43 protein-coding genes, 5 tRNA genes and 1 pseudogene (1 of these 49 running past the window's edge) are annotated in these 48,572 nt (G+C 55.7%); 27 read left to right on the top strand and 22 right to left on the bottom strand.

The window, feature by feature from the left end:
• The 3 genes in view from INF77_RS08265 to yiaK are tightly spaced (at most 26 nt apart) and all read right to left on the bottom strand, a layout consistent with a single transcriptional unit that may run on beyond the window.
• Window positions 1-17: the 5' portion of a DUF4862 family protein gene (locus INF77_RS08265; RefSeq protein ID WP_045260032.1), read on the bottom strand. Its footprint begins 910 nt before the window's first position; only the first 17 of its 927 coding nucleotides appear in the window; its start codon is at window positions 15-17; its stop codon lies beyond the left edge, outside the window.
• A gap of 26 nt (window positions 18-43) precedes the next feature.
• On the bottom strand, window positions 44-511 hold the full coding sequence (locus INF77_RS08270; RefSeq protein ID WP_049137186.1) for a YhcH/YjgK/YiaL family protein: 468 nt from the start codon (window positions 509-511) through the stop codon (window positions 44-46).
• 10 nt (window positions 512-521) lie between these two features.
• Window positions 522-1,520: a 3-dehydro-L-gulonate 2-dehydrogenase gene (gene yiaK / locus INF77_RS08275; RefSeq protein ID WP_041911626.1), complete on the bottom strand. Its 999-nt coding sequence runs from the start codon at window positions 1,518-1,520 to the stop codon at window positions 522-524.
• 224 nt (window positions 1,521-1,744) lie between these two features.
• Here yiaK and yiaJ point away from each other — a divergent pair, with 224 nt between their 5' ends.
• Window positions 1,745-2,563, top strand: coding sequence for an IclR family transcriptional regulator YiaJ (gene yiaJ, locus INF77_RS08280; RefSeq protein ID WP_041911625.1), 819 nt, complete (start codon window positions 1,745-1,747; stop codon window positions 2,561-2,563).
• A gap of 4 nt (window positions 2,564-2,567) precedes the next feature.
• On the opposite strand, the gene avtA is transcribed toward yiaJ, so the two are convergent.
• Both avtA and INF77_RS08290 read right to left on the bottom strand, forming a co-directional pair.
• Window positions 2,568-3,824, bottom strand: a complete 1,257-nt coding sequence (gene avtA, locus INF77_RS08285) for a valine--pyruvate transaminase (RefSeq protein ID WP_045260029.1) — start codon at window positions 3,822-3,824, stop codon at window positions 2,568-2,570.
• A gap of 199 nt (window positions 3,825-4,023) precedes the next feature.
• A complete protein-coding gene (locus INF77_RS08290) occupies window positions 4,024-6,054 on the bottom strand; it encodes an alpha-amylase (protein ID WP_136484585.1) in 2,031 nt (676 codons plus the stop codon).
• A gap of 314 nt (window positions 6,055-6,368) precedes the next feature.
• On the opposite strand from INF77_RS08290, the gene INF77_RS08295 reads away from it, so the two are divergent.
• The gene (locus INF77_RS08295) at window positions 6,369-7,193 is read left to right on the top strand and encodes a protein bax (RefSeq protein ID WP_045630274.1); all 825 of its coding nucleotides are present in this window, start codon (window positions 6,369-6,371) and stop codon (window positions 7,191-7,193) included.
• 38 nt (window positions 7,194-7,231) lie between these two features.
• Here INF77_RS08295 and xylR read toward each other — a convergent pair whose 3' ends face one another.
• From xylR to xylF, 4 genes are all read right to left on the bottom strand, one after another.
• A complete protein-coding gene (gene xylR / locus INF77_RS08300; protein WP_041911622.1) occupies window positions 7,232-8,410 on the bottom strand; it encodes a D-xylose utilization transcriptional activator XylR in 1,179 nt (392 codons plus the stop codon).
• A gap of 33 nt (window positions 8,411-8,443) precedes the next feature.
• The gene (gene xylH, locus INF77_RS08305; RefSeq protein WP_041911621.1) at window positions 8,444-9,625 is read right to left on the bottom strand and encodes a xylose ABC transporter permease XylH; all 1,182 of its coding nucleotides are present in this window, start codon (window positions 9,623-9,625) and stop codon (window positions 8,444-8,446) included.
• Window positions 9,603-11,144, bottom strand: coding sequence for a xylose ABC transporter ATP-binding protein (locus INF77_RS08310; RefSeq protein WP_193531973.1), 1,542 nt, complete (start codon window positions 11,142-11,144; stop codon window positions 9,603-9,605). The genes xylH and INF77_RS08310 overlap by 23 nt, the downstream gene beginning before the upstream one ends.
• A gap of 72 nt (window positions 11,145-11,216) precedes the next feature.
• Window positions 11,217-12,209, bottom strand: a complete 993-nt coding sequence (gene xylF / locus INF77_RS08315) for a D-xylose ABC transporter substrate-binding protein (protein ID WP_041911619.1) — start codon at window positions 12,207-12,209, stop codon at window positions 11,217-11,219.
• A 371-nt stretch (window positions 12,210-12,580) separates the two neighbouring features.
• On the opposite strand from xylF, the gene xylA reads away from it, so the two are divergent.
• The 4 genes from xylA to INF77_RS08335 all read left to right on the top strand — a co-directional run bounded on the left by xylA (window position 12,581) and on the right by INF77_RS08335 (window position 16,982).
• On the top strand, window positions 12,581-13,903 hold the full coding sequence (gene xylA / locus INF77_RS08320; protein WP_193531974.1) for a xylose isomerase: 1,323 nt from the start codon (window positions 12,581-12,583) through the stop codon (window positions 13,901-13,903).
• A 61-nt stretch (window positions 13,904-13,964) separates the two neighbouring features.
• Window positions 13,965-15,419: a xylulokinase gene (xylB, locus tag INF77_RS08325; protein ID WP_193531975.1), complete on the top strand. Its 1,455-nt coding sequence runs from the start codon at window positions 13,965-13,967 to the stop codon at window positions 15,417-15,419.
• Window positions 15,420-15,522: 103 nt separating this feature from the next.
• A complete protein-coding gene (locus INF77_RS08330; RefSeq protein ID WP_193531976.1) occupies window positions 15,523-16,062 on the top strand; it encodes an isochorismatase family protein in 540 nt (179 codons plus the stop codon).
• A complete protein-coding gene (locus INF77_RS08335; protein ID WP_193531977.1) occupies window positions 16,062-16,982 on the top strand; it encodes a GlxA family transcriptional regulator in 921 nt (306 codons plus the stop codon). The genes INF77_RS08330 and INF77_RS08335 overlap by 1 nt, the downstream gene beginning before the upstream one ends.
• Here INF77_RS08335 and INF77_RS08340 read toward each other — a convergent pair.
• Window positions 16,975-17,970: an acyltransferase gene (locus INF77_RS08340; RefSeq protein WP_045630280.1), complete on the bottom strand. Its 996-nt coding sequence runs from the start codon at window positions 17,968-17,970 to the stop codon at window positions 16,975-16,977. The genes INF77_RS08335 and INF77_RS08340 overlap by 8 nt on opposite strands.
• A 182-nt stretch (window positions 17,971-18,152) precedes the next feature.
• Between INF77_RS08340 and INF77_RS08345 the strand changes: the two genes are divergently transcribed.
• From INF77_RS08345 to glyS, 3 genes are all read left to right on the top strand, one after another.
• Window positions 18,153-18,458, top strand: a complete 306-nt coding sequence (locus tag INF77_RS08345) for a YsaB family lipoprotein (protein ID WP_047363363.1) — start codon at window positions 18,153-18,155, stop codon at window positions 18,456-18,458.
• A gap of 160 nt (window positions 18,459-18,618) precedes the next feature.
• On the top strand, window positions 18,619-19,530 hold the full coding sequence (glyQ, locus tag INF77_RS08350; protein WP_003860141.1) for a glycine--tRNA ligase subunit alpha: 912 nt from the start codon (window positions 18,619-18,621) through the stop codon (window positions 19,528-19,530).
• A 9-nt stretch (window positions 19,531-19,539) separates the two neighbouring features.
• On the top strand, window positions 19,540-21,609 hold the full coding sequence (glyS, locus tag INF77_RS08355; protein WP_028015075.1) for a glycine--tRNA ligase subunit beta: 2,070 nt from the start codon (window positions 19,540-19,542) through the stop codon (window positions 21,607-21,609).
• Between the two features lie 93 nt (window positions 21,610-21,702).
• Here glyS and INF77_RS08360 read toward each other — a convergent pair whose 3' ends face one another.
• Window positions 21,703-22,113: a hypothetical protein gene (locus tag INF77_RS08360; protein WP_284733115.1), complete on the bottom strand. Its 411-nt coding sequence runs from the start codon at window positions 22,111-22,113 to the stop codon at window positions 21,703-21,705.
• Window positions 22,041-22,223: pseudogene (locus INF77_RS23420) on the bottom strand (hypothetical protein); the annotation flags it as partial. The pseudogene INF77_RS23420 and the gene INF77_RS08360, both read right to left, overlap by 73 nt.
• An 837-nt stretch (window positions 22,224-23,060) precedes the next feature.
• Between INF77_RS23420 and INF77_RS08370 the strand changes: the two are divergent.
• The gene (locus INF77_RS08370; protein ID WP_193531979.1) at window positions 23,061-24,680 is read left to right on the top strand and encodes an ABC-F family ATP-binding cassette domain-containing protein; all 1,620 of its coding nucleotides are present in this window, start codon (window positions 23,061-23,063) and stop codon (window positions 24,678-24,680) included.
• Window positions 24,681-24,718: 38 nt separating this feature from the next.
• On the opposite strand, the gene INF77_RS08375 is transcribed toward INF77_RS08370, so the two are convergent.
• Window positions 24,719-25,006 (bottom strand): HTH-type transcriptional regulator, encoded by a 288-nt coding sequence (locus INF77_RS08375; protein WP_028015078.1) that lies wholly within the window; start codon window positions 25,004-25,006, stop codon window positions 24,719-24,721.
• Between the two features lie 331 nt (window positions 25,007-25,337).
• Here INF77_RS08375 and INF77_RS08380 point away from each other — a divergent pair, with 331 nt between their 5' ends.
• A complete protein-coding gene (locus INF77_RS08380; protein WP_045260020.1) occupies window positions 25,338-26,048 on the top strand; it encodes a DUF3053 domain-containing protein in 711 nt (236 codons plus the stop codon).
• A 247-nt stretch (window positions 26,049-26,295) separates the two neighbouring features.
• A complete protein-coding gene (cspA, locus tag INF77_RS08385) occupies window positions 26,296-26,508 on the top strand; it encodes an RNA chaperone/antiterminator CspA (RefSeq protein WP_003860775.1) in 213 nt (70 codons plus the stop codon).
• 58 nt (window positions 26,509-26,566) lie between these two features.
• Here the strand turns inward: cspA and ghrB are convergent, their stop codons facing one another.
• The 6 genes from ghrB to INF77_RS08415 all read right to left on the bottom strand — a co-directional run bounded on the left by ghrB (window position 26,567) and on the right by INF77_RS08415 (window position 32,554).
• Complete coding sequence (ghrB, locus tag INF77_RS08390) at window positions 26,567-27,541, bottom strand: glyoxylate/hydroxypyruvate reductase GhrB (protein ID WP_047366950.1); 975 nt, start codon at window positions 27,539-27,541, stop codon at window positions 26,567-26,569.
• Window positions 27,542-27,567: 26 nt separating this feature from the next.
• Window positions 27,568-28,848 (bottom strand): MFS transporter, encoded by a 1,281-nt coding sequence (locus tag INF77_RS08395; protein ID WP_028015081.1) that lies wholly within the window; start codon window positions 28,846-28,848, stop codon window positions 27,568-27,570.
• A 117-nt stretch (window positions 28,849-28,965) separates the two neighbouring features.
• The gene (locus INF77_RS08400; RefSeq protein ID WP_028015082.1) at window positions 28,966-29,904 is read right to left on the bottom strand and encodes a sugar kinase; all 939 of its coding nucleotides are present in this window, start codon (window positions 29,902-29,904) and stop codon (window positions 28,966-28,968) included.
• A gap of 3 nt (window positions 29,905-29,907) precedes the next feature.
• A complete protein-coding gene (locus INF77_RS08405) occupies window positions 29,908-30,657 on the bottom strand; it encodes a sugar phosphate isomerase/epimerase (protein WP_048958448.1) in 750 nt (249 codons plus the stop codon).
• A 103-nt stretch (window positions 30,658-30,760) separates the two neighbouring features.
• A complete protein-coding gene (locus tag INF77_RS08410) occupies window positions 30,761-31,777 on the bottom strand; it encodes a LacI family DNA-binding transcriptional regulator (protein ID WP_028015084.1) in 1,017 nt (338 codons plus the stop codon).
• A 114-nt stretch (window positions 31,778-31,891) separates the two neighbouring features.
• Window positions 31,892-32,554, bottom strand: coding sequence for an OmpA family lipoprotein (locus INF77_RS08415; RefSeq protein WP_008502762.1), 663 nt, complete (start codon window positions 32,552-32,554; stop codon window positions 31,892-31,894).
• 211 nt (window positions 32,555-32,765) lie between these two features.
• On the opposite strand from INF77_RS08415, the gene INF77_RS08420 reads away from it, so the two are divergent.
• Window positions 32,766-35,045, top strand: a complete 2,280-nt coding sequence (locus INF77_RS08420) for a molybdopterin guanine dinucleotide-containing S/N-oxide reductase (protein ID WP_248176658.1) — start codon at window positions 32,766-32,768, stop codon at window positions 35,043-35,045.
• Here INF77_RS08420 and INF77_RS08425 read toward each other — a convergent pair.
• On the bottom strand, window positions 35,008-35,454 hold the full coding sequence (locus INF77_RS08425) for an N-acetyltransferase (protein ID WP_028015086.1): 447 nt from the start codon (window positions 35,452-35,454) through the stop codon (window positions 35,008-35,010). The two genes, INF77_RS08420 and INF77_RS08425, sit on opposite strands and share 38 nt — an antisense overlap.
• Window positions 35,432-36,013, bottom strand: a complete 582-nt coding sequence (gene tag, locus INF77_RS08430) for a DNA-3-methyladenine glycosylase I (RefSeq protein WP_028015087.1) — start codon at window positions 36,011-36,013, stop codon at window positions 35,432-35,434. The genes INF77_RS08425 and tag overlap by 23 nt, the downstream gene beginning before the upstream one ends.
• 160 nt (window positions 36,014-36,173) lie before the next feature.
• Between tag and INF77_RS08435 the strand changes: the two genes are divergently transcribed.
• The 9 genes from INF77_RS08435 to dppF all read left to right on the top strand — a co-directional run bounded on the left by INF77_RS08435 (window position 36,174) and on the right by dppF (window position 46,596).
• Window positions 36,174-36,716 carry a lipase gene (locus INF77_RS08435; protein ID WP_045260015.1) on the top strand — a complete coding sequence of 181 codons (543 nt, stop codon included), beginning with the start codon at window positions 36,174-36,176 and terminating at the stop codon, window positions 36,714-36,716.
• Between the two features lie 236 nt (window positions 36,717-36,952).
• A complete protein-coding gene (locus INF77_RS08440; protein WP_041911599.1) occupies window positions 36,953-38,155 on the top strand; it encodes an MFS transporter in 1,203 nt (400 codons plus the stop codon).
• Between the two features lie 237 nt (window positions 38,156-38,392).
• On the top strand, window positions 38,393-40,087 hold the full coding sequence (gene eptB, locus INF77_RS08445; protein ID WP_028015090.1) for a kdo(2)-lipid A phosphoethanolamine 7''-transferase: 1,695 nt from the start codon (window positions 38,393-38,395) through the stop codon (window positions 40,085-40,087).
• Window positions 40,088-40,178: 91 nt separating this feature from the next.
• Window positions 40,179-40,255, top strand: a tRNA-Pro gene (locus tag INF77_RS08450).
• A 620-nt stretch (window positions 40,256-40,875) separates the two neighbouring features.
• Entirely contained in the window at window positions 40,876-42,483 is a 1,608-nt protein-coding gene (gene dppA, locus INF77_RS08455) for a dipeptide ABC transporter periplasmic-binding protein DppA (protein WP_028015091.1), read from the top strand.
• A 177-nt stretch (window positions 42,484-42,660) separates the two neighbouring features.
• Window positions 42,661-43,680, top strand: a complete 1,020-nt coding sequence (gene dppB / locus INF77_RS08460) for a dipeptide ABC transporter permease DppB (RefSeq protein WP_028015092.1) — start codon at window positions 42,661-42,663, stop codon at window positions 43,678-43,680.
• A 9-nt stretch (window positions 43,681-43,689) separates the two neighbouring features.
• Window positions 43,690-44,592, top strand: coding sequence for a dipeptide ABC transporter permease DppC (gene dppC / locus INF77_RS08465; protein ID WP_028015093.1), 903 nt, complete (start codon window positions 43,690-43,692; stop codon window positions 44,590-44,592).
• 10 nt (window positions 44,593-44,602) lie between these two features.
• Window positions 44,603-45,586 (top strand): dipeptide ABC transporter ATP-binding protein, encoded by a 984-nt coding sequence (gene dppD, locus INF77_RS08470; protein ID WP_041911597.1) that lies wholly within the window; start codon window positions 44,603-44,605, stop codon window positions 45,584-45,586.
• Entirely contained in the window at window positions 45,583-46,596 is a 1,014-nt protein-coding gene (dppF, locus tag INF77_RS08475; RefSeq protein WP_045260007.1) for a dipeptide ABC transporter ATP-binding subunit DppF, read from the top strand. The genes dppD and dppF overlap by 4 nt, the downstream gene beginning before the upstream one ends.
• Window positions 46,597-46,641: 45 nt before the next feature.
• Here the strand turns inward: dppF and coaA are convergent, their stop codons facing one another.
• Entirely contained in the window at window positions 46,642-47,592 is a 951-nt protein-coding gene (coaA, locus tag INF77_RS08480; RefSeq protein WP_032644951.1) for a type I pantothenate kinase, read from the bottom strand.
• A gap of 317 nt (window positions 47,593-47,909) precedes the next feature.
• Here coaA and INF77_RS08485 point away from each other — a divergent pair.
• The 5 genes from INF77_RS08485 to INF77_RS08505 all read left to right on the top strand — a co-directional run.
• Window positions 47,910-47,985, top strand: a tRNA-Thr gene (locus INF77_RS08485).
• A gap of 8 nt (window positions 47,986-47,993) precedes the next feature.
• A tRNA-Tyr gene (locus INF77_RS08490) sits at window positions 47,994-48,078 on the top strand.
• Window positions 48,079-48,195: 117 nt separating this feature from the next.
• A tRNA-Gly gene (locus tag INF77_RS08495) sits at window positions 48,196-48,270 on the top strand.
• Between the two features lie 6 nt (window positions 48,271-48,276).
• Window positions 48,277-48,352, top strand: a tRNA-Thr gene (locus INF77_RS08500).
• Between the two features lie 118 nt (window positions 48,353-48,470).
• On the top strand, window positions 48,471-48,572 hold a 102-nt coding region (locus INF77_RS08505; protein ID WP_029364778.1), incomplete at its 3' end, for a GTP-binding protein.

The following is a 48,572-nucleotide window of genomic DNA, read 5'->3' on the forward strand; positions in this document are numbered from 1 at the left end:
AAACCGGTGTTGGTCATTTCGCGTTCCTGTATTCGTCAGAAAATTACAATAATTCGCTGATTGCCACTTTCACCACAATTTTACGAATTACCGTTTCCTTGTTTTTAATACAGGCAGGACGATGAACATCCTGCGGGAAAAATATGGCATAACTGCCAGGTACCATTTCTATAAACGACTCATTTTCGCTGTCGTGATAAAAGATAATATCTCGCTGTTCCAGTAATGATTCACTTATTTTGTTATTGCCAGTATCAATAGCGATACCGATTTTCTCTTCACCCCAGGCCAGAAACTGAATATCCAGATAGCGGCGGTGCACTTCAGGACGGTTTTCGTGTTGTTCTTTTGTGGTGATGTCGAGTACCTGGGCAAAAATAGTGCGGCCTTCAATTTCCACCACGCCTGGCTCCAGGGTGGTGAAATCCGTGGTGCGCAGAAAATGAAGCGCTTTTTCAATCGCCAGCGGCAGGCGACACGGATTGGGCTGCGAAATATGTCCGAATATCATCATCCCCTCCTTACAGAGACTGGATTTTCGCCCATACGCTGTCGTCAATGGTTATGCCGTTGCGACGGTTCTCTTCCTGCAGACGCGTGAATTCATGTCCCGGCAAACGAACGGCAACATTCTCATCAGCGCGTTCGGCGGTAGTGATGAAGTCCATGATGCGTTGCAGTTTGGCATCGCGGGTTGGCCCGTCGATCAGGCGATCCACTTCAATAGCGATAAAGATCTGCGATACGCCATATTCGTCGCTGTTGTCCTGGGTCACTTCTGCGACGGAAGAGCCGTTCGAGAGCAGGGTAGCGATCATGTCGAGCACGATGGATAAGCCTGAACCTTTCCAGTAGCCCATCGGCAGAATACGGCGGTTTTTCTCAATCACGCCAGGCTCTCGGGTGAGATTGCCCTCGTCGTCAAAGCCGCCATCTACAGGCAACTCGCGCCCGGCCAGGCGGTTCACTTCCAGCATGCCGTAGGAGAACATCGACATCGACATGTCGACCATGGTGATAGGATTCGACGGGATAGCGACGATCAGCGGGTTTGTGCCGATGCAGCATTCTTTTGATCCCCACGCAGGCATTACTGCAATGGAGTTGGTCCAGCAAATTCCAATGTAACCTTTCTCAGCCGCCTGCCAGCCGTAACTGCCGCCGCGCATCCAGTGGTTGGCGTTCCGCAGCGCCACCAGGCCGATACCGTGGTCGGATGCCAGTTCGGTGGCGCGATCCATCATCTTTTTCGCCGTCAGGTTGCCGATGGAGCGTCGGGCATCCCACTGTTCGATGGCACCCAATGAGGTCACCCGTTGTGGCTGGGCGTCAGGGATGATGTCGCCCGCATCCAGTTGCTGAATAAAACGCGGGAAGCGGTTTACGCCATGCGAGTAGACACCGGACTCGGTGGTGCGGGCAAACATCTCCGCGCAGGCATCGGCAGTCTCCACTTTTATGCCGCGATCGAGCAGAACCCGATTGAACGCCGCTTTCAACTCTTCGAAGGTCACTTTCATCCCTGTTCTCCTGTTTTTTAGGGGCAAGTGCGAATGCTTTTTTATCGTTAAATTTCACTATGCGAAATCTGATTTCAAATATAGCGATCAATTTTTGTCAGATCAACGACATTCATGTTTTTCAAAAAGCATTAAAATCAACTGGTTGTGTTTTTTCTGTTGAGATCGTGAACTAAACCACACTTTGCGCTACCATCAGGAGCGCGATAAAAAGGAGCGATTTGATGAGCATGAAAGAGAGCGAAATAACGCAGGAAAAAGAGAGGCCAGCAGGCAGCCAGAGCCTGTTTCGCGGCCTGATGCTGATTGAGATCCTCAGCAACTACCCGAACGGGTGTCCGCTTGCGCATTTATCGGAACTGGCTGGTTTGAATAAGAGCACCGTCCACCGGTTACTCCAGGGACTGCAGTCGTGCGGGTACGTTACCCCGGCGCCAGCGGCGGGCAGCTATCGTTTGACCACTAAATTCATTGCTGTCGGGCAAAAGGCGCTGTCATCGCTCAACATTATTCACGTGGCGGCCCCGCATCTTGAGGCGCTGAACATTGCCACTGGCGAAACGGTGAACTTTTCCAGTCGGGAAGATGACCACGCGATCCTAATTTATAAGCTCGAGCCGACAACCGGCATGCTGCGTACGCGTGCTTACATCGGCCAGCATATGCCGCTCTATTGTTCTGCAATGGGCAAGATCTATATGGCCTTTGGTCATCAGGATTACGTGGCCAGCTACTGGCAAAGCCATCAGGAACAGATTCAACCGCTGACGCGCAATACCATCACTGAACTGAGTGCTATGTACGATGAGCTGGCGGAAATTCGCGATCGCAGCATGGCAATGGATAAAGAAGAGAACGAGCTGGGTGTCTCCTGTATCGCCGTGCCGGTGTTTGATATTCATGGTCGCGTGCCGTATGCGATCTCCATTTCGCTGTCGACGTCCCGCATGAAGCAGGTTGGCGAGAAAAACCTGCTCAAGCCTCTGCGCGAAACGGCAGAGGCGATATCAAAAGAGCTGGGTTTTAACGTGCGTGAGGGGTAGCGTGTTACTGGCTGCCTTCGTGCCACGCTTTTTCAATTTCTTCGGCGAGAATTTTGACGCCCGCTTCGATTTTTGCCGGATCGGGCACGTAGTTCATGCGCATGCACTGGTGCGTGTGCGGCCATGGCTTATCCAGACCCGGGAAGAAGTAATCGCCCGGCACCATCAATACGCCGCGCTTTTTCAGACGCTGATAGAGCAGTTCTGTAGTGATCGGTAAATCCTTAAACCACAGCCAGAGGAAAATTGCCCCTTCCGGTTTATGGATCAGGCAGCGTTCTTCCGGTAAGTAGCGGCGAAGCGTCGCAATCGTCTCCTGAACGCGCTGGTAATAGAACGGTTTGATAACTTCATTAGACAGACGCAGCAGGTCGTTGCGCTTGATCATTTCGCACATCATCGCCGGGCCGATACCGCCTGGTGAAAGGCTGATAATGCCGTTCATATTGGTAATGGCGGTGATGATTTTCTCGTTGGCGATGATGATGCCGCAGCGGCTGCCCGGCAGACCCAGCTTGGAGAGGCTCATGCACAGGACAATGTTCGGGTTCCACAGCGGACGTGCTTCGCTGAAGATAATGCCCGGGAACGGCACGCCGTAGGCATTGTCGATCACCAGCGGGATGCCGTGCTGGTTCGCCAGGACATCCAGCTTCATCAGTTCGTCGTCGGTAATCACGTTGCCCGTTGGGTTCGTCGGGCGCGATACGCAGATCATCCCCGTCTCTTCACCAATATGCAGGTGTTCAAAATCGACGTGATATTTGAACTGGCCTTCCGGCAGCAGCTCGATGTTCGGGCGCGCGGAGACGAACAGATCCTCTTCCAGGCCGGAATCAGCATAGCCGATATACTCCGGTGCCAGCGGGAACAGCACCTTTTTGGTGGTGCCGTCGGCACGACGCCCTGCGAAGAGGTTAAACAAGTAGAAAAACGCGCTCTGGCTGCCGTTTGTTAGTGCAATATTCTGTGGTTCGATATCCCAGCCCAGCTCTTCACGCAGCATTTTGGCAAGGAGAGTCAGTAGCTCGGTTTTACCCTGCGGACCGTCGTAATTGCAGAGCGCATCGGTCGCTTTGCCGTTTTCCAGCATCTGCGCGAGCAGCGTCTGGAAATAGGTTGTCATCTCCGGAATTTGCGCCGGGTTTCCGCCGCCGAGCATGATGGCGCCCGGTGTGCGCAGCCCGTCGTTGAGGTCCTCCATCAGGCGAGTAATGCCTGAATGGCGGGTGAATTTGTCGCCAAAAAGTGAAAACGTCATAGCAGGTGTTCTATCGAGCTTATTTTGAAAGTGGGTAACCATAACGCTAGCACTGTGCTGGTGCAAATCGGGAGATGTGGTCGGATTTGTTGTTTTGTAGGGCGGAGTGGGATTTTTGTAGTGAATAGTTCTGGTGGGTTTCACCCCTCACCCCGGCTCACTCCCCATGCGGGGAGAGGGCCAGGGTGAGGGGGGATAATTATTGATTACCCGCCCATACCACCATCACCTTATCGCCCTTGTGCTCGCGCACGAAGCCGTACCCCTCTTTCAGCGACAGCGTGGTTTGCTTGCCTTCACCGATCGCCGGATGGCGGGCACGGAACTGGCCCAGCGTTTGCCAGTGGGCGACGGTTAAGGCCTGCTTGCCCGTCACGTCCTGCCAGTTCATATCCGAGCGGGTACCCTGCAGCGGGTCAGACCCCGTCGGGCCAAACGGACGCTCGGATTCATCACCGTAATAGATTTGTACGCTGCCCGGTGCCAGCAGGAGCAGTTCCGCAGCGCGCTGGCCTCCTTCGCGGAACAGGCGTGTGTCATGGGAGGAGAGATAGCTCAGCACGTTGAAGCTTTGCAGCTTTTCCGCCATCTGCTGCCAGGTGAGATCCATATCGGCCAGGCAATCCACCGCTTTTGCCGCCTGCTCCTGATAATCAAAGTTGATCATCGCGTCGAAACCGTGGCGGTAATAGTCGCTTTGCATCACTCCGTGACCCCAGGACTCGCCGGTCATCCAGAACGGTGCGTTATCCAGCTTTTTGTCCGGGTTGGCCCCTTTCCACGCGGCCAGCGCCTGACTAGCCTGGTCCTTTAACTGTTGCCAGGCCGCAAGCTCGACGTGCTTCGCGGTATCCACCCGGAAACCGTCAATGCCGTAGTCGCGCACCCACTGGCTGAGCCAGTGGGTGAGATAGTCGCGCGGGGTATATCCCGGGATGGCTTTCGCGTGGGTATCGGGCTTGTGCTGATAAAAGTTGGGTAATCCGGAAGGGGCGGTGGATTCCGTTTTCAGATCCGGTAGGAACGCCAGCGACATGGTTAAATCGTCGAAGCCGGGGTTGTCGTAATCACCAATGTCGGTGCGGATCCATTTCTTGCCCCACCATTTTTCCCATGCGGCTTTGTCGCTAAAGTTGATGTAATCGTTGAAGCTATGCCAGCTTTGGCCCGCGCCCGGCTTCCAGTCCGTCCAGCGGTCGCCCAAGGTCTTTTTCAGCTCATCACCCTGCAGATACAGCGCGCCAAACTGGTACTCCTGCATGTCCGCAAGCGTCGCGTAGCCCGCGTGGTTCATGACGATATCGAACAGGATGCGAATGCCGCGCCTGTGCGCTTCATCAACAAGATGGCGCAGATCATCCTCGGTGCCCATGTTGGCATCGAGCTTCGTCCAGTCCTGGGTGTAGTAGCCGTGATAGGCATAGTGTGGGAAGTCCCCTTTGGTGCCACCGCCTACCCAGCCGTGGATCTGCTCAAGCGGGGAACTTATCCAGAGCGCGTTCACCCCCAGCTGCTGTAAATAGTCGAGCCTGCTGGCGAGCCCTTTGAGATCGCCACCGTGGAAGGTGCCAATTTCCTGCATGCCGTCTTTGTGGCGACCGTAGCTGTTGTCGTTGCCCGGGTCGCCATTCATAAAGCGGTCGGTTAGCACAAAATAGACGGTGGCGTTCTGCCAGCTAAACGGCGCTGGTTTGTCGGTTTCGGCGCGCTCAAGCAGCAGCAGGCCACCACTGCTGGCGTCTGGCTGCAGGGTTATGTTTCCGTTCTGCACAGTCGCGGTCTGTTTGCTGTAGAAATCACGCACCACGGTGCCTTCCGGGAAGGTATGGCTGACGTCCAGCGTCAGCGGTTTACCGTCCCACTTCGGGCACTGGCGGATAACGCTTGCAACCGGCTGTTCTGCGGTGCTCTGAATTGTCAGCAGCAGAGTTGGCGTGCCGGATCGGGTATCAATCCGCATCTGGTATTCACCGTCGCGGAAAAGGCGCCACTGCGGCGGAGACCCGTCGCAGGGCTTGAGCGACAGCATCTCATTGAGTTTTATCGCCTCCGAAGGCTGCCAGCACGTCTTGTCAAAACCCAGCGTCAGAGGACGCGTACCCTTCGTAAGCTTTGCCTGGCTGGTGAAAACCCCGGTGCCTTCGGCACGAAATGCGTTAAACCCCGGCGATGACCAGTCGGCATGTGCCAGAGCGGGTAACATCAGAAAAGCTAATGCGGTGCGTTTCATTCCATTTTCCTGTCGCGGCATTTTTGACCAGTGTGCCATCAGGTTGTGGTTAAAAACTCATCCCCCATCGCTTTCTGTCGGGAGGATCTGTGAGGATGAGTGATCCCGCGCGAAATGAGACAGTTATCTGCGATATCGCACACATTTTTTCAGGAATGATGTTTTTATGAGCAAGTTTCAGGTGACATAGTTTCGGATTTGGACTATTTCTATACGTGCTCTTGAAGTCTATTTTTGATATGATTTGAGATTCCGCTCTCAAATTTGTGAAAAAAATAAGGTGTTGGGATGATTACATCCGACCAGGAGACCTAATGATATCGACTCCCATTCGACGATATGGGGCCGCGATACTCATGTTACTCACCACGACATTTTCGGGTGGGGTGCTTGCGAAGACGCACACGGATACAACGAGTAAGAAAGCCCACGTAATAAAGACGACAAGTAGTAAGGTTAGCAGTAAACAAGAGTATTCTCGCAATAGTGCAAAGAGTAGTTCACTTCCTGATTTGCGAAAATACCCTTCCGGAACACCAAGAAAAAAAGCGTTTCTCCGGACGGTAATGCCTTACATAACAAGTCAAAATGCCGCGATTACGGCGGATCGTAACTGGTTAATTTCAAAACAGTACGATAGCCGCTGGTCGCCGTCTGAACGCGCGCGCCTGAAAGACATCACGAAGCGCTACAAACTGAGCTGGAACGGTAACACGCGTCGCGTACCGTGGAATGCTCTCCTTGAGCGTGTGGACATTATCCCAGGCAGCATGGTAGCGACCATGGCAGCAGCCGAAAGCGGCTGGGGAACGTCTAAGCTGGCGCGTAATAACAACAACCTGTTCGGCATGAAATGTGCGAAAGGGCGTTGTAATAATGCGCCCGGCAAAGTGAAGGGCTATTCTCAGTTTGAATCAGTAAAAGATTCCGTGAATGCTTACGCGGTGAATCTTAATACGCACCCGGCCTACTCATCGTTCCGTAAATCACGCGCTCAGTTGCGTAAAGCGGATCAGGAAGTAACGGCCAGCGCAATGATTCACAAGCTAAAAGGTTATTCGACGAAGGGAAATAGCTATAACAACTATCTGTTCGCTATGTACCAGGATAACCAGCGCTTAATTGCCGCCCATATGTAATCTCAAAAAACGCCTTCCAGTGGAAGGCGTTTCCTTTTCTATATCAGCACCTCGCTGTGGCGATCCCGGTACTCTTTCGGCGTGGTGTCATACTCTTTGCGAAACACCGAATAGAAATACTGCAGCGACGGATAGCCGCACATCTGCGAGATTTCGTTGATCGACAGTGACGTGGAGACAAGCAGGCTGCGGGCCTTCTCCAGCTTCTCCGCATGAATGACGGCATGAATGGTTTCGCCCACCTCTTCTTTGAATCGCTTCTCCAGATTCGAGCGGGAAATGCCCACCGAGTCCAGGACCTGATCGACCTTAATCCCTTTGCAGGCGTGGTTGCGGATATAGTGCATGGCCTGAATGACGGCCGGGTCGCTTAGGGAGCGATAATCGGTTGAGCGACGCTCAACGACGCGGACGGGGGGAACCAGCAGGCGCTGAAGCGGCAGAGCCTCTTTATCCAGCAGACGGTGCAACAGCTTTGCCGCCTGATAGCCCATCTGACGTGTGCCCTGTGCTACGGAGGAGAGCGCCACGCGGGACAAGTAGCGGGTCAGTTCTTCGTTATCAATGCCAATCACGCACAGTTTTTCGGGCACCGGGATATGCAAATGTTCGCAGACCTGCAGCACGTGTCGGGCGCGGGCGTCCGTCACGGCAATAATGCCGGTTTGTGGCGGCAGCGTTTGCAGCCAGTCCGCCAGGCGGTTTTGCGCGTGCTGCCAGTTTTCCGGTGCGGTTTCCAGCCCCTGATAGACCACGCCGCGGTACTTCTCCTGCGCGACCAGCTGGCAAAACGCATGTTCACGCTCCACGGCCCAGCGCTTGCCGCTGGTGGCGGGTAAACCATAAAACGCGAAGCGATGGACGCCTTTCTCCTTTAAATGGAGAAAGGCGGCCTCGACCAGGGCATGGTTATCGGTGGCGATGTAGTGGACCGGCGGGTAGTGTTCGGGTGAATGATACGAGCCGCCGACGCCCACAATCGGCACGTCGACGTCGGTTAGCAGCTGCTCGATGATGGGATCGTCATAGTCGGCGATGACGCCATCACCCAGCCAGTCTTTGATGTTCTCCAGACGGGTGCGGAAATCTTCTTCAATAAAAATATCCCATTCGGATTGCGACGCCTGCAAATATTCACCCACGCCTTCTACCACCTGACGGTCGTAGGCTTTGTTGGCATTGAATAACAACGTAATGCGGTGACGCTTTTCAAACATGGCTCGCTTCCCAATTAAGTCACAATGCGGTTATCAGGCTCGTCGCTTGGTGGCAGAGTCCATCCAGACTGCCAGTAAAAGAATGGCCCCCTTGACGATATACTGCCAAAACGTCGGGACGTCCATCATACTCATCCCGTTATCCAACGACGCCATGATAAATGCCCCCATGACCGCGCCCGCCACGCTACCGATACCGCCTGCGAGGCTGGTGCCACCGATGACGCAGGCAGCGATAGCATCCAGCTCGGCGATGTTACCGGCGGAAGGAGAGCCTGCCCCCAGACGCGAGCTGAGGATCAACCCGGCGATAGCGACCATCAGGCCGTTAATGGCGAAAACCGCCAGCTTGGTACGTTCGACGTTAATACCCGACAGTCGAGCAGCTTCAAGGTTGCCGCCGATGGCATAAATACGACGTCCAAATGCGGTGCGCGTCGCCATAAACATGCCGCCGAGCAGTAACAGCGCCAGCAGCAGTACCGGCGTCGGAACGCCGCGATAGTCGTTAAGAAGCCAGATGGCGCCCAGCACAATGACCGCCGTCAGCGCCTGACGTCCTACCACGGACGTTGACGCTGGCGACGCAAGACCCAGCGCCTGACGGCGCATACGTCCACGCCACTGCCACGCGACAAACGCCAGCAGTCCCACCACGCCGATCGTAAAGCCTATGCTGTCCGAGAGGTAACTCTGGCCAATTTGGGACATCGCCGCGCTGGTCGGGGAGACGGTCGTGCCGTTGGTGATACCGATCAAGATCCCGCGGAAGGCCAGCATTCCCGCCAGGGTGACGATAAACGATGGCACCTTCCGATAGGCAACCCACCAGCCGTTCCAGGCCCCTAAAACCAGCCCCAGTACCAGCGTCACCGCCACGGTCAGCGGCAGCGGCCAGCCGAGCCAGACGTCAAAAATGGCCGCCACGCCGCCGAGAAGACCCATCATCGACCCGACCGACAGGTCGATTTCCGCAGAGATGATCACGAACACCATGCCCACGGCCAGGATGCCGGTGATGGCGGTCTGGCGGAGCAGGTTTGAGACGTTACGCGCGCTTAAGTACGAGCCATCCGTCATCCACGTGAAGAACAGCATGATGACGATAATCGCCGCGATCATCACGAAAACCTGCAGGTTCAGCGCTTTTAGCCCCGCGAACGCGCCGGGCGTCGGAACAGCGACTTTGATATCAGACGGATTGCTTTTCGACATGACGTTCGCTCCTTAAAGCGGCTTCCATCACCTGCTCTTGCGTCAGGTTCTGGTTAATCAGGTTGGCTTTCAGTTTCCCCTCGTGCATGACCAGCACGCGGTCGCTCAGGCCGAGCACTTCGGGTAACTCAGACGAGATGACAATGACGGCAATCCCTTGCTGTACAAGCTGATTAATCAGTTTGTAGATTTCGTATTTGGCACCGATATCGATCCCGCGCGTCGGCTCATCAAGGATTAATATGCGTGGATTGAGGAGCAGACAGCGCGCCAGAATCGCCTTCTGTTGGTTACCACCGCTCAGTCGGCCAATCGCCAGTTCCGGCGAGGAGGTTTTGACCTTCAGCCGGGCAAGTGACTGAAGGATGCACTGTTGCTCGGCGGCATCATCCAGGCTGCTCAGCGCGCCGGAGAACCGATCGAGTGCCGCAAGGGTGATGTTTTTACCCACCGCCATGACCGGTACGATGCCGTCTTTTTTGCGGTCTTCCGGCACCATGGCAATGCCGCGGGCAATCGCCTGCTGGCAGTTGTCGATTCTCACGGGCTGGCCGTCTATATATATCGTGCCCTCCCAGCGCCCTGGCCACACGCCAAACAGGCACTGCACGGCTTCGGTGCGCCCGGCACCGACGAGCCCAGCAATCCCAAGAATTTCGCCGCTGTGAAGGGAAAACGAAACGTTATTGATCCGCTTAATGTGGCGGTTAACGGGGTGCCACGCGGTCAGGTTTTCCACGCGCAGCACTTCATCGCCCTGACTGTGGGGCTCATTCGGGTAGAGCGCGGTCAGCTCGCGGCCCACCATCATGGTGATGATGTCATCTTCACTCATGCCCGCAGCTTCACGCGTGCCGATGTGTTGCCCGTCGCGGATCACGCAGATGGTGTCCGAAATGGCTTTTACCTCGTTCAGCTTGTGCGAAATGTAGATGCAGGCGATACCGTGGTTTTGCAGATCGCGGATGATATTGAGCAGAACCGCAGTTTCCTGTTCGGTGAGTGACGCCGTTGGCTCATCGAGGATCAGCAGCCTGACCTGTTTATTCAGCGCCTTCGCAATTTCGACCAGCTGCTGTTGCCCCAGCCCCAGATCGCCCACGCGTGTATCCGGTGAAATGTTGAGGCTCACCTGCGCCAGCAGCTTTTCACAGCGGAGCGTCATGGTGTCGTAATCCAGCACGCCGTGGCGGGAAATCTCGGCTCCGAGGAAGATGTTCTCCAGCACGGTGAGATGTTTCGCCAGCGCCAGCTCCTGGTGGATGATGGCGATGCCTTTACGTTCGGTGTCGCGAATGTGCGTCGCCTGGATGACTTCACCAGCAAAGACAATTTCGCCTTCGTAACTGCCGTGCGGGTAGATCCCACACAGGACTTTCATCAGCGTTGATTTGCCCGAACCATTCTCGCCACACAGCGAAACCACTTCGCCAGGGTTCAACCGGAGACTGACGTTGTCGACGGCTTTCACCGCGCCGAAGCGCTTGGTGATGCTTTTCATTTCAAGTAAATAAGGCATAACTGCTCCACATAACCCGAGGGAAGAACAGTACAACGTGATGCGCCCCCGCAGAGCAGGGGCAGCGCCGGATTACAGTTCGCTCTTCTTGTGGAAACCGTCTTTAATAACGGTGGCGTCAATGTTCTCTTTATTGACTTCAATTGGCGTGAGCAGGCGAGCCGGAACGTCTTTCAGGCCGTTATTCAGCGTTGCATCTGCTTTAGGTTGCTTACCGTTGCCCAGCTCAACGGCAATTTCCGCCGCCGTATTGGCAAGTTCGGTAATCGGTTTGTAGACCGTCATGGTCTGAGTACCTGCGATAATGCGTTTTACGCCCGCCAGGTCGGCATCCTGACCAGAAATCGCGACTTTACCGGCCAGTCCCTGGGCACTCAGAGCCTGAATAGCCCCGCCTGCTGTGGCATCGTTGGAGGCCACGACAGCATCAATTTTGTTGTTATTGGCCGTCAGCGCATTTTCCATAATCTTCAGGGCATTTTCTGGTAACCATCCGTCGGCCCACTGATCGCCGACCACCTTAATTTTGCCGCTGTCGATGTACGGCTTAAGGACCTTCATTTGCCCTTCGCGGAACAGTTTGGCGTTGTTATCCACCGGCGAACCGCCCATCAGGAAATAATTGCCTTGAGGCACTTTGTCGATCAGGCTTTGCGCCTGTAATTCGCCCACTTTTTCATTGTCGAAGGAAATATAATAATCAATATCGGCGTTATTAATCATGCGGTCATAAGCGAGAACTTTTATGCCTTCCTGCTTCGCTTCTTTCACCACGTTACTTAATACCTGGCCGTTATAAGGGATAATGACCAGAACATCGACTCCCCGGTTGATCATATTCTCGATCTGCGACATTTGCGTTTCTTCATTGCCGTTAGCCGACTGAACAAACACATTCGCACCGAGTGATTCCGCTTTTTTCACAAAAATATCGCGATCTTTTTGCCAGCGCTCCAGACGCAGGTCATCAATCGCCATGCCAATTTTGACCTCCTTGGCATGCCCTGCAAAGCTTACAAGGAGGAGCGTAGTGCAGAGCGTTAGGGTCAGGTTCTTTATCTTCATAATTATTAGGCCTTTTTGTACGGGTATGTGTTGCTGAGATAAAAGAAACATTCACTACTGGGTCGCAGCAAATTTTTAACGCGGAAAGGCGGGCTGGCAATTACAGATTTTTATCTTCTCATTACGATATTTGGTTTATTTCTGAATTTATGACCGCGATCGGATTTTAAAATTCGTAACGCCTTAATTACATTTGATTCTGGAATGCGCGCCTAAAAATAGTTTGTCTGCGCATTATTTTGCGAGCCAGCGCACAGTTGTGCATTCTCTCAATAGCAGTGTGAAATAACGTAATTGAGCAACCCAAAATGTCTATTCACTATTACTCCTGAATCAACGACTCGCCGCATACCCTGATTATGGAGCTCAATATGCAAGCTTATTTCGACCAACTCGATCGCGTTCGTTACGAAGGCCCAAAAACGACCAATCCTTTAGCATTTCGTCACTACAATCCGGATGAGCTGGTGCTGGGTAAGCGCATGGAAGATCATCTGCGCTTTGCCGCCTGTTACTGGCATACCTTCTGCTGGAACGGCGCCGATATGTTCGGCGTGGGTTCCTTTGACCGTCCGTGGCAACAGCCGGGTGAGGCCATCGAGCTGGCGAAACGCAAAGCCGACGTGGCGTTTGAGTTCTTCCACAAGCTGAACGTGCCGTACTACTGCTTCCATGATGTTGACGTATCGCCGGAAGGGACGTCGCTGAAAGAGTACCTGAACAATTTTGCGCAGATGGTGGACGTGCTGGCAGAAAAACAGCAGCAAAGCGGCGTGAAGCTGCTCTGGGGTACGGCAAACTGCTTCACCAACCCACGCTACGGTGCGGGTGCGGCCACCAACCCGGATCCGGAAGTGTTTAGCTGGGCGGCTACGCAGGTGGTGACGGCAATGAACGCTACGCATCAGCTGGGCGGCGAAAACTATGTCCTGTGGGGCGGCCGTGAAGGCTATGAAACCCTGCTCAATACCGATCTGCGCCAGGAGCGCGAGCAGATTGGCCGCTTTATGCAGATGGTTGTCGACCATAAGCACAAAATCGGCTTCCGCGGCACGCTGCTGATCGAGCCTAAACCGCAGGAACCAACCAAGCATCAGTACGACTACGATGTCGCCACCGTGTATGGCTTCCTGAAGCAGTTTGGTCTGGAAAAAGAGATCAAAGTGAATATTGAGGCTAACCACGCTACCCTGGCGGGCCACTCATTCCATCACGAAATTGCGTCTGCGATTGCGCTGGGCATCTTCGGATCGGTAGATGCGAACCGCGGCGATCCGCAGCTGGGCTGGGATACCGACCAGTTCCCGAACAGCGTGGAAGAGAATGCGCTGGTGATGTACGAGATCGTCAAAGCGGGCGGTTTCACCACCGGCGGCCTTAACTTTGACGCCAAGGTGCGTCGCCAGAGCACCGACAAATACGATCTGTTCTACGGCCACATTGGCGCGATGGACACCATGGCGCTGGCGCTGAAAGTGGCGGCGCGTATGATTGAAGACGGCGAGCTGGATAAGCGCGTGGCGAAGCGCTACAGCGGCTGGAACAGTGAGCTGGGCCAGCAAATTTTGAAGGGTCAGTTATCGCTTGCGGACATCGCGAAGTACGCTGAACAACAGCAGCTGGCGCCGCAGCACCAGAGCGGGCATCAGGAATTGCTGGAAAACCTGGTTAATCACTACCTGTTCGATAAATAACAGCATGCAGGCCCGGTAAGCGGAAGCGCCACCGGGCATTTCTGTCAAAGGAGTCACCACAATGTATATCGGGATCGATCTTGGCACATCGGGTGTGAAAGCCATCCTGTTAAGCGAGCAGGGCGACGTGTTAGCAACGCAGACTGAAAAGCTGCAGGTTTCACGCCCGCATCCACTGTGGTCGGAGCAGGACCCGGAGCAGTGGTGGCAGGCGACGGAACGCGCGATGAAAGCCTTAGGCGAGCAGCACAGCCTGCGCGACGTGAAAGCGCTGGGCATTGCCGGACAAATGCATGGTGCAACGTTGCTGGATAGCCAGCATCGCGTTCTGCGCCCGGCTATTCTCTGGAACGATGGCCGCTGTGCGGAAGAGTGCGCAATCCTTGAAGCGCGTGTGCCCACGTCCCGCGAGATTACGGGCAACCTGATGATGCCGGGCTTCACCGCACCAAAACTTTTGTGGGTACAGCGCCACGAGCCGGAGATTTTCCGTCAGGTGGCGAAAGTCCTGCTGCCGAAAGACTATCTGCGCTTTCGTATGACGGGCGATTTCGCCTCTGACATGTCCGATGCCGCCGGCACGATGTGGCTCGACGTGGCGAAGCGCGACTGGAGCGAGGCGATGCTGGATGCCTGCCATCTGACGCGGGAACATATGCCCGCGCTGTTCGAAGGCTGTGAGGTGACGGGTACGCTGCTGCCAGACGTTGCGGAACGCTGGAATATGCCTGCCGTACCGGTGGTGGCCGGGGGCGGTGATAACGCGGCGGGTGCCGTGGGTGTCGGGATGGTTGAGGCGGGGCAGGCGATGCTGTCGCTGGGAACCTCTGGGGTCTATTTTGCCGTCAGCGACGGCTATCGCAGCAATCCCGAAAGCGCTGTGCACAGTTTCTGTCATGCGCTTCCGGGAAAATGGCATTTGATGTCGGTGATGCTGAGCGCGGCATCCTGCCTGGACTGGGCGGCGAAGCTTACTGGCATGGCGGACGTTCCGGCACTCATCGCGGCGGCGCAGCAGGCGGATGACGCGGCGAGTACCGTCTGGTTTTTACCCTATCTTTCTGGCGAGCGTACGCCGCACAACAACCCGGAAGCGAAAGGGGTATTCTTTGGCCTAACCCATCAGCACGGCCCGGCAGAACTGGCGCGTGCGGTTCTGGAAGGTGTGGGGTATGCGCTGGCCGACGGAATGGATGTGGTGCACGACTGCGGCCTGAAACCGGCGAGCGTCACCCTGATTGGCGGCGGCGCGCGAAGCCCTTACTGGCGACAGATGCTGGCGGATATCAGCGGGTTGCAGCTGGATTTCCGCACGGGAGGGGATGTTGGCCCCGCGCTCGGCGCCGCGCGTCTGGCGCAGATCGCTATGAACCCGGACAAGCCGCTTTCGCAGCTGCTGCCGCAGCTTACGCTTGAACAGGCGCATGTGCCTGACGCGGCAGGACATGCCCGTTATGCAGAAAGGCGCGAGGTGTTCCGCAAAATCTATCAGCAGCTGCTGCCGCTGATGTCATAAACTCGCTTGTCCGACAGAGGCACGAGGATGTCCTTTTTTGGTCTGTGCGTGCCTCTCTTTCCTTGCCAGTATGGTGACACACCCACTGGCGAGGAGATTTATCATGTCACGCATTGCACTCATCAATATTGATACTCAGCATTCCTTCCATCATCGCCCTTACTGGCAGGAGGGCGACATTCCTGCCTTTCAGCAGGCGATGCTGGGGCTGATTGAAGGCTGCCAGGCGCGCGGTATTCCTGTCGTTGATATTTTTCATGTGGATGAAGACGGCCCCTTCACGCTGCAAAGCGGCTATGTCAAACCGATGGCCTTTTTGCGTCATCAGCCGGATGTGGTTTTCCAGAAACACGTCCATAATGCCTTCACGGATACCGGGCTCGATCGCTGGCTGCGTGAACGTGATATCAACCAGCTGATTATCTGCGGCATTCGCACGGAACAATGCTGTGAAACCACCGCTCGGGTAGCATCCGATCTGGGTTATGCTGTGACGTTTGTGAGCGAGGCAACGCTGACGTTTCCCATGATGTACAAGGGCATTACCCTGAGCGCAGCGGAAATTCGCCATCGTACCGAGACGGTACTGGCCGGGCGTTTTGCCGAAATTAAAACGGTAGCGGAGACGCTGGAGTCACTGTAATGCGCATCGACGTCTGGTTCGTGATGTTACCTGGGGTACTGGCACTGGATATGTCAGGCCCGGCGGAGACCTTTGTGCTGGCTGGCGACGCGTTTCGTCTGCATTACATTGGGCCGCAACCGGACGTGCCGACGTCGATAGGCCTGACGATGGGCGGCATCCAGCCGTTGCCGGAAAGTCTGCCTCCGGGGAGTCTGCTTGTCCTGCCGGGGGTGAGCGACTCCCGCGTTCAGTTCTCAACGCCGCAGGCGCAGCAGATCCAGCACTGGCTAATGCGCCTGCAGCCGGTCATTCAGCGCCGGGATATCACGGTGATGTGCGTCTGTTCTGGTGCACTGCTGGCGGCGAAATCGGGCCTGCTGAATAACAAACAGTGCACAACCCACCATGACGTTATCAGCCGTTTACGCACTGTGGCTCCCACGGCGACGATTAAAGAAAACCGCATCTTTGTACAGGACGAGAATATCTGGACCAGCGCGGGGATCACGTCGGGCATCGATCTGGCGCTGCATATGATTAACCGCCTGTGCGGTCCCGAAAAGGCGCTGGCCGTGGCGCGCGAGATGGTGGTCTGGTTCCGCCGTTCTGGTGACGATCCTCAGCTCTCCCCGTGGCTGCGCTACCGCAACCATCTTCATCCGGCGATACATCGGGCGCAGGATGCGCTCACCGCCGAGCCGCAAAAAACGTGGAGCTTGCCTGACATTGCCGCCCTGGCGCACGTCAGCCCGCGCCATCTCACCCGACTTTTCCAGTCACATTTAGGGATTAGCGTCCGCGATTATCTGGAGCAGCTGCGTCTTGCGGTGGCGGAGCAGTGGCTATTGCAGGGGCGAGGCGTGGAGCAGGCCTCACTGGCGGCAGGCTTCTCCTCCCCGCGCCAGTACCACCGCGCCCGGCAGCGCAGCGTTAGCTGACGAAGCGGCGCGTGTCGATTTTTTGCAGCAGCATCGACAGCAGCAGGCTGATAACCAGCGTAGCGGCAAAAATCCAGACGATATCCAGCACCGGCCAGCTTTTCAGCTCAACGCCCCTCGTTCGCAGGGCGTGGATCACCAGCGCGTGAAAACCGTAAATTCCCAGCGAGTGCCGCGAGATAAAGCCCAGCACGGGAAGGGGACGCGCATTCAGGGTGTTTTTAACGAGCGTGAGCAGCGATACGGCACAGATAAAGACCATCGGCCCGCAATACAGATACCAGGTATCGGCAAAATTGCCGCGCCACTGAAGCTCATGTAGCGTCCCGCGTGAAATCACCGCCACGCCGGCGATAAACAGCGCTCCGCAGAGCCAGTTCAGACCGCGCTTTTGCGTGTCCATCATCCCGATGGCGCGCCCCAGCATGCCGTAAAGCACGTAGTAGAAGGTGTCGCCGTTGATATAGAGGTTCACCGGCAACCATTCGAAACCGTCGATTTTCTGCGAGACCGTGTTCGGGTTGGCGACGATGCCAATCACCACCATCAGGGCCAGAAGCATTTTCCCGCTGACGTTTTTCACCTGAATGAGCGGAGAGACCAGATAGATAACGATGATGGCGAAGAAGAACCACAGGTGGTAGAAAACCGGTTTTTGCAGCAAATATTTGAGGGATAACCCGGCGTTTATGGAGGTAAACAGGGTGATATAGAGCAGGGCAACGGCGCTGTAGAACCCCAGGCAGGCCGCGATGCGGATGAAGTGCCTCGGCTGCGCGCTACGCTCGCCAAAAAAGAGAAAGCCGGAAATCATAAAAAACAGCGGCACGCTGACGCGCGACGCGGAGTTGAGGATATTGGCAATATCCCAGTTAACGGGGCTGATGCTGTGGGCATTCGTGACATACCAGGTCGTCGTGTGGATCATGACCACCATCAGACACGCTATTCCGCGCAGGTTATCAATCCAGTTAATTTTTGACGGCATCAGTTCCTCGTATTCCCTGTAAAGTGAGTGGGACTCCCATTGTCCAAAAGTCTTCGTTTGGAAAATTCTGAGTTTTATGCACAGGCTTGCCGGGAGACCGCGAGATTCGCAGAATGGCAGACCTTAATCTATAAAAGTGTTGATACTAAAAATAACAGCCGCTGACCAGGACGGTAATAAAAATGATGATGAAGCGTGTGGCATCACTCTTTCTGCTATTCATGCTGGCAGGATGCAGTACGCCACAGGAAGTCCCCGTGCAAAAAGCGCAGCAGGGAAAAATAAGCCCGGAGCGTTCGCTGAATATGGAAGCGCTCTGTAAAGAGCGGGCCGCTCGGCGCTATAACTCGGACGTTCAGAAAATTAACGTCATCGGATTCGAGCGCTTTCAGGGCAGCTATGAGCTTAGAGGGTATACTGCGCGTAAAGAGGGCTTTGTCTGCTCGTTTGATGCGGACGGTCAGTTTTTACATCTCTCCATGCGCTAGCCTGCTCGCATAATCAACAGCCAGACGCCGCCAGCGTTCTGGCCGGAAGGCTTATTTCCCAATTTTCCCTAAACAACCCCGTTTCGTACTGTATATCTTGCAGCCAGCGGGTATACTGGTCCCTTCCATTTAAAACCACACGTATCCAGCACGAAATACTATGCAAAAGTTTGATACCAAGACCTTCCAGGGCCTGATCCTGACCTTACAGGATTACTGGGCTCGTCAGGGCTGTACCATTGTTCAACCTTTGGACATGGAAGTCGGCGCCGGCACTTCACACCCGATGACCAGCCTGCGCGCGTTGGGCCCAGAGCCAATGGCGACCGCGTATGTGCAGCCTTCCCGTCGTCCGACCGATGGTCGTTACGGTGAAAACCCGAACCGTCTGCAGCATTACTATCAGTTCCAGGTGGTGATTAAGCCATCACCCGACAACATTCAGGAACTGTATCTCGGGTCGCTGAAAGAGCTGGGTATGGATCCAACCATCCACGACATCCGTTTCGTGGAAGACAACTGGGAAAACCCAACGCTGGGTGCCTGGGGTCTCGGTTGGGAAGTGTGGCTGAACGGCATGGAAGTGACCCAGTTCACCTACTTCCAGCAGGTTGGCGGTCTGGAATGTAAGCCGATCACCGGTGAAATCACCTACGGTCTGGAACGTCTGGCCATGTACATTCAGGGCGTAGACAGCGTTTACGACCTGGTCTGGAGCGACGGCCCGCTGGGTAAAACCACCTACGGCGACGTGTTCCATCAGAACGAAGTGGAGCAATCCACCTATAACTTCGAATACGCGGACGTGGACTTCCTGTTCACCTGCTTCGAGCAGTACGAGAAAGAGGCACAGCAGCTGCTGGCGCTGGAAACTCCGCTGCCGCTGCCTGCCTACGAGCGAATTCTGAAGGCCGCCCACAGCTTCAACCTGCTGGACGCCCGCAAAGCGATCTCCGTGACTGAACGTCAGCGCTACATTCTGCGTATTCGTACCCTGACCAAAGCCGTTGCAGAAGCTTACTACGCGTCCCGTGAAGCCCTTGGCTTCCCGATGTGCAACCGAAACAAATAAGAGGCGGCCATGTCTGAGAAAACTTTCCTGGTGGAAATCGGCACCGAAGAGCTGCCACCAAAAGCCCTGCGCAGCCTGGCTGAATCTTTTGCTGCGAACGTGACCGCCGAGCTGGATAACGCTGGTCTGGCGCACGGTAAAATTGAGTGGTTTGCCGCGCCGCGTCGTCTGGCGCTGAAAGTGGCAAATCTGGCGGCGTCTCAGCCGGATCGTGAAGTCGAAAAACGTGGCCCGGCGATTGCCCAGGCGTTTGACGCGGAAGGCAAGCCAAGCAAGGCTGCCGAAGGCTGGGCGCGCGGCTGTGGCATCACCGTCGATCAGGCCGAGCGTCTGACCACCGATAAAGGCGAATGGCTGCTGTACCGTGCCCACGTGAAAGGCGAAAGCGCGGAAGCGCTGCTGCCAAACATGATCGCCACTTCGCTGGCGAAGCTGCCGATTCCTAAGCTGATGCGCTGGGGCGCGTCCGACGTGCACTTCGTGCGTCCGGTACACACCGTGACCCTGCTGCTGGGCGATACCGTTATCCCGGCGACCATTCTGGGCGTGGCGTCCGATCGCGTGATCCGCGGCCACCGCTTTATGGGCGAGCCAGAGTTCACCATCGACAATGCCGACCAGTATCCGCAGATCCTGCTGGAACGCGGTAAAGTGATTGCCGACTACGAACAGCGTAAAGCCAAAATTAAAGCGGACGCGGAAGAAGCGGCGCGTAAGATTGGCGGTAATGCCGACCTGAGCGACAGCCTGCTGGAAGAGGTCACTTCTCTGGTGGAATGGCCGGTTGTGCTGACCGCGAAATTCGAAGAGAAATTCCTGGCCGTTCCGGCAGAAGCGCTGGTTTACACCATGAAGGGTGACCAGAAGTACTTCCCGGTTTACGCCAACGACGGCAAGCTGCTGCCAAACTTCATCTTCGTGGCGAACATCGAATCGAAAGATCCGAGCCAGATTATCTCCGGTAACGAGAAAGTGGTGCGCCCGCGTCTGGCGGATGCCGAGTTCTTCTTCAATACCGACCGTAAAAAGCGTCTGGAAGATAACCTGCCGCGCCTGCAGACCGTGCTGTTCCAGCAGCAGCTGGGTACGCTGCGCGACAAAACCGACCGTATCGCGGAGCTGTCCGGCTGGATCGCCCGTGAAATCGGTGCCGACGTTAACCACGCGACCCGTGCGGGCCTGCTCTCCAAATGCGACCTGATGACCAACATGGTGTTCGAATTCACCGACACCCAGGGCGTAATGGGTATGCACTACGCGCGTCACGATGGTGAAGCGGAAGACGTGGCCGTAGCTCTGAACGAGCAGTATCAGCCGCGCTTTGCGGGCGACGATCTGCCGTCCAACCCGGTTGCCTGCGCTGTAGCGATTGCCGATAAGATGGACACCCTGGCGGGTATCTTCGGTATCGGCCAGCATCCGAAAGGCGATAAAGACCCGTTTGCGCTGCGTCGTGCCGCGCTGGGCGTGCTGCGCATCATCGTTGAGAAGAACCTGAACCTTGATCTGCAGACCCTGACCGAAGAAGCGGTGCGTCTGTACGGCGACAAGCTGACCAACGCGAACGTTGTGGATGACGTGATCGACTTTATGCTTGGCCGTTTCCGCGCGTGGTATCAGGACGAAGGTTACACCGTCGACACCATTCAGGCGGTGCTGGCGCGTCGTCCAACCCGTCCGGCTGATTTCGATGCGCGTATGAAGGCGGTTTCCCACTTCCGTACGCTGGAAGCGGCATCTGCCCTGGCGGCGGCCAACAAGCGTGTATCCAACATCCTGGCGAAATCCGACGAGACGCTGAACGAGCGCGTAAACGCCGCAACCCTGAAAGAGCCGGAAGAGATTGCTCTGGCGATGCAGGTTGTGGTGCTGCGCGACAAGCTCGAGCCGTACTTCGCGGAAGGTCGTTACCAGGAAGCGCTGGTTGAGCTGGCGGAGCTGCGTGACGTGATCGACGCCTTCTTCGAGAAAGTGATGGTGAACGTAGAAGATAAAGAACTGCGTATTAACCGTCTCTCCATGCTCGAAAAACTGCGCGAGCTGTTCCTGCGCGTGGCGGATATTTCGCTGCTGCAGTAATGTGCCCGTTGTAACAAATGCTAAAAACCCGCTTCGGCGGGTTTTTTTATGGGTCTTTTGTAGACCGGATAAGCGCAGCGCCATCCGGCAGGTTTAGCCGATCGCGATTGTGCCTTCGTCTGTCTGCAGCCAGCGCGGTGCCTTCAGCGTATCAGCAAAGTAGCTGACCAGCTCGCACAGCAAATCTTCCATCACGATTTCAGATTGTCGCGGCAGTGAGCCGTTCATCAGCATCTGCGTAAGCTCCTGACAGTAGCGCCCCAGCCGATCGCATTCGGGTTCGAAAGCCGGAACGCGTGACGGGAGTTCCTTCACGGTCAGGCTGGCTTTTAAAGCGTCCGGAACAGGTTCCAGAAGCGTGGGTTGCAGAAGATTCAGACAGGCATAAAGTCTGCCGTAAAGCGCCATTTTTGGGGCGGGTTCTTCGCAATCTACCAGTGCGTCGGTAAAACGTTCGCAGTTATCCGCCAGTTCGGTGAAGTCGGTGGCGTGGTTGAAGGGCAGGGTGAATAAAGAATGAGCTTGGGTTGGGGTAGTAGCCATATTGGCAGCCTCCGATAAGTGATAAAGCTTCCACCACCGGAAATGCTAACTTCGCTGGTGGTGGACTGAACAGAGTTAGCATTACCGGCCTTATCGGATACCGGCGCATCTTTCGATGCCCCTGCTCAGCCCACCATTGAGATGTAGCAAAGCATGCTGCACATAATGTGCCGCCGATAAGATAAGCCAGGATGCTAAACCCGGCACCTGATTTTGCAGGTGCAAAGAGAACTTACTGCTCATCAAAACAGGCGGCAATAGATTTGAGCTATGCCACTGAGGATATTACCATTTCTGGAAAGAGACTCGCAAAATTACCGCAATGAAAAACATATTGCGGGCAGAGGTCTTACAGCGACGCTATGGTCCGGCTGTAAATCGCTGAGGCGTTTCCTGCAGGCCGGGGCGAGGCGCATGGATGCGCCGAGAGGGCGGGCTTTACAGGGATGTTACCTCCGCCCGTCCCCGATAAGCCGGAAGGAATAAGCCGAAGGTACCGCGTAGCGGCGATTTACCGCCGGGAGCCCGGGTAGCCAGGGTGGTGGCGACTGAGCCACCCTGGCACGTTCACGGGTATTGTCGTTACAGAGTAGCAAGGAACATAAAGTGAACGGAATGACCACCAGAGTCGTATGCTTCCCCTCACCCCAGCCCTCTCCCTCAAGGGAGAGGGAGCCGTCTGTGCAGGCAATATTTGGTGGGGATCCCTCAGCCCAAAGGGAGAGGGAGTACAAATCGTCCAAAATTTAACCTTGAAATGGTCAACCCATTACCGCTATCCTTATCTCCGTTAAATTTCTCGCTCTGGAGCGCCCCCCAAAATTGAACAAACACGACTGATGAATTTCGATCCTTGCTAAACGCCACCGCGTGGGCAGGGGATGTTTTGATTTCATTCAGGAGTGCTTATGGCTCATTTTGCGCAGTCCCCTTCTTTTATTTTGCATCAGGTCACTTGTCAGTTTGCGACGGGCGATACCCTTTTTGGTCCGCTGAGTTTTTCTCTGGAGCCGTCTCTGTGCGCTCTGGTTGGCCGTAACGGCAGCGGGAAAACGCGTCTGCTGCGTCTGCTGGCGGGGCTTGATGAGCCTGCAAGCGGGCATATTGAACGTACCGGAACATATGTCTATGTGGCTCAGCAGCAGGACATTTTGCCGCACACGACGCTGGCTGAGCTGCTCGGGTACGAGGCCATCTTCGCGGCTCGAGCGCGTATCGACAGCGGCGATTACCAGCCTGACGATCTGGAACTGCTTGATGGATTCTGGGATTTAGCTGAACGTCTTGGCGAGGCGTTTGCCCGGGCGAAACTTCCGCCGTTTGATCCAGATAAGCCAGCCGGTGAGCTCAGCGGCGGCGAGCGTATTCGCGCGCTGCTGTGCGGGGCATTTACGGCTGAAGCGGATTTCCTGCTGCTGGACGAACCGACTAACCATCTGGATCGACAAGGACGGGCGTGGTTCTACGACCAGCTTGCCCGTTATCAGGGCGGCGTGCTCGTCGCCTCCCATGACCGTGAGCTGCTGGCGCAGGTGCCGCGTATTCTTGAGCTAAGCAGCGGCGGCCTGCGCAGCTACGGCGGGAATTATGCGGATTATCAAACCCAGCGCGATGCCGAACAGCAGGCGGCCCGCGCGGCGCTGGAACATGCGGCCACGGAGCGCAAACGCACCCGCGCTCGTATGCAAAAAGAGCATGACGACAGCCAGCGGCGCTCGGCAAAAACATTACGCACCGTCGATACCCTGAATATCGCGTCGTTTGAACGCGTCAAATACAAAGGCGCGGCAAAGGAACGTATCGGCGCCTGGAAAAAACAGCACAGCGAGCAAAATGAAGCCCTGAATGCCGCGGTAAACAAGGCGCGTGAGCGGGTTGAAGAAGATAACCCGGTGATGTTTACCCTGCCGGGGAGTCAGATCCCGGAAGGTAAACAGGTGCTGGTGCTGGAAGATCTGGTGTTACCGCATGTGCCTGTTCCTCCGCTTAGCTGGCGGATGGATGGGCCAATGCGCGTGGCGCTAAAAGGTCCGAACGGCTGCGGGAAATCGACGCTGTTGAAAGCCATCCTCGGCGACATTAGTCCACGCTCAGGAACCTGCAAGGTATCGGTCAGCTGTGCTTATCTCGATCAGCATCTTTCCCGGCTCGATCTGTCGCAGTCGGTCATGACGCACCTCAACCTGGGCAATACGCCCCTGGAAGAAGGTATTTTACGTACCCGTTTAGCCCAGCTTCAGCTGGGGGCCGACAAAGTCTCGCTCCCGCTGGCGGAACTGAGCGGTGGTGAGCGTTTGAAGGCTGCGCTGGCCTGCGTGCTTTGGCGCGGGGAGGCCACGCAGCTGCTGTTGCTGGATGAACCGACCAACCATCTGGATCTGGCTTCAGTGCAGGCTATTGAAGCGGCGCTGGCTGGTTTCCCCGGCGCGCTGCTGGTGGTGTCACACGATGATGCGTTTTTAAAAGGGTTAACGCTGACGCACGAGATGGTGTGGGAAGAGACGGGCTGGCGTTTCGAGAGCCTTTAAACACAAGCCCCCGCAGAGGCGGGGGCGTTCAAACTTTACTACGCTATCTGTTTGCTGAGTGCAGGGTTGGCCTGAATCAGGCGCATCAGCTTTAACTCGGTTGGGGTGGGTTTCTCTCGTTTTGACTCCCACTCCAGCACCATAGCCACGCTGACACCCATCGCTCTGGCGAATTCTTCAGTTTTCAGTCCTGTCCCTTTGCGCAATTGCTCATATTCTGTAAAGGGATTGGATTTTTGTTGCAGGGTAATGGCCTGCGGTACATCTTTAAAAACGATCTGTTCCAGACTGCTCAGCAGCTCAAACTCAGGATCTTTATATTCCATTGAGAACTCCTCTTAAATCTCACATCGTGATCAAGAACATCAGAGAGCCAATTAAGAATAGTCCCTAATACAAACCAAGGATCGTCACGGCTGTGATTAATCGTGCGGTAACGATCGCTTTACGCGATTCAGCTATCCGGATAGTTATGCTAATTCCCTGATTAACCATATGTCGGCTTCGCCAGGTATTTTTTTGTAAATAGTAAGAAATAAATCGGCAATAGTCGTTTTACATGAAAAGAGTATCTTGCAAGGCTGACCTGGACTATCCTTGTCAGCGTCGGGCACGCGTGTGCCGGTGTGCGCTTTTTTGGGTGAAAGGAGTAATAAAATGGCGACAGGAAAGTCCTGCTCTCGCTGGTTTGCGCCTATTGCGGCGTTGTTGATGGTTGTTAGCCTGAGTGGGTGTTTTGATAAAGAAGGCGATCAGCGCAAAGCGTTTATCGATTTTCTGCAGAATACAGTGATGCGCAGCGGCGAGCGGTTGCCGACGCTGACTGCGGATCAGAAAAAACAGTTTGGCCCCTTTGTGTCCGATTACGCCATTCTTTATGGGTATTCACAGCAGGTGAGCCAGGCGATGGACTCCGGTATCCGCCCGGTAGTGGATAGCGTGAACGCCATCCGTGTTCCCCAGGATTATATGACTCAGCGCGAGCCGCTGCGCCAGTCCAACGGTGCGCTCGGCGTGCTGAGCCAGCAGCTGCAAAATGCGAAAATGCAGGCTGACGCGTCACGTTCTGCGCTGAAGCAGGGCGAGGATCTCAAACCGGTCTTCGATAAAGTGTATGAGAAAGTAGTGACGAAACCGTCTGAAGCGATACAACCGCTGATTCCGGCCGCGCAGGTCTTCACTCAGCAGCTGGTTCAGGTCGGGGATTTCATCTCGCAGCAGGGGACACAGGTGAGCTTTGTTGCCAACGGCATTCAGTTCCCAACCTCGCAGCAGGCAAGTCAGTACAATACGTTGATTGGGCCGCTGGCCGCCCAGCACCAGGCCTTTAGCCAGGCGTGGGGCGCAGCAGTCGCTGCTACAGAATAAACCGAAAAACCCCGCCTCAGGCGGGGTTTTTTTTCGGCATTCAGAAAATAACGCTTGTCATTCCTCTACCACATCGGTATAACTGTTCGCGTCGGTTTGTTACACAGACCTAAAGCAGTTTAGTAAAGCAGTCCAGATTGTTATCCATAGATACCCTTCGTAGTGACCCTTCCTTCATCGCTTAAAAATCTGTAACGCAATCCATCAAGCCGGAAGGCACAATATATTTGTTAATAAGGTAATTTCTATGTCTGCTAAAATGACTGGTCTGGTTAAATGGTTCAACGCTGATAAAGGTTTCGGCTTCATCACTCCTGACGATGGCTCTAAAGACGTGTTCGTACACTTCTCTGCTATCCAGAACGATGGCTACAAATCTCTGGACGAAGGTCAGAAAGTTTCCTTCACCATCGAAAGCGGCGCTAAAGGCCCAGCAGCTGGTAACGTTGTAAGCCTGTAAGCTTCCAACCCAGTAGCACAAAATTCAAAAACCCGCCTTCTGGCGGGTTTTTTCGTTTCTACTGTTGGATCTGCGGGTTAACGCAGTTCCTGTCTACTTTTCCAGCAAGCGCGGCTATCAGGTTATCTACCGCCGTCGCCGCCATATTGTAGCGCGTCTCGTGGGTAGCAGAGCCGATGTGTGGCAGGGCGACGACGTTTGGCATGCTCAGCAGCGGGGAATCCACCGGAAGCGGCTCCTGCTCAAACACGTCCAGACCCGCGGCGTGGATCTCGCCGTTTTGCAGCGCTTCAATCAGCGCTTGTTCATCCACCACCGGGCCGCGACCCGCGTTGATGAAGATGGCGGACTTCTTCATTTTTTCAAACGCGGATTTGCCAATCAGATGGCGCGTTTCATCCGTCAGCGGCAGGATCAGGCAAACAAAATCGGCTTCCTGCAGCAACGTATCCAGCTCGCAGTAACGCGCGTTGAAGCGTTCTTCTGCTTCACTGTGATGACGGCGCGCGTTATACAGAATCGGCATGTTGAAGCCGAAATGCGCGCGCTGCGCCAGCGCCAGCCCGATACGCCCCATACCCACGATGCCCAGCGTTTTGCCATGCACATCCACGCCGAACCAGTCCGGCCCAATGCTTTTCGTCCATTCGCCGGCTTTCACACGCTCGGCCACTTCCACCACGCGACGGGCCGTGCTGAGCACCAGCGCCATCAGCGTATCTGCCACGGTTTCCGTCAGGGCATGCGGCGTGTGCATCAGCAGGATTTTACGGGCGTTCAGGGCATCCACGTCGAAATTGTCATAACCCACGGAAACGGTTGAGGTAGCACGAAGCTTCGGCATTTTCTCCAGCAGGGCGACATCCACTTTTTCGCTTGAACCCAGCAGGCCTTCGGCGCTGGCGAACGCATCGGCGTGCTGCGCCACGGTCTCCGGGCTCAGGTTCTTCACCTGCGTAACGGTGAAGTGTTCTTCCAGGCGTTTCTGCAGATCTTCCGGCAGAGCTTTATACAAAATGACGGACGGCTTCATGCTAATCTCCGTTGATTTTTAAGGATTCAGGCGTGGCGTGCGCCGACGAGGTGCTGTTGATTATTAGCAGGCTTAACAATCAAAGTAAGCCACACGGAGGCGAAAAGCGCTACCCCCATAAAGATGTACGACGCGGATGGGCTGCCGGTCACACCGTTCAGGTAGCCGACGAACCAGGATCCGCAGAACGACCCCAGCGCGCCCATACTGTTAATCAATGCCATTGCACCACCCGCGACGTTACGCGGCAGCATTTCCGGGATGATGGCAAAAAACGGACCGTACGGGGCGTACATGGCGGCACCGGCAATCACCAGCAGGGTATAAGAGGCCCAGAAGTGATTCGCGCCCACCGCCCACGAGCCGATGAAGGCGAAAGCGGCAATCAGCAGCAGCGGCCAGACAAACAGCTTGCGGTTTTGCAGCTTGTCCGACGCCCAGGAGACAACGATCATCGCGATGGTCGCGGCGAGATACGGTACGGAAGAGAGCCAGCCCACTTCCACCATGCCGAGGTTCTCGCCGCCGCTGCGGATAATCGACGGCAGCCACAGCACAAACCCGTACACGCCGATACTCCAGGTAAAGTACTGCGCGCAGAGCAGGATAACGTTGCGGGAGCGGAACGCTTCGCCGTAGTTGCGTACCGCCTTCAGCCCCTGTTGCTCTTTATCCAGTTGCGCCTGCAGCGCGGCTTTTTCATCTTCGGAAAGCCACTTCGCCTGGGCAGGCTTATCTTTTACCAGCACCCACCAGCAGAATGCCCAGATAATTGCGGGTACCCCTTCGATGATAAACATCTCGCGCCAGCCGAAGGACTGGATCAGGTAGCCGGAGACTACCGACATCCACAGTACGGTGACCGGGTTACCGAGGATCAGGAAGGTATTCGCGCGTGAACGTTCAGATTTGGTAAACCAGTTGCTGATGTAAATCAGCATCGCCGGCATGACCGCTGCCTCAACGACGCCGAGGATAAAGCGAATGGCCGCCAGGGCAGGAATATTGTTCACCACGCCGGTCAGTGACGCGCAGGCGCCCCACAGGATCAGACAGATGAAGATCAGCTTACGCACGCTGCGGCGTTCCGCGTAAATCGCGCCGGGGATCTGGAAGAAGAAGTAGCCCAGGAAGAAAAGGGCACCCAGCAGGGATGAAATACCTTTGGTGATGCCGAGGTCTTCGGTGATCCCCGCCGCGGACGCGAAGCTGAAGTTGGCACGATCGAGGTACGCCAGGCTGTACGTGATAAACACGATTGGCATGATGTACCACCAGCGTTTTACTGCATTGGTCGAACTGTTCATAGGCTTGCCTCTGTTGTTGAGGTTGTTACCGCCGTTGTCTGTAGGGTACACGGTGGCTTAATTATTTGGTGTGGCATGCTGCCCTCACCCTGGCCCTCTCCCACAGGGAGAGGGAATTTAAACGCCGAGCTCTGCTCGCGTTGGCAATCCTTCGCTGTCGCCCTGCACCTGAATCGCCAGCGAGCCAATCTTATTGCCCCGCGCGACGGCCTGCTGCAGCGGTTTGCCTTCCAGCAGGGCGCTAATGACGCCTACGGCAAAGCCATCGCCCGCGCCGACGGTGTCGACAACGTTCTCAACCTTCACCGCCGCGACCGCGCCCTGTTCGCCGTCTGCCGTTTTGAACCATGCGCCATCGGCGCCGGTCTTCAGCACCACCGCTTTTACCCCTTGATTCAGATAGAAATCAGCAATGCCTTCCGGCGTATTTTCACCCGTCAGAATCATCCCCTCTTTCAGGCCCGGCAGAACCCAGTCAGCCTGGAACGCAAGGCGGTTCAGCTTCTCGACCATTTCCGCTTCGCTTTTCCACAGCACCGGGCGCAAATTCGGATCGAAAGAGATCGTTTTGCCCAGCGACTTCATGGTCGTTGCCGCATGGTCCAGCAGTTCATAGGAACTGTCAGAGAGCGCCGCCGCCACGCCGCTCAGGTGCAGATGGCGCGCGGAGGCAAAATAGCCGGCGTGGTAATCTTCCGTTGAGAGATGGCTTGCCGCCGAACCTTTGCGGAAATACTCCACGATGGGATCGGTTCCATTTTCGACCTTCGATTTAAGCTGAAAGCCGGTAGGAAAGCGTCCGTCCAGGGTGACGCCTGCGGCATCAATATTCTCTTTTTTCAGCGAGTCGAGAACGAAATGGCCAAAGCTGTCATCCCCCACGCGGCTGACCCAGCCGACGTTCAGACCGAGACGCGCCAGGCCGGTCGCGACGTTCAGCTCTGCGCCCGCTACGCGTTTGATAAAGTGCTCTACCGCGCTCAGTTCGCCCGTTTCGGTCGCGACAAACATCGCCATAGCCTCGCCGATCGTGATGGCATCCAGCGTTTTGTGCATGATTTACTCCTCGCGCAGCAGGTTGACGTAATGACGGGTAACGGCGGTTAAATCCGCCCCTTCCAGCGGGAACTCAATACCGCGCGGAGCATCTGCAGGCAGCTGGCCGAGCAGATCCAGCCAGCGCGCGTCTGCGCGGTCCGGCGCCACGGCGCGGAAGTTATCTTTATGCGGCACGGCGGCTTTAACGTGGATATAGCTCACCGCAGGGGCCAGGTGACGTGCGGCCTCTTCGGGGGAGTCGCCGACCCACAGCCAGTTGCCCATGTCGAAGGTCAGCGTGACGGGCAACGCCATTTCCCGACAGGAGGCCTGGAAGCGCCGCATGGGCGCGAGCTGCCCGCAGTCGGTCTGATCGTTCTCCACAACAAGCGCCATACCGCTGGCATTCAGCAGGGCGCGCAGGGCGTCGAGAGGCTGTGTGTCGCTGAAATGGCCCAGAGAAACCTTCAGCCACAGGGCGTTAAGGGTGTTGGCCTCAGAGAGATAGCGGGGCAGGTCCGGGTTAAGGGTGCCGTCGGCCATAAACAGGGCGGCGGGCGCGGAGTAGCACGCCAGCAGACCCATTAGCTCGATGGATTCGCTCAGTGCAGGCAGCGCCAGCAGCTCTTCGCTGTTAAACAGTTCGCGGCGGATCTCCACGCCGTCTGCCCCTGCGCCTGCAATAACGGGGAGCATCGCCCGCTGACCGCCTGCCTGTCGCACCTGTTCCGCGCCATACGCGGCGGTGACCACCATGATTTTCCTGCCCATCTTCGGACTCCATCGCAACATATCAATACTATTACGCTAGATGGAACCGGTTCCAAAGAAAAGATCAGGATGTCGAATTTATGATCGCTATCACAAGGGGGAATTAACGGGCGGTGGAGCCGCGAACGATCAGCTCGCCGGAGAAGACCTGCTCGCGTACGGCATCGCGGGTACCTTCAATACGACGAATCACTTGTTCTACAGCGGCATAGCCAATCTGCCAGGTGGGTTGTTTAAGGGTCGTAATACCCACGCCAGCGAGCTCCGCCCACTCCAGCTCATCAAAGCCCAGCAGACCGATATCGCTGCCCCAGTGCAGGCCAATGCGCTTGAGCGAGCGGGCGACCTGAAGCGTCAGCGCCCCGTTGGCGGAGATAACGGCTTTGCGCATCCCGCGATGGCGGGTATGGAACTGGCGCAGGGTGTTGTCGATCTGGTCGGCTTCGTGAAGCGGCGTTTCGGCATTTTCGGCGATCGCACCGGGATAACGCGCAAGCGTGGCGCGAAATGCCGCCAGGCGGTCGCGTCGGGTATTTACCATGCCCAGCGGTTCGCTCAGGAAAAGAATCGCTTCGAAGCCCTGTTCGATCAGGTGCTCGGTCGCGGTTGTGGCTGCCTGGGTGTTATCCAGCCCGACGACATCGCAGGCGAATTCCGGGATTTTACGGTCGATGAGGACCATTGGCAGGGAGGACTGCTGCAGGCGGTTCAGGCCCTCTTCACGCATGCCTACTGCGTTAACCACAATCCCTTCCACCTGGTAGCTGCGCAGCAGATCGAGGTAGTGCAGCTCCTGGTCGACTTCGTTGTTGGTATTACAGACCAGCGGCGTGAAGCCCTTCTCGCGGCAGGCGGCCTCGATACCGCTGAGGACGTTGACGGAGTAGGGGTTGGTGATATCGGCGATAATAAGGCCGATCAAACGGGTGCGACCGCGTTTGAGCCCGCGCGCCATCAGGCTGGGACGATAGTCGAGATCGGCAATGGCCTGTTCAATACGCGCCAGCAATGCGTCTGACAGCAGATGTTTCTCGCCGTTAAGGTAGCGCGAAATGCTGGTTTTACCGGTTTTGGCGGCTTTCGCCACGTCGCTGATGGTGGCCCGGGCTGGTTTGCTCATCGCTGATTTCCCTGAATTTAGTGAGAATACCTTAGCGGGAAAATCAACGATGGCAAGTGGTTCATGCCGGGGTGTGCGGTCTGTTGCTCTCACCCCGGCCCTCTCCCTCGGGGATTACTGAATCGGGCTCAACGTAATCTCTACGCGACGGTTTTGCGCTTTACCTTCCGCCGTGCTGTTGCTGGCGATAGGGTTGGCAGGGCCCATGCCGCTGGTGCGGATGCGGTTTGCTTCAACGCCCTGGGTTATCAGGGAGCTGGCCACGGAATCGGCACGCTGCTGAGACAGACGCATGTTCAGATCCTGGCTGCCGGTGCTGTCGGTGTAGCCAATCACGTTCACGGCGGTCTTGTTGTACTCTTTCAGCACCATCGCCACGCCGGTCAGGGTGTTCGCGCCCGCGGGTTTCAGCGTGGCGCTGCTGCTGTCAAAGGTCACGTTGTTCGGCATGTTCAGGATGATGTTATCGCCGCTGCGGGTGACGCTCACGCCGGTTCCCTTCATTTTGTCGCGCAGTTTCGCTTCCTGCACGTCCATGTAATAACCGACGCCGCCGCCCAGCGCCGCACCTGCCGCTGCGCCAATCAGCGCGCCTTTGCCGCGGTCTTTCTTGGAGGAGGAGAGCGCCCCAACGCCTGCGCCGACCAGCGAGCCGATACCTGCGCCGATGCCGGATTTACCCGCTTCGCGCTCACCGGTGTAAGGGTTGGTTGTGCAGCCTGAAACAGCCAGTGCACCGCTCACCAGAGCGGCAATAACGAGTACGCGTTTTTTCATCTTCTTTCCTTAATCCTTTTTATTCTTTGCCACGGCGAGCGTGGCAGTTGATTATGACGTCCAGATACGGAGAAAATTCCGGGTATAACTCTGAAATTTGTGACAAACCATAAACGGCCTTAACGAGAAGGCCGTAAACCTGCACGCAACCAGGAGCGCACGCTTGAGCACCTCAACAAAAACCATTCTGACCGCCGCCCACTGGGGGCCGATGCTGGTCGAAACCGATGGCGAAAATGTTCTGTCGTCCCGTGGGGCACTGCCAACACAACATCCCAATTCGTTACAGACCGTCGTACGCGATCAGGTGCACAGTAAAACGCGCGTGCGCTGGCCGATGGTGCGCAAAGGTTTTCTGGCCTCGCCGGATAAGCCGCAGGGGATCCGTGGTCAGGATGAGTTTGTTCGCGTGAGCTGGGACGATGCGCTGGCGCTGATCCATACGCAGCATAAGCGCATTCGCGACAGCTATGGCCCATCGTCCATTTTTGCCGGCTCCTATGGCTGGCGCTCGAACGGCGTGCTGCATAAGGCCTCGACCCTGCTGCAGCGCTACATGAGCCTGGCCGGGGGCTATACCGGCCATCTCGGGGATTACTCCACCGGTGCGGCGCAGGCGATCATGCCGTACGTCGTGGGCGGGAACGAAGTGTACCAGCAGCAGACCAGCTGGCCGCTGGTGCTGCAGCACTCCGACGTGGTGGTGCTGTGGAGCGCCAACCCGCTGAACACGCTGAAAATTGCCTGGAATGCCAGCGACGAGCAGGGGATGGGGTATTTCGACGCGCTGCGCAAAAGCGGCAAACGCATCATCTGCATTGATCCGATGCGTTCTGAAACCATGGATTTCTTCGGCGACAGCGCCGAGTGGATTGCTCCTCATATGGGCACCGACGTGGCGATGATGCTGGGTATCGCCCATACGCTGGTGGAGAACGGCTGGCACGACCGCGATTTCCTCGCCCGGTGCACCTCCGGCTTCGACAAATTCGCCGACTACCTGACGGGCGAATCTGATGGGGTAGTGAAAACGGCAGAGTGGGCCGCGGAAATTTGTGGCATTCCAGCCGCTAAAATCCGCGAACTGGCGGCACTGTTCCATAAAAATACCACGATGTTAATGTCCGGCTGGGGGATGCAGCGTCAGCAGTTCGGCGAGCAGAAACACTGGATGCTGGTGACGCTTGCCGCGATGCTAGGACAGATTGGTACGCCGGGCGGCGGTTTTGGTCTTTCCTATCACTTTGCGAACGGCGGTAACCCAACGCGTAAAGCGGCGGTGCTGGCGTCCCTGCAAGGCTCTGTGCAGGGCGGCGTGGATGCCGTGGATAAAATCCCGGTGGCGCGAATCGTTGAAGCCCTGGAAAACCCGGGCGGTTTTTATCAGCATAATGGTCTGGACCGCCACTTCCCGGACATTAAGTTTGTCTGGTGGGCGGGAGGGGCAAACTTCACGCACCATCAGGATACCAATCGCCTGATCCGCGCCTGGCAGAAGCCGGAGCTGGTGGTGATTTCCGAGTGCTTCTGGACCGCCTCGGCCAAACATGCCGATATCGTGCTGCCGGCGACCACGTCGTTTGAGCGTAACGATCTCACCATGACCGGCGATTACAGCAACCAGCATATGGTGCCGATGAAGCGCGTGGTGGCTCCGCGTGATGAAGCGCGTGATGATTTTGACGTGTTTGCTGAACTGAGCGAGCTCTGGGAAGCGGGCGGTCGCGAACGCTTTACCGAAGGGAAAAATGACCTGCAGTGGCTAGAGAGTTTCTACCAGATCGCCGGACAGCGCGGTGCGGCGCAGGGCGTGACGCTTCCGCCATTTGCTGAATTCTGGGAGGCGAACCAGATTCTCGAAATGCCGGAAAGCGAACAGAACGCCCGATTTGTCCGTTTCGCCGATTTCCGTCGCGACCCGGAAAACCATCCGCTGAAAACCGAGAGCGGCAAGATTGTGATCTACAGCGAGCGCATCGCCAGCTTTGGATATGCCGATTGTCCGCCACACCCTTCGTGGCTGGAGCCGGACGAGTGGCACGGCAACGCTCAGCCGGAGCAGCTGCAGGTGCTGTCTGCCCATCCGGCGCATCGTCTGCACAGTCAGCTTAACTACACCTCTCTGCGCGAGCAGTATGCGGTCGCCGGGCGGGAGCCAATTACGCTGAATACTTTAGACGCCAAAGCGCGTGGGATTGCGGACGGTGACGTGGTGCGCGTCTGGAACCAGCGTGGACAGGTGCTGGCAGGGGCGGTGGTCAGCGACGGGATTAAGCCAGGCGTGATCTGTATTCATCAGGGAGCCTGGCCCGACCTTGAGCCCACCGAAGGTGGGATCTGTAAAAACGGGGCGGTTAACGTGCTGACCAAAGATCTCCCCAGCTCGAAGCTGGGGAATGGTTGCGCAGGGAACACGGCGCTGGCCTGGGTCGAGAAATATGAGGGGCCCGAGCTTACCTTAACGGCGTTTGATCCGCCTGCCAGCTCATGATCCACGTCGGGTGTTGGGTGTCATCCTGCCAGGCGCTGTCTTCAATGCGAAAGCCCTGAGCATGATAGAAATTCACCGCCCGGACGTTTTTCTGATACACCTCCAGGGTTAAGTGCGGGAAGCGCTGTTGAACATGGTTCAGCAGCGCGCGCCCGATGCCTTTTCCGATATACGCTGGCGTAACGAACAGTGCCCCCACAAACTGCGACTGTATGACGCTGATAAAACCGCGCGGCGTGCCGTTCTCCTCCCAGACCCAGGTTTCGGCGGCGGGAAGGTATTCATCCCGCACCAGCGCTTCGTTCGCTTTCCAGTAGTCGGCGTCGATAAACGGATGCGCCTCGGTGGTGCTCTCAAGCCACAGTCTCAGGAGCTGAGCGGTATTCTCACTGTGCCATTTGCGGATCATGGTTGCCCTCCGGGTGGCAGATGCAGCCCGTAATATGGTCATTGACCAGCCCGCAGGCTTGCATAAAGGAGTAACAGATGGTGGTGCCCACAAACTTGAAGCCGCGTTTTTTCAGCGCTTTCGACAGGGCATCCGAGGCGGGGGTCGAGGTTGGGATCTCTGCAAGCGTGGCGGCCCGCGTCACCTTCGGCTCGTTATCCACAAACGACCAGACAAATGCTGAGAAGGGTTCGCCGTTTTGCTCCATCGCCAGATAAGCCCGCGCGTTACCGATAATGGCCTGAATTTTACCGCGATGGCGGATGATACCGGGATTCAGAACCAGTCTTTCCACGTCGTCGTCGGTCATGGCGGCCACCGCAGCCGGATTGAACCGGTGGAAGGCATTGCGGTAGTTCTCACGCTTTTTCAGAACGGTGATCCACGACAGACCGGCCTGCTGGCCTTCAAGGCAAATCATTTCAAACAGTTTTTCACCGTCGGTTTCCGGTACGCCCCATTCCTTGTCGTGATAATCGATATAAAGCTGATCCTGGCTTACCCAACCGCAACGTTGCATAGGTCATCTCCCTTCCTGATACGATAAACGCAAAAATTTCAATCTGCCCGGCTTGACGTGTCTGCTAAAGAGACAATAGTTAATACAGGGCTATATGCCCCAATACCTCTTCGAACAATGACATATATCGCCGAACTCGGCTCTTTCTGGAGTCGCTTTGATGATGATAAAAAAAATCAGTGGTCGCCATGCTGCTTCTGGCCTGGTGGGCGTTTCAGCCTGCCTGCTTATATGTAACACCGCTTTTGCGTGGCAACAGGAATATATCGTTTCAGATGCACAAAGTAATACGACAGAACGCTATACATGGGATGCCGATCACCAACCTCGTTATGAAGATATTCTCGCGGAGCGTATTAACCATTCGCAGAATGCTGCGGGCTTTGCGCTGAACGACCCATCCGGTTCGGATGCGGAAACCGTTCTGAGCGTTGGCTGGAATTTTCCCGTGGCGGGGCATATCACAACCGGGCCGGTCATGGCGTGGCGCACAGAGGGCACTCCACCCTCAACGGTAAATACGTTTAGTGATACAACCACCGCGCAGTCGCTTACCGAACCCCTCTGGCATGCCAGCGTGAACTCGCTGGGGTGGCGTGTTGATACCCAGTACGGCGATTTACACCCCTGGGCGAAGATCAGCTACAACCAGCAGTCGGAAGAAGAATATTTGTATACCCTGGGCTTAAGCGCCAAATTTTAGGGTTGTTACTTTTTTAAACGCTGCGGTAACATATTTAATACAATAACGGCGAGGGGTGTGGTGATAGTGGTCACTCACCTTTAAACGTTTTCTTCTCCGGCAAGGTCGTTCATTCCCGCTTCCAGGCATTTCATTCCGTTTCTCCTGCATTTCATGCCGTTTTACCCCTGGCGTTTTGGGGTTTTGTTTATCGTGTCCTCAGCGAACTTCCTTAATTTCTCTTGCAGGATACTGCCATGAACACCTCAACCTATAACCGCACGCGCTGGCTGACGCTATTCGGCACCATCATTACCCAGTTCGCACTGGGTTCGGTTTATACCTGGAGTCTGTTTAACAGCGCCTTGTCTGATAAGCTCGGCGCGCCGATAAGCCAGGTGGCATTCTCCTTCGGCTTACTGAGTCTTGGATTAGCGATTTCCTCTTCCGTGGCGGGCAAACTTCAGGAACGCTTCGGCGTGAAGCGCGTGACCATGGCCTCCGGCATTCTGCTGGGCCTGGGCTTTTTCCTGACGGCGCATTCCAGCAACCTGATGATGCTGTGGCTGAGCGCCGGCGTGCTGGTGGGGCTGGCGGACGGCGCAGGTTACCTGCTGACGCTGTCGAACTGCGTGAAGTGGTTCCCGGAGCGTAAAGGCTTGATCTCCGCGTTTGCTATCGGCTCCTATGGCCTGGGCAGCCTTGGCTTTAAATTTATCGACTCTCAACTGCTGGCGTCCGTTGGCCTCGAAAAAACGTTCATGATCTGGGGGGCTATTGTCCTGGTGATGATTCTGTTTGGTGCCACGCTGATGAAAGATGCCCCGCAGCAGGAAGTGAAAACCGTTAACGGCGTGGTGGAGAATGATTTCACCCTCGCGCAGTCCATGCGTAAACCGCAGTACTGGATGCTGGCGGTGATGTTCCTGACGGCCTGCATGAGCGGTCTGTATGTCATCGGTGTGGCGAAAGATATCGCGCAGGGGATGGTAAAACTTGATGCCGCGACGGCGGCGAATGCGGTGACGGTCATCTCCATTGCTAACCTCTCGGGTCGTCTGGTGCTCGGTATCCTGTCTGACAAAATCGCCCGCATCCGCGTGATTACGCTGGGGCAGGTCATCTCTCTGGTGGGCATGGCGGCGCTGCTGTTTGCTCCGCTGAACGAGGCGACCTTCTTTGCGGCGATTGCCTGCGTCGCCTTTAACTTCGGCGGCACCATTACCGTCTTCCCGTCGCTGGTAAGCGAGTTCTTCGGCCTGAACAATCTGGCGAAAAACTACGGCGTCATTTATCTCGGCTTCGGTATCGGCAGTATCTGCGGGTCGCTGATTGCCTCGCTGTTCGGTGGCTTCTACGTAACCTTCTGCGTGATATTTGCCTTGCTGATTATCTCGCTGGCGCTGTCCACAACGATTCGTCAGCCGCAGCGCGAAGTGTATAAAGAAGCGCATGCATGATTCGATGAAAAGGGGCCTCAGGGCCTCTTTTTTTATCTCAACATCACTTTCGGACTTGTTATTTTGTAAAAAATTTCCTCGATCACACTCTCTGCTGCCACTTTTCTTTCCCGCTGTGGTCTACTTATCGCGCTTGTAGACGTTTCTGATAACGGTTTCGCTCGCATCTACTTACTCTGTCAGCTTTCTCACTGAGATTCGGCGGGTCTTTATACCCCTTCCCCCAGGGTTGTTTGCATGAAATATATTAGGTCTCTTACCCAGCAAAGATTGTGTCTGATGCTGGCTGTCTATATCGGTTTGTTTCTGAATGGCGCGGTACTGTTCAGACGTGTGGAAGGTTATTTCGAACACCTCAGCGTAAGAAATGGAATTTTTGCCGTCATCGAAGTGTTTGGCTCTATCCTGGCAACCTTCTTCCTGTTACGCCTGCTCTCACTTTTTGGCCGACGTACATGGCAAATTCTGGCCTCGCTGGTGGTGATTATCTCTGCCGCCGCAAGCTATTACATGACATTCATGAACGTGGTCATTGGCTACGGTATTGTCGCCTCGGTGATGACCACGGACATCGACCTCTCGAAAGAGGTGGTGGGTCAAGGGTTCATCATATGGACGATTTTGACCTGCCTGATCCCGCTCTTCTTTATCTGGAGTAATACCTGTCGTTATACCCTGTTACGCCAGCTGCGTACCCGGGGACAGCGCATCCGCAACGTCGCCGTCGTTCTGCTGGCGGGCCTGCTGGTGTGGGCGCCGATTCGCCTGATGGAAAAACAGCAAAAACGGATCGAAAAAGCGACGGGCGTGGATATGCCGAGCTATGGCGGCGTAGTGGCTAACTCGTATCTGCCGTCCAACTGGCTGTCCGCGTTAGGTCTTTACGCCTGGGCACAGGCGGACGAATCCAGCGATGTGAAATCGCTGATTAACCCGACCAAAAAGTTCACCTACCAGGCGCCGGCTGACGGGCTGGATGATACTTACGTAGTCTTTGTCATCGGTGAAACGACGCGCTGGGATCATATGGGTATCCTCGGTTATGACCGCGATACCACGCCGAAACTGGCGCAGGAGAAGAATCTGGTGGCTTACCGCGGCTATTCCTGCGATACCGCCACGAAGCTCTCGTTGCGCTGTATGTTTGTGCGTGAAGGCGGGGCGAGCGATAACCCGCAGCGTACCCTCAAAGAGCAAAACGTCTTTGCCGTGCTGAAGCAGCTTGGATTTAGCTCAGACCTGTTCGCGATGCAAAGTGAAATGTGGTTTTACACCAACACGCTGGCAGATAACATCGCGTATCGTGAGCAGATTGGTGCCGAGCCTCGCAACCGCGGGAAAAACGTGGACGATATGCTGCTGCTTGAGGAGATGTCCCAGTCTCTGAAGAATCACCCGCAGGGCAAACATCTCGTCATTCTGCATACCAAAGGATCGCATTACAGTTATTACCAGCGTTACACGCGCGATTTCGCGAAATGGCAGCCTGAGTGTGTAGGCATTAATAAAGACTGCAGCAAGCAGGAGCTGATCAACGCCTACGATAACTCGGTACTGTATGTGGATACCTTCCTGAGCCGGGTGATCGACCAGCTGCGTGATAAAAAAGCGATTGTTATCTACGCCGCAGACCACGGTGAGTCCATTAATGAGAAAGAGCACCTGCACGGTACGCCGCGCAAGCTGGCACCGCCCGAGCAGTTCCGCGTGCCGATGATCATGTGGATGTCGGATAAGTATCTTGAAAATCCGGAGAAAGCGAAGATGTTTGCTCAGCTTAAGAAAGAGGCGGAAATGAAGGTGCCGCGCCGTCACGTTGAGCTGTACGACACCATTATGGGTTGCCTCGGCTATACCTCACCGAACGGTGGGATTAACGAAAACAACAACTGGTGTAAACTCCCTGATAACACCGCAAAAGCCGCGCAGTAGCTGCTCTGGCGAGAATATCGCCAGTTGAATGGCTTTTTGAAAATAAGGGATTGACGGGGGCGCACCTCAGCAGTAAGATGCGCTCCGCATTCGGCGAGTAGCGCAGCTTGGTAGCGCAACTGGTTTGGGACCAGTGGGTCGGAGGTTCGAATCCTCTCTCGCCGACCACATTCTGAAAAGGGCTAACCGCAAGGTTAGCCCTTTTTGCATTAACGGCTTACTCAACCTGATTCAGTAAAATGCCCCTTATCCCCGCTTCTTCCTGCCTGTTAACGATTTTGTGACATAATCCATTGTATTTTTTTATATATAGATTGATCTTTTTTCGCGTTGCTTATGGATAACCTCAGCATTTTTCGCTGTGCGTTTTAACGTTCGCGGTATTTAGTGCTCAGATAATCACCATTCTGCAAGAAAATTTACCCATTCTGAATAAAAGTTAATCACTGATTGTTGCGAAATATGAAGATATTTGTGCTGCAAGTTGGCGAGTAGCATAAATTTCCCTGCTGAAAACTGGCGTTCAGGGTTTTTTTAATCTTTGTTTGCGGTTTCTCACACTCGGCGCAAATCCCCGTCACCTGTATTGACGTTTTCACATTCTGTTGACAGATTGTAGGGCATGAGGGGCATTTCAGGGACGATCTGCGCTGCAACTCAAACGCTCTTCTGAAAGGATTCTCCATCCCTTTAACGCCTTCGGGCACCTCCGACCGGACCGGGTAAAAAATAAATAAAGGTCTGGCGGCGTAACACAACAAAGCAAAACATCACATTGGAGCAGAATAATGAGTATTTCCTTGAAGAAGTCAGGGATGCTGAAGCTTGGTCTGAGCCTGGTGGCTATGACCGTGGCAGCAAGCGTACAGGCAAAAACCCTGGTTTACTGTTCTGAAGGCTCGCCGGAAGGCTTTAACCCACAGCTCTTTACCTCTGGTACGACTTACGACGCAAGCTCTGTACCGATCTATAACCGTCTGGTTGAATTCAAAACCGGCACCACGGAAGTGATTCCGGGTCTGGCCGAGAAGTGGGACATCAGCGAAGACGGCAAAACCTATACCTTCCACCTGCGCCAGGGCGTGAAGTGGCAGGACAGCAAAGAATTCAAACCAACGCGCGACTTTAACGCCGACGACGTTGTGTTCTCCTTCGACCGTCAGAAAAACGCCCAGAACCCGTACCACAAAGTGTCTGGCGGCAGCTACGAATACTTCGAAGGGATGGGTCTGCCTGACCTGATCGCCGAAGTGAAAAAAGTAGACGATAAAACCGTTCAGTTCGTGCTGACCCGTCCGGAAGCGCCATTCCTGGCTGACCTGGCCATGGACTTCGCCTCTATTCTTTCTAAAGAGTATGCGGACAACATGCTGAAAGCCGGCACGCCGGAAAAAGTGGACCTGAACCCAATCGGTACCGGCCCGTTCCAGCTGCTGCAGTACCAGAAAGACTCCCGTATTCTGTATAAAGCCTTCCCGGGCTACTGGGGCACCAAGCCGCAGATCGACCGTCTGGTCTTCTCCATCACGCCTGATGCGTCCGTACGTTACGCTAAACTGCAGAAAAACGAATGCCAGGTGATGCCGTACCCGAACCCGGCAGATATCGCGCGCATGAAGCAGGACAAGAACATCAACCTGATGGAGCAGGCGGGCCTGAACGTGGGCTATCTCTCCTTCAATACCGAGAAGAAACCGTTTGATGACGTGAAAGTACGTCAGGCGCTGACCTACGCGGTGAACAAAGAAGCGATCATCAAGGCCGTTTACCAGGGCGCGGGCGTTGCTGCCAAGAACCTGATCCCACCAACCATGTGGGGCTATAACGACGACGTTAAGGACTACAGTTACGATCCTGAGAAAGCGAAAGCGCTGCTGAAAGAAGCGGGCCAGGATAAAGGCTTTACCGTCGAGCTGTGGGCGATGCCGGTACAGCGTCCGTACAACCCGAACGCACGCCGTATGGCGGAAATGGTTCAGGCTGACTGGGCGAAAATTGGCGTTCAGGCCAAGATTGTGACCTACGAGTGGGGCGAGTATCTGAAGCGCGCCAAAGCGGGTGAGCACCAGGCGGTAATGATGGGCTGGACCGGTGACAACGGGGATCCGGACAACTTCTTCGCCACCCTGTTCAGCTGTGCGGCAGCGAAAGACGGCTCTAACTACTCTCGCTGGTGCTACAAGCCGTTTGAAGACCTGATCCAGCCGGCGCGTGCGACTGACGATCACAACAAACGTATTGAACTCTACAAGCAGGCTCAGGTTGTTATGCACGATCAGGCTCCGGCGCTGATTGTTGCTCACTCCACCGTGTATGAGCCAGTGCGTAAAGAAGTGAAGGGCTACGTGGTTGATCCACTGGGCAAACACCACTTCGAAAACGTATCGGTTGAATAATTAAAAGCAACGCCAGGCGGCGCTGCGCTTGCACTGGCCTACGGTATGTAGGCCGGGTAAGCGTAGCGCCACCCGGCAGCAGTGCTTTATTGCCTCTCTGAAAGGGGAGGGAATAAGATTTGTGAGCAATACAGACGTCACGCCACTGGCCGTGCGTCATCAGAGAGAATCCGGGTTATGTTGCAGTTCATCCTCCGACGTCTGGGACTTGTTATCCCGACGTTTATCGGTATCACCCTTCTCACTTTTGCCTTCGTCCATATGATCCCCGGCGACCCGGTAATGATTATGGCGGGCGAGCGTGGTATCTCCCCTGAACGTCATGCGCAGCTGCTGGCTGAACTCGGCCTCGATAAGCCGATGTGGCAGCAGTACCTCCACTATATCTGGGGCGTGATGCACGGTGACTTAGGGATTTCGTTAAAAAGCCGTCTTCCGGTGTGGGACGAGTTCGTGCCGCGTTTTAAAGCGACGCTGGAGCTTGGCATCTGCGCCATGATTTTCGCCACTGCGGTGGGTATTCCTGTTGGGGTACTGGCTGCCGTTAAGCGTGGCTCTATTTTCGACCATACCGCCGTGGGTCTGGCGCTGACCGGTTACTCCATGCCTATCTTCTGGTGGGGCATGATGCTGATCATGCTGGTCTCGGTGCAATTGAACCTGACGCCGGTCTCCGGACGCGTCAGCGATATGGTCTTCCTTGATGATACCAATCCGTTAACCGGCTTTATGCTGATCGACACGGCCATCTGGGGCGAGGAGGGCAACTTCATTGATGCCGTTGCGCACATGATCCTGCCTGCCATGGTGCTGGGCACCATTCCTCTGGCGGTGATCGTGCGTATGACCCGTTCCTCCATGCTGGAAGTGCTGGGTGAAGATTACATCCGTACCGCGCGCGCCAAAGGTTTAACCCGCATGCGCGTCATCATCGTCCACGCGCTGCGTAACGCCATGCTGCCGGTGGTGACCGTTATCGGCCTCCAGGTGGGTACGCTGCTGGCGGGGGCGATCCTGACGGAAACCATCTTCTCCTGGCCGGGCCTCGGACGCTGGCTGATTGATGCGCTGCAACGCCGTGACTATCCGGTGGTGCAGGGTGGGGTGCTGCTGGTCGCGACGATGATTATCCTCGTCAACCTGCTGGTCGATTTGCTGTACGGCGTGGTGAACCCGCGTATTCGTCATAAGAAGTAAGGGGCCATCATGTCACAGGTTTCTGAAAACAAAGCTGTTGCTGCACCGGTTCCAATGACGCCGCTGCAGGAGTTCTGGCACTACTTCAAGCGCAATAAAGGCGCGGTAGTCGGGCTGGTGTATGTCGCTATCATGATCCTGATTGCGGTGTTTGCGAACTTTCTGGCGCCATATAACCCGGCGGATCAGTTCCGCGATGCGCTGCTGGCACCTCCTGCCTGGCAGGATGGCGGTAGCCTGGCGCACCTGCTGGGTACCGATGATGTGGGCCGCGATGTGCTGTCGCGTCTGATGTACGGCGCGCGTTTGTCGCTGCTGGTTGGCTGCCTGGTGGTGGTGCTCTCCCTGATTATGGGGATCATCCTCGGCCTGGTTGCCGGTTACTTCGGCGGCATCGTTGATAACATCATTATGCGTATCGTCGACATCATGCTGGCGCTGCCAAGCCTGCTGCTGGCTCTGGTGCTGGTGGCGATCTTCGGCCCGTCGATCGGTAACGCCGCCCTGGCGCTGACCTTCGTGGCGCTTCCTCACTACGTGCGATTAACACGCGCGGCGGTGCTGGTGGAAGTGAACCGCGACTACGTCACCGCCTCTCGCGTGGCGGGTGCCGGTGCGATGCGCCAGATGTTCGTTAATATCTTCCCTAACTGCCTTGCGCCGCTGATCGTTCAGGCGTCGCTCGGTTTCTCTAACGCCATTCTTGATATGGCCGCTCTTGGCTTCCTGGGCATGGGTGCGCAGCCGCCAACACCGGAGTGGGGCACCATGCTCTCCGACGTGTTGCAGTTCGCACAAAGCGCCTGGTGGGTTGTCACCTTCCCGGGTCTGGCAATCCTGCTGACGGTGCTGGCATTTAACCTGATGGGTGATGGCCTGCGTGATGCGCTTGATCCCAAACTGAAGCAGTAAGAGGCACGAGATGGCGTTATTAAATGTAGATAAATTATCGGTGCACTTCGGCGACGAAGGCACCCCGTTTCGCGCCGTGGACCGCATCAGCTACAGCGTCAATCAGGGCGAAGTGGTTGGTATCGTCGGGGAGTCCGGTTCCGGTAAGTCGGTGAGTTCACTGGCAATCATGGGGCTGATTGATTACCCGGGCCGCGTGATGGCGGAAAACCTGCAGTTCAACGGTCAGGACCTGAAGCGCATTTCTGAGAAACAGCGCCGCCAGCTGGTGGGCGCCGAAGTGGCGATGATCTTCCAGGACCCGATGACCAGCCTGAATCCGTGCTACACGGTTGGCTTCCAGATTATGGAAGCGATTAAGGTGCACCAGGGTGGTAACAAGAAAACCCGTCGCCAGCGCGCGATCGACCTGCTGAACCAGGTGGGTATTCCTGACCCGGCATCGCGGCTGGACGTATATCCGCACCAGCTTTCCGGTGGGATGAGCCAGCGCGTGATGATCGCCATGGCGATTGCCTGTCGACCAAAGCTGCTGATTGCGGATGAGCCGACAACGGCGCTGGATGTGACCATTCAGGCGCAAATCATCGAGCTGCTGCTGGAGTTGCAGCAGAAAGAGAACATGGCGCTGGTGCTGATTACGCACGATCTGGCGCTGGTGGCCGAAGCGGCACACAAGATCATCGTGATGTACGCGGGCCAGGTGGTTGAGACCGGAAATTCGCACGATATCTTCCGCGCGCCGCGTCACCCGTATACCCAGGCACTGCTGCGCGCGCTGCCGGAGTTTGCTCAGGACAAAGCGCGTCTGGCGTCGCTGCCGGGCGTGGTTCCGGGCAAATACGACCGTCCGCAGGGCTGTCTGCTTAATCCGCGCTGCCCGTATGCGACGGACAAATGCCGCGTTGAGGAGCCAGAGCTGAATCTGCTGGCCGACGGTCGACAGTCAAAATGCCACTACCCACTCGATGATGCCGGGAGGCCAACACTATGAGTACGCAACAGGCCACCACGCAACAACCGCTGTTGCAGGCCATCGACCTGAAAAAACACTACCCGGTGAAAAAGGGGATTTTTGCCCCCGAGCGCCTGGTGAAAGCGCTGGACGGCGTCTCCTTTAACCTCGAACGCGGTAAAACGCTGGCGGTGGTGGGGGAGTCAGGCTGCGGGAAATCGACGCTGGGCCGTCTGCTGACGATGATTGAAGTCCCGACCGGCGGTGAGCTTTATTATCAGGGCCAGGATCTGCTCAAGCACGATCCGCAGGCGCAGAAGCTGCGCCGCCAGAAAATCCAGATTGTGTTCCAGAATCCGTACGGTTCTTTGAACCCGCGTAAAAAAGTGGGACAGATCCTGGAAGAGCCCCTGCTGATTAACAGCAATCTGAGCAAAGAGCAGCGCCGTGAAAAAGCGCTGGCGATGATGGCGAAGGTCGGCCTCAAAACCGAGCATTACGACCGCTACCCGCATATGTTCTCCGGCGGCCAGCGTCAGCGTATCGCTATCGCCCGCGGGCTGATGCTCGATCCGGACGTAGTGATTGCCGACGAGCCGGTGTCGGCGCTCGACGTGTCCGTGCGCGCGCAGGTGCTGAACCTGATGATGGATCTCCAGCAGGATCTGGGGCTGTCTTATGTGTTCATCTCTCACGACCTGTCGGTGGTGGAGCATATTGCCGATGAAGTGATGGTGATGTATCTGGGGCGCTGCGTGGAGAAGGGGACCAAAGAGCAGATCTTTAGTAATCCTCGTCATCCGTACACCCAGGCGCTGCTGTCTGCGACGCCGCGTCTGAACCCGGACGATCGTCGCGAGCGCATTAAGCTGACGGGTGAACTGCCAAGTCCGCTGAATCCGCCGCCGGGGTGTGCCTTTAACGCGCGCTGCAGCCGCCGCTTTGGCCCGTGCACCCAGCTTCAGCCGCAGCTGAAGGATTATGGCGGTCAGCTGGTCGCCTGCTTTGCGGTCGATCAGGATGAAAATGGCGAGAAGCCGCACGCATAACGAAAAAAAACCGGCGCTAAGCCGGTTTTTTTTATGTATGCCTGACTATTTTCGCAGGCGAATCTGGTCGACGGCGTGCTTCTCGCTCTTGGTGAGGATCAGGCTCGCACGCTCGCGCGTCGGGAGGATGTTCTCTTTGAGGTTCACGTAGTTGATCTCATTCCACAGCCCCCTGGCCACATTAATCGCCTCTTCTTCAGAAAGCTGGGCGTAGTGGTGGAAATAGGAGTCCGGGTCGGTGAATGCCCCTTCGCGGAACTTCAGGAAGCGGTTGATATACCAGTTCTGCAGCAGATCTTCCGGCGCATCAACATAAATAGAGAAATCGACGAAATCCGAAACGAACACATGATGCGGGTCATGAGGATAGTCCATGCCGCTTTGCAGCACGTTCAAACCTTCAAGGATCAGGATATCCGGCTGGACTACCGTTTTATCCCCATCCGGGATGCGGTCGTAAATCAGGTGTGAATAGACCGGCGCCGTGACGTGCGGCACGCCAGATTTCAGGTCAGAGACAAATTTTACCAGACGGTGCATATCATAAGAGAGCGGGAAGCCCTTCTTCTTCATCAGCCCGCGTTCTTTTAAGACCTCGTTCGGGTGCAGGAAGCCGTCGGTGGTGATCAACTCAACGCTGCGGTGTTCCGGCCAGCGGCTCAGCAGCGCCTGCAGCACGCGTGCGGTAGTGCTTTTACCCACGGCCACGCTGCCCGCAATACTAATGATATAAGGAATGCGCTGACCATTGGTTCCGAGGAACTGCTCCAGCACCGCCTGACGGCGCAGGTTGGAGCTGATATAGAAGTTAAGCAAGCGAGAGAGGGGGAGATAAATTTCTGCCACCTCTTCCAGGGACAGATCTTCGTTTATCCCTTTTAACCGTGCGATTTCACCTTCCGTCAGCGTCATAGGGACGGAATCACGCAGGGCAGCCCACTGGCTGCGGTTAAAGTGAAGATAAGGCGTCATTAACGTTTGCTCTTTTTTGCTCATAAGCATGCTTCAGTGAGCCAGCGCTATGCTGCCGGGACGTGGCTCATCACACAGTTAATTTTGGACAATGGGCAGGAGGTTAACACCAGATGGCGGGAATAATAAGAAAAAAGATGGAAAGCGCTGCGTTACGCGGAAGCCGTCACGCTACGGTGTATGCGATGTAAATCATGCCTGTATGTTGATTATTTGACCCGGAATGGCTACTTTTACATCGCTTAGCGCTGCGTTCGCATAAAATGTGAGCGAAAGAACGTTTTATGCAAATTTTTAGTTGCATGACCGCGCAGGTATCCATAGAATGCGCGCTACTTGATGCCGACTTAGCTCAGTAGGTAGAGCAACTGACTTGTAATCAGTAGGTCACCAGTTCGATTCCGGTAGTCGGCACCATCAAGTCCGGTGGGGTTCCCGAGCGGCCAAAGGGAGCAGACTGTAAATCTGCCGTCATCGACTTCGAAGGTTCGAATCCTTCCCCCACCACCACTTTCTGGCAGCGTAAATGCCGCCGGAGCTGGTTGGAAAAATTAGCCAGCTCAAACTGAAAAAGAGAGAAATCTCTTTTTTTGTTACAGAAAGAACTGGGTAGCCGAGTTTCAGGATGCGGGCATCGTATAATGGCTATTACCTCAGCCTTCCAAGCTGATGATGCGGGTTCGATTCCCGCTGCCCGCTCCAATACGTGCTGATATGGCTCAGTTGGTAGAGCGCACCCTTGGTAAGGGTGAGGTCCCCAGTTCGACTCTGGGTATCAGCACCACTTCACTTCTCCTTCCCGTTTCTCTCTGTTTCAATTTTACTGTATTCAACAATTCAGGCATTTCGCCTGGTTGATGTGGTGATATCACCGATTTATCCGTGTCTTAGAGGGACAATCGATGTCTAAAGAAAAGTTTGAACGTACAAAACCGCACGTTAACGTCGGTACTATCGGCCACGTTGACCATGGTAAAACAACGCTGACCGCTGCAATCACTACC

It is taken from the genome of Enterobacter cloacae complex sp. P1B (assembly GCF_014982345.1).
Lineage (GTDB): Bacteria > Pseudomonadota > Gammaproteobacteria > Enterobacterales > Enterobacteriaceae > Enterobacter > Enterobacter bugandensis.

Excerpts from the sequence above, each read along its gene's own strand:
- INF77_RS08270 (WP_049137186.1), bottom strand. The coding sequence starts at position 511 with ATGATATTCGGACATATTTCGCAGCCCAATCCGTGTCGCCTGCCGCTG.
- yiaK (WP_041911626.1), bottom strand. The coding sequence starts at position 1,520 with ATGAAAGTGACCTTCGAAGAGTTGAAAGCGGCGTTCAATCGGGTTCTG.
- yiaJ (WP_041911625.1), top strand. The coding sequence starts at position 1,745 with ATGAGCATGAAAGAGAGCGAAATAACGCAGGAAAAAGAGAGGCCAGCA.
- avtA (WP_045260029.1), bottom strand. The coding sequence starts at position 3,824 with ATGACGTTTTCACTTTTTGGCGACAAATTCACCCGCCATTCAGGCATT.
- INF77_RS08290 (WP_136484585.1), bottom strand. The coding sequence starts at position 6,054 with ATGAAACGCACCGCATTAGCTTTTCTGATGTTACCCGCTCTGGCACAT.
- INF77_RS08295 (WP_045630274.1), top strand. The coding sequence starts at position 6,369 with ATGATATCGACTCCCATTCGACGATATGGGGCCGCGATACTCATGTTA.
- xylR (WP_041911622.1), bottom strand. The coding sequence starts at position 8,410 with ATGTTTGAAAAGCGTCACCGCATTACGTTGTTATTCAATGCCAACAAA.
- xylH (WP_041911621.1), bottom strand. The coding sequence starts at position 9,625 with ATGTCGAAAAGCAATCCGTCTGATATCAAAGTCGCTGTTCCGACGCCC.
- INF77_RS08310 (WP_193531973.1), bottom strand. The coding sequence starts at position 11,144 with ATGCCTTATTTACTTGAAATGAAAAGCATCACCAAGCGCTTCGGCGCG.
- xylF (WP_041911619.1), bottom strand. The coding sequence starts at position 12,209 with ATGAAGATAAAGAACCTGACCCTAACGCTCTGCACTACGCTCCTCCTT.
- xylA (WP_193531974.1), top strand. The coding sequence starts at position 12,581 with ATGCAAGCTTATTTCGACCAACTCGATCGCGTTCGTTACGAAGGCCCA.
- xylB (WP_193531975.1), top strand. The coding sequence starts at position 13,965 with ATGTATATCGGGATCGATCTTGGCACATCGGGTGTGAAAGCCATCCTG.
- INF77_RS08330 (WP_193531976.1), top strand. The coding sequence starts at position 15,523 with ATGTCACGCATTGCACTCATCAATATTGATACTCAGCATTCCTTCCAT.
- INF77_RS08335 (WP_193531977.1), top strand. The coding sequence starts at position 16,062 with ATGCGCATCGACGTCTGGTTCGTGATGTTACCTGGGGTACTGGCACTG.
- INF77_RS08340 (WP_045630280.1), bottom strand. The coding sequence starts at position 17,970 with ATGCCGTCAAAAATTAACTGGATTGATAACCTGCGCGGAATAGCGTGT.
- INF77_RS08345 (WP_047363363.1), top strand. The coding sequence starts at position 18,153 with ATGATGATGAAGCGTGTGGCATCACTCTTTCTGCTATTCATGCTGGCA.
- glyQ (WP_003860141.1), top strand. The coding sequence starts at position 18,619 with ATGCAAAAGTTTGATACCAAGACCTTCCAGGGCCTGATCCTGACCTTA.
- glyS (WP_028015075.1), top strand. The coding sequence starts at position 19,540 with ATGTCTGAGAAAACTTTCCTGGTGGAAATCGGCACCGAAGAGCTGCCA.
- INF77_RS08370 (WP_193531979.1), top strand. The coding sequence starts at position 23,061 with ATGGCTCATTTTGCGCAGTCCCCTTCTTTTATTTTGCATCAGGTCACT.
- INF77_RS08375 (WP_028015078.1), bottom strand. The coding sequence starts at position 25,006 with ATGGAATATAAAGATCCTGAGTTTGAGCTGCTGAGCAGTCTGGAACAG.
- INF77_RS08380 (WP_045260020.1), top strand. The coding sequence starts at position 25,338 with ATGGCGACAGGAAAGTCCTGCTCTCGCTGGTTTGCGCCTATTGCGGCG.
- cspA (WP_003860775.1), top strand. The coding sequence starts at position 26,296 with ATGTCTGCTAAAATGACTGGTCTGGTTAAATGGTTCAACGCTGATAAA.
- ghrB (WP_047366950.1), bottom strand. The coding sequence starts at position 27,541 with ATGAAGCCGTCCGTCATTTTGTATAAAGCTCTGCCGGAAGATCTGCAG.
- INF77_RS08395 (WP_028015081.1), bottom strand. The coding sequence starts at position 28,848 with ATGAACAGTTCGACCAATGCAGTAAAACGCTGGTGGTACATCATGCCA.
- INF77_RS08400 (WP_028015082.1), bottom strand. The coding sequence starts at position 29,904 with ATGCACAAAACGCTGGATGCCATCACGATCGGCGAGGCTATGGCGATG.
- INF77_RS08405 (WP_048958448.1), bottom strand. The coding sequence starts at position 30,657 with ATGGGCAGGAAAATCATGGTGGTCACCGCCGCGTATGGCGCGGAACAG.
- INF77_RS08410 (WP_028015084.1), bottom strand. The coding sequence starts at position 31,777 with ATGAGCAAACCAGCCCGGGCCACCATCAGCGACGTGGCGAAAGCCGCC.
- INF77_RS08415 (WP_008502762.1), bottom strand. The coding sequence starts at position 32,554 with ATGAAAAAACGCGTACTCGTTATTGCCGCTCTGGTGAGCGGTGCACTG.
- INF77_RS08420 (WP_248176658.1), top strand. The coding sequence starts at position 32,766 with ATGCTGGTCGAAACCGATGGCGAAAATGTTCTGTCGTCCCGTGGGGCA.
- INF77_RS08425 (WP_028015086.1), bottom strand. The coding sequence starts at position 35,454 with ATGATCCGCAAATGGCACAGTGAGAATACCGCTCAGCTCCTGAGACTG.
- tag (WP_028015087.1), bottom strand. The coding sequence starts at position 36,013 with ATGCAACGTTGCGGTTGGGTAAGCCAGGATCAGCTTTATATCGATTAT.
- INF77_RS08435 (WP_045260015.1), top strand. The coding sequence starts at position 36,174 with ATGATGATAAAAAAAATCAGTGGTCGCCATGCTGCTTCTGGCCTGGTG.
- INF77_RS08440 (WP_041911599.1), top strand. The coding sequence starts at position 36,953 with ATGAACACCTCAACCTATAACCGCACGCGCTGGCTGACGCTATTCGGC.
- eptB (WP_028015090.1), top strand. The coding sequence starts at position 38,393 with ATGAAATATATTAGGTCTCTTACCCAGCAAAGATTGTGTCTGATGCTG.
- dppA (WP_028015091.1), top strand. The coding sequence starts at position 40,876 with ATGAGTATTTCCTTGAAGAAGTCAGGGATGCTGAAGCTTGGTCTGAGC.
- dppB (WP_028015092.1), top strand. The coding sequence starts at position 42,661 with ATGTTGCAGTTCATCCTCCGACGTCTGGGACTTGTTATCCCGACGTTT.
- dppC (WP_028015093.1), top strand. The coding sequence starts at position 43,690 with ATGTCACAGGTTTCTGAAAACAAAGCTGTTGCTGCACCGGTTCCAATG.
- dppD (WP_041911597.1), top strand. The coding sequence starts at position 44,603 with ATGGCGTTATTAAATGTAGATAAATTATCGGTGCACTTCGGCGACGAA.
- dppF (WP_045260007.1), top strand. The coding sequence starts at position 45,583 with ATGAGTACGCAACAGGCCACCACGCAACAACCGCTGTTGCAGGCCATC.
- coaA (WP_032644951.1), bottom strand. The coding sequence starts at position 47,592 with ATGAGCAAAAAAGAGCAAACGTTAATGACGCCTTATCTTCACTTTAAC.